The following is a 50,899-nucleotide window of genomic DNA, read 5'->3' as shown; positions in this document are numbered from 1 at the left end:
ATTAATGAGTCAATTAAAATTTATAGATTTATTTGCAGGACTTGGAGGCTTTCATCTTGCTTTAGCAAAATTGGGACACGAATGCGTTTTTGCAAGCGAATTGATGCCTGAATTGCAAAATCTATATAAAACAAATCACGGTATTGTGTGTGCAGGCGACATTAACCAAGTTGATATAAAAAAGGATATTCCCGAACACGACATCTTGTGTGGAGGTTTTCCGTGTCAGCCATTTTCACAGGCAGGCTCTCAACAGGGCTTTAATGATGAAAAAGATAGAGGAAATCTTTTTTATAAGATTATGGAAATATTGCAACATCATAAGCCTGAATTTGTTTTTCTTGAAAATGTACCGAATCTAAAATCACACGATGACGGAAACACCTATACAGTAATAAAAAACGAACTCGAAACATTATACGAAGTACAGGACGACATCATATCTCCACATTATTTTGGCATTCCTCAACATCGTACTCGTATTTACATAGTAGGTAGGTTAAAATCAAAAGGAGGATTAAAAGACTTTCAATTCCCAAACCATACCCAACGTCCTGAATGTAGTATTAATGATATAATTGTCCACGATGATGACGATTATATGACTTTGAAAAATGTTACTCGAAATCATTTAGAAGTTTGGCAAGAATTTTTGGATTTGCTTGTTGAGAACGGAGGACAACTTCCTACTTTCCCGATTTGGGCAATGGAATTTGGGGCGACTTATAAATATGAAAATCGCTCTCCTTATTATCAGCAAAATAAAGAGTTGATTGGGCTTAAAGGAAAGTTTGGAGAAGAAATCAAAGGTAATTGTAGAGATGATTATTTCAATTGTCTGCCAATATATGCTGACCCAACAAAATCAGATAAAAATAAAATTTTCCCAGATTGGAAAAAACAATTTATTCGTCAAAATAGAGAGTTTTATGAGAAAAACCAATCTTGGATAGACCCTTGGTTACCCAAAATCAAAGATTTTGAAAACAGCCACCAAAAATTTGAATGGAATTGCGGATATGAAGAACAGCCAACAATAAGCAACAAAATTGTTCAGTTCCGTCCTTCGGGTATTAGAGTAAAAAAACCGACATTTTCGCCAGCTTTGGTTTTAACAACAACACAAATTCCTATTTTCCCCTGGGTTGAAACACCCAAAGGCGAAATAGGCAGGTATATGACAAGAAAAGAAGCTGCAAAACTTCAATGTATGGAGGATTTAAAGGAATTTCCCGATACCATAGCAAAAGCATTTCGGGCATTTGGTAATGCAGTAAATGTTGAAGTGGTAAAAAGAATTGCAGAAAATTTATTGGTAGATTATGAAGCAAATTAACAAAGTATCTATTGCATTGCAACCAAGTGTTTACAGCACTTTTCGAGCGTTAAACAATACGGTTTCTTTTACGCTCGGGGAGTATGTTGATAATGCTGTGCAAAGTTATCTCAACAATAAAAGTGAATTATTGGCAGTTGAACCTAATTATAAATTAGAAGTTAGAATAACTGTTGATTGGGAAAAACGAACAATCACGATTATTGATAATGCAGCAGGAATTAATGCCGAAAACTACGAAAAAGCATTTGAGCCTGCACATATTCCATTAGACAAAACAGGGCTGAATGAGTTTGGTATGGGAATGAAAACTGCCTCTGTTTGGTTGGCAGATAATTGGTGCGTTTATACAAAAGCGTTAGGAGAAACGGTAGAACGATATACAGATTTCGATTTACCAAAAGTAATAAAGGAAAACAAAGAAGAATTAATTGTTACAGAAACTCCCAAACCAACGAATGAGCATTATACAAAAATCGTTCTTTCAAATCTATCAAACCAAGCTCCTACCCCAAATCAAATGGATAAAATCAAAAGGCATTTATCCAGTTTTTATAGGAAATTCATAAGAAACAACGAAATAAGGATTTTTGTAAATGATGAACAGCTACATTATCCCGATTACGAAATTTTAGAAGCACCGTATTATAAAAATTCTGAAAGTCCAGATGTTTTTTGGAAAAAGGAAATTGATTTTGAGTTTGGCGAATACAGAGCAAAAGGATTTATTGCGATACTTAAAACGATGCAACAATCGGCTAACGGTATTGCCTTATTAAGACGGGGAAGAATTATTGAAGAAAAATACTTTCCTACTGTTCTTTGTGGGCAAATTGGTTCGCCTCGATACAAAAGGATCTTCGGAGAAATCGAACTTGAGGGTTTTGATGTATCGTTTAACAAGAACAAATTCAGAGATGAGGAAAATTTATATGCTTTTATGGAAGCATTAAAAGATGAACTTACTGCACCTGAATTTGATTTATACGGACAGGCTGAAAATTACAGACAACGAGCAAAAGAGGAAACAACAAAAATAGCCAAAGGAATTACTGCTACCCTCAAAAAAGAAAGCAAACCTCGTGAACTCGCAAAAAGAGTACAAGAAGCAGAGATAAAAGCACAAGACACTCAATTAACTGCACATTCTGAAACATCAATACAAAATGCAGAAACTTTGGGTAGTCATTCCGATTCATTTCAGTTAAATGATACAGATTATACGCTAAAAGTTGATTTGGTTAATGACACAACTACCGACAAATTGTATTCTGTTGCTTTGGAAGATAGCAACACATTGTTTGATACAGCTAATAGCAAGATAATTGTTTGCAAAATCAATCTTGCACATCCATTTTTCACTCGTTTCGACCAGTTTAAAAAAGCCGATAATTATCAGCCAATTATTGCAATATTCAAATCGCTTGCTTTGGCAGAAATTATGGCACCAAATCGAGGTACGTCTAATGCATCAAACATTAGGCTTTTGTTCAACAATTATTTACTTCAATAATATGGAAATTCAAATATTATCTTCACAATTAGGCGATAAATTTTCTCCAATAATTGGAGAAAGAACAACCGAATTAATTGACCGATTGAAAAGCAAACTCGACCAAGACGAAATTGATTGTTTGTTATCAGAAACAGCAGATATTTTATCGAATTGCACAAATCCGAACTTAAACGAATCTCAATCAGTAACTAATCTCGCATTTGGGTATGTTCAAAGTGGAAAAACTTTGTCTTTCACTACATTATCAGCAATGGCAAATGATAATGGTTTCAGAATTATTGTGTATTTCGCAGGAACAAAAACGAATCTATTAACACAAACAACTAAACGTTTACGGAAAGATTTAATCAATAACGGTGTAAATAATCAATTCTATAAATTACACGAAAATCCGTCATCTAATGAAGTTCAGAAGATTAAAAATGAATTGCAAATAAGCACAAAACCTGCAATTTTAATCACGGTGCTTAAACACCATAAATACATCAATGACCTTGCTGATATTTTTAATTCACAGCAAGTTAAATCGGTATTAGGAAACAAAGCCGTTTTAATTATTGATGATGAAGCAGACCAAGCAAGTTTAAACGGTTATGCTTATAAAAACAGCAAGAAAGAGAATACATCAGAAGAATGGGAAGATGATGAATATACTACTACTTACAGCAGTATTTTGAGATTAAAATCGTCTATTCCAAATCATTCTTATATTCAATATACAGCCACTCCACAAGGACCATTATTGATTAGCATATTGGATTTACTTTCTCCGAAACATCATACTGTATTAACACCAGGAAAAAAATATACAGGAGGTAAAACATTTTTTGTAGATAAACCCGAACTCATTGTTACAATACCAGAAAACGAGGTTTTTAATAGTAAGAAGAATCAACTGCAAAACTGCCCTAAAACGCTTATTGAAGCCTTGCAAATTCATTTGATGAATGTTGCATTAGTTGTTCGTATATTACAAAAAGAAAGGTATTTGTCAATGATGATTCACGCAGACAAAGACCAAGATGCAAGCCAAGCATTTCACAGTTGGACAAAGAATTTAATTGATATGTGGACAGAGCAAATCAACAGTGATGAAAATGATTTTGCTCGTATAGAATTAGTCAATTCGTTCAAAAAGATTTACCCCGAAGTTATTCGATACTATACTTCGCCTGATGATGTTGTTCCTACCTTTGAGGAAATCTTACCACATTTGCAAGATGTGATTTTTGACACAAATATTGAACTAATTATCAGCAGAACAAAAAAACAAGGAAGTAATAAAGAAATTGATTGGGAGGGTTATTCTTCGCATATTTTGGTAGGTGCAGAAATGCTTAATCGTGGTTTTACAGTTGAAAATTTAGCGGTTACATATATGCCTCGTTATAGTGTCAGTAAATCAACAGCCGACACTATTCAGCAAAGATGCCGTTTTTTTGGCTACAAATTGAATTATCTAAAATCTTGCAGAGTATATCTTCCCGAAGATACAATATTAGAATACGCAGAATATGTTGAACACGAGGAAGAAATGCGTAAATGGCTAGAAGAAAATTCGAGTCTTGAAGATGTAGAGCAGTTGCTATTGATAACACCAAAATTAAATGCAACTCGTAAAAATATTCTTTCAGTAAATACTGTACAAACAAAACTAAACGGTTGGCGAAAAATGAACGCTTTCCAAGTGATAGAAGAAAATACTCGTTTTGTTGAGCAGTTTATTTCCGAAACCAATTTTACTAATGATAAAGATTATGGCACACCCGACCGTAATCATCGCTATGCAAAACTCCCAGTACAAGAAGTAATTGAGTTTTTGTCAAATTTCAAATTCTCAAATATGCCTGATGCGGCTCGAAAGCAAGCAACAATCAGGTATATGAAATATCTTGCGACAAAACAAAATTCGCCTTTACAACACGCTTATATAGTTCAAATGGCTTATGCAGGAAATCCTCGTGAGCGTACATTTAATGAACAAACTCAAAGACTGAAAGAATTACATACAGGTCGTTCCACTTCGGGGCAAGAAGTTTATCCGGGAGATGCGAAAATCAAATTTGAAGATTCTATCTGTATTCAGATTCACAAAGTACAACTCAAATCTGATTCAATAAATTGGGGTGGAAAAATTGCTTATACTTTGGCAATCTATTACCCCGAAGATTTTGCTGTTAATTATGTAGCGACAGAAAGTAAAAACGAAAAATAGTGAAAATAATGAGATACCCGATTTATAAAATATTTGCAAATTTACAGCAAAAAGAGCCTGTCAATAAAGATAGTTTTTTGGCAGCTTCTTTGCCATTTACTCAAAAGCATAAAATCGGGGTTTCATCAGAGGGATTTCCTTTATTTTTTATTGAATGTAATGACATAGGTTACTCGGCAGACATAAACCTTGAACTTATATCAGTTTTATTTAATCGACCTTGTAGATTATCTGAAAACAGCACCCAATCAGAGAGTGTTTATACTATTATTTCATTAAAAACAAAAAATATTGACTTTCAACAATATTTTTTTGAGGTGGTTTGCATAGTGTTGGAGCAGTTGCCCGAAAACACCTCACACAAGCAACTCAAAGCAGAAATTCAGAAGCTAATAGAGCTATTCAGTCGCTTCAATCGTCCACCACGCAAAACCATACAAGGACTTTGGGCAGAATTATTTATTATTGAGCGAGCAAACAATCCCGAATATTTAATTCAATCTTGGCATTCTTCATCAGAAGACAAGTTTGATTTTAATGACGGACAAGACAAAATAGAGGTCAAAAGCACAGCAAATGTCAGTCGTATTCATAGATTTTCCCTTGAACAGCTTAATCCAAATAAAAATTCTAATTTATTAATTGCTTCAATTTTTGTTGTTCAAACAGGCAAAGGGAAAAATATTTTTGAACTAATTGATTCTATCCATCAAAGAGTACAAAATTTAGAATTGCAATTTAGGCTAAATGAAATTGTATCTCAAACACTTGGTAATGATTTAGATAAAGCATTTGACACCTATTTTGACAATCAACAGGCTTGCGATACACTTGCTTTTTTTGATTTCAAGGATATTCCTGCAATTAAAAATGATAGCATTCCTTACGAGATTAGTAATGTTCATTTTGATTGCGACTTATCCAATGTTAGTACAGTTGAAAATGAGGTTTTAAAATCCTCTAAAAGTTTACTATTTAAAAGCGTACAGGTATGAAGATAGAAAAAATATATCCTGAAACATTGCGACAACTGATGGTTGAGGTTTTAAAGACTTCGACTGATTTTTCATATATTAGTGGAACACAACCTTTTTTAATGCAATTTAAGGGCAAGGAATTTTACGTTTATATAAAAAACTTGTCTTCAGCCTATTTCAAAGAACGACCTGACACAACAAGAGCACAATTACCCGTACGAGAGGAATTTGACGAAATCAAAAAAACGGATATTCCATTTATTTTTTTAGGATACGACCAGCAAAATGATGTTTTAGTCTGTTGGAATTTTCATAATGTCAAAGTACGTTTAAATGAAAAACGAAGTGTTTCGTTTTATTCTCGTCAGTTTTTTCAAGATGAGGTTTCATTAGGTACTTTTCTACGCAAACGCTTAAAAAATGGCGATGAACCAATTCTTTTCAAGCGTAGAGATTTAGTTGAATTTTTCAATCAAATTGACACTTTCTTTCCTATATCCGAAGATGAAACGCCTAATGCTATTGAGCCTACAAAAATAGTTGATAATGAACAATTTGTTTCAAATGGAAAGTTATTAAGAATAACAGACAAAGAGTTAATAGAGCAATTGAAACCACTTATCGAAACAAAACGTACTTTGCAAGCATTAAAGGTTGTTGGCGATTTTTACAAAGGGCAATTTCCAACAATGAAATTAGCGGATTGGAATAAATTGATAAAAGAAATTCATTAACAAGCAACATTACAAAATGCCTGAACAACAAAACATAGAATACAAAAGTGCTTGGCACGATGATTACCTGAAATGGGTTTGCGGTTTTGCAAACGCACAAGGTGGGGTAATTTTCATTGGTAAAGACGACAATGGAAATGTTGTAGGTATTGAGGATTACAAAAAGCTAATGGACGATATTCCCAACAAAGTCCGCAATGCGATGGGAATTACTGTTGAGGTAAATCTGCACGAAGAATCAGGCAAGTATTTTATCGAAATCGTTACGCATCCTTATTCTGTGCCTATTTCTTTGCGAGGCAGATATTATTACCGAAGCGGAAGCACCAAACAGGAATTAACAGGAGCGTCACTCAATGAATTTCTGTTGAAGAAATCAGGTAAAACGTGGGATGATGTGATTGAGCCACGAGCAACTTATGATGATATTGACGAAAAAGCAGTTACTACCTTTGTTCAGGAAGCAGAATTTTCAGGACGTTTACCCGAAAGCAAGGGATTAACTATTCCGCAGTTATTTGATAAATTGAGGCTTACCGAAAACGGACAACTAAAAAGAGGTGCAATTGTTTTGTTTGCCAAAGACCCCGCAAAATTTTATCCGAACATCTTTGTAAAGATTGGTCGTTTCGGGAAAGATGATGCAGACCTTATCTTTCAGGAGAATGAAGAGGGAAACTTGATTGTGATACTTCAAACCATTTTAGAGCAGTTGCATCACAAGTTCCTTATAAGGAAAGTTTCGTTTGAAGGAATGAAAAGAATAGAAACCAATGAATACCCCGTTGAGGCATTGCGTGAAGTGATACTCAATGCTTTGGTGCATCGTAATTATATGGGAGCACCAACTCAAATCAGGGTTTATGATGATAAAATCGTCTTCTGGAACGAGGGAGCTTTACCGCAGGGGCTAAGCATAGAGGAACTCAAAGGGTTTCACGCTTCCCAACCAAGAAATATCCTCATTGCTGATGTTTGTTTCAAAGGTGGGTATATTGATTCTTGGGGACGTGGGATGTTGAAAATATATAACGCGTGTAAAGAAGCAGGACTACCCGAACCTGAAATAAAGGAATTTCAGACAGGCTTATTAGTAACGCTATTCAAAAATAACCTGACAACCGAACAGCTGGCTAAACTTGGCTTGAATGAACGACAAATTAGAGCAATATTACATATTCAGGAAAAAGGAGAGATAACTAATTCTGTTTATCAGCAAATAAATGAAATAGGTAGAACAACTGCAACAGAGGAATTGAAATGGCTGACGGATAACAGGTTTATAACTCAAATAGGAAATGTTGGTCGAGGAACGAAGTATAAACTTAATTGACCGTTAATTGACCGAATTGACCGTTAATTGACCAGAATATAACCTAAATGAACACTGTCGAATTTTTAAAAGAAAGGCAAAAAAAAACGCAACACAGGAATTTCAGACAGGCTTATTGATAACGCTTTTCGGAAAGGGTTCGGAAGAACTTCGGAAAAGACTCGGGAAGAGTTCGGAAAGGAAGTGCTTGAAACGTTGAGTTTGATAGAAAAAAATTTTGAATATACAGCAGAACAGATAGCAGAACTTATTGGTAAATCATCAAGAACAATAGAAAAGCATATTGCTAAATTAAAAGATGCAGGAATACTCATAAGAAAAGGAGGAACATTTGGCGGTTATTGGGAAATAACTGGGTAAACAAAACCGATTGTTACAAGGCGATTAAAAGTGAAAAATACCGACACCACATTTAAAGAATTTACGAAGACATATATCAGGAATTTTCCCGATAGATTTCAGTATTTGGAAACACCTGTACAAATCTATGATGTAGAAAACCTGTTTACAAAGAACATTGTCACACCGACACCACTGTTAAAAGCAAATTTTAATTTTATCGTTTTTCCCACCAATGGAAACTTTGAACAACAGGTAGGCAATGAAATAAAAAAAGTATCAGAAAACCAAGCATTGTTAGTAATGCAGGGCGAAGTAACATCGCTATTGCGACAATCTAAAAATGTCAAAGGCTATTATATTACTTTTGATGATAAGATTTTACAGCAGTTCAAAGACCAAAGTTATTTCATTAAGCTGTTTACCGTTGCTCCAATCATTCAACTAAACAGCAACGACAGTAAATTTTTAGAGCAGGTTTGCAAGCTGATTATTGAGGAATTGGGAACGCCAAAACCTGATGAACAAATTGTACTGTATCTTTTTCAATCCTTATTGCTGAAGCTCTTAAAATCTTCGGAACTCAAAAAAGGCTTATCAAGGCAGTTTGACATTGCAATTTCTTTCAGAGAGTTGGTTTATAAGCATTATTCGGAGCATTACAATATAAACGATTATGCCGACCTACTCAATATCTCATCAAATTATTTAAACCGTTGTGTTCAAAATATTTGGAACAAATCAGCCAAACAGTTTACACAGGAGTTTATTATTATCCAATCTCAAAAGTATTTACAGGATTTTTCCGAACCTATATCGGGTATTGCTTATCAATTAAATTTTAATGACCCTTCTTATTTTGGTAGGTTATTTAAAAAAATCATTGGTGTTTCGCCACAAGAATACCGCTCAAAGCTAATGCACGATTTGTCCGAGTAATGGAACTCCCTATCCGCATCCGTTTGCACTAAAATATCCAATTTTGCACTATTGATTAGAACAAAAATGGATATTTAATTATGATTAAAATTTTTGCCATTATTGGGTATTTAGAGGGTATCTCTTATTTGGTGCTATTTTTCAATATGCTTGTCATTAAGAGTTTGGATATAGCCTTTTACAAAACTTTGCTATTTCCCATTGGAATAACACACGGTTTTCTATTTATCGCATATTTTATTTTGGCTATAATGCTAAAAGTAGAATTGAATTGGAGCTTCAAAAAATTTCTACTGATTTTCATAGCTTCACTAATTCCTTTCGGAACATTTTATTCAGATAGAAATTGGTTACACAAGAAAATATAATACTTAATATCTATAAAAATGAACATCTTTCTATTTGGAGCGACAGGCGGAACAGGAAAAGAAATCTTGATAAAATTATTAGAGCAAAAACACCAAGTATTTGCTTTAGCCCGAAATCCCGAAGCGTTGAACATTGCAAATGATAACCTAAAAATAATCAAAGGCAGTATTTACAATCCTGAAACGGCGACCTTGTAATTTCTGCATTGGGTACAGGAAAAACGAGAAAACCGACAGATATTTACTCAAAAGGTGGACAGCAGATTATTTCTGCAATGCAGAAAACAGGCACAAAACGGCTTATCACTTTGACCGCAGGAGCATTTGACCCTACCGACCCCGCAACGCAGAGTTGGATTATCAAATACATCGTTCAGCCATTGTTTAAAAATATCTATTCCGATATGCAGAAATGGGAAACCATTTTAGAAAACAGCACAGGCATTGATTGGACTATTATCAGACCAAGCCGATTACTAAACGGAAAAGAAAAAGGCAGCTATCGTGTACAGCTCGACCATTGCCCAAAAGGTGGTAGTAAAATCAACCGAAGTGATTTAGCGGACTTTATTGTTAAACAAATCAATTCAGACAAATACATTCATCAGAAAGTTGCTATTGCATATTAGAGATGAAAACAGTTGAAATATTTAAAACGAACATTCAGAATGATAAAGTTGCTGATAAAATAACAATTTCTCTTTTAGCTCTGTACCCTGTTTACAAAATCAACTTTGACCTCGAAGATGAAGAAAATATCCTTCGGATTGAAGCCAATAAATTTAAGATTGAAACAGAAGAAATAATCGATTATATGATTGGGTTGGGTTACAGTTGTGAGCCGATAAAATAACTTTCAGAGTAATCTAATGGAACAATTTTACACCGAAATACTGAACAAATTAGAAACGGCAATCCACGAATTGGATATTGAAGTTGATAGTTCTTTACAGCAGACAGAAGCCATTATTTCTACTATTACCCAATGCCTGTCCGAAGTAAAAGACTATGTGCTAAAAGCAGGGTTTAGTGATGAGGACGAAGAAATCCGTTTTTTCAAACATCAGAAACCTGTCATTGTTGCAAAGCTCATTTATTACAATGCCATTTATAAGATTGAAGCCAAAAGACCTTATGGTGGGAAAAAGGTCATAGAAGACTATTTGAACAAGGAACTGTCAAAACTCAAAAGGTTTTTCGATAACAATATGGCTTTTTACAGCTATTACAAAACCGAAAGCACCTATCTTGACCATACCTATTTTGTGCGTGGCAAGCATAATGTCCAATTAAGTTTGGACACGTTTTATTTTGAAACCGACTATAGTTTTTCCACTTCCCACGATTACAAGGTAGCCAAGATTATTTCCAACGATTTAATACAGGACTACCTCGAAGACCAGTTATCAAAAACAGCCACAGACGATAAACTGAATACCCTGCCAAACCTAAATTGGACAGGAAGCAAAACAGCATTAAGGGAATTGATTTACGCACTACATTCGCAAGGTATATTCAATAACGGCAATGCAGATATTAAACCAATCGTCAAAATCTTTGAAAGCACCTTTAATATTGATTTGAGAGATTTCTACCATACATTTTTGGAACTCAAATCCCGAAAGATAAACCGTACCAAGTTTTTAGATACCCTAAAAGAAGCCCTTATCAGAAAAATGGACGAACAGGACGAAAGATAGCAATTGTTCTATCAGTATTAAGTGAAAAGGGCTTAAAAAAGCCCTTTTCACTTGTCCTGTAATCCACACAGGGAATAAAATGTTTATTCGTTTTTGAGAAACAAATATTTTGTATATTTGCTATTGAGCTAACGGAAACACCTTGAAAAGCAAAGCAATAAGCACCGTTACCAAATCGTTACCTTGTAGTCTTTGATTATTCATATAAGAGCCTTTTATTCAATTAAAAGGGCTTTTTCTCTGAAACTTTAAAACAAAAAATAGAAATGACAAAATGTTATTTTAGAGCTATAATGCTATTTGCTGTTGCAATGTTAAATCAAGCATGTACTCAAAAATCTAATGCTCAAGAGGGTGAACATCACTTATCTACTGTTGAAGCACCTAACAAAGATTCTTTAGCAGAAACACCTAATATTGAGATAAATCAAACAATAATTACAGAGGGGCAAGAGGAAGATTATACTCCTACACTATACCCTAAGAGTTTTGTTTTTACAACTAGATTAATGCAGACAGGAATATTTCATGGTGATGAGGTTCCTAGGGATGTCAATAATCGAGAGTGGATTGGACTTTTAAAAAGTGAAGATGATGTATATTCGCTTGCAAGTGTATTACCAATTACTAGTTCTGTGTTTGATGTTGTGTTAGATGTTGAGGGAGAAAAGACAGGAATAGAGGTTTCTTTAGAAGGGGACACCAATTGCTTATTCATGGTCGATGGTACACTTTTAAATATTAATCCATCAATTAATGCAATTGAATTACCATCCGTTATTTATCCTGGAGAAAAGCAAGAGTTTAGTTTTAATGGAACAGATTATGTTTTATCTGCGAAAGGTAAAAAAACAAAACTAGATGAAACCGAGGATGAAGAAGGGGTAAAGCGAGTGTTTTACAGTATTCAAAAGTATAGCTTACAATTACAAGTTAAAGGGCAAAAAGAGGTTATCACCCTTTTAGATATAAAAAGTATTGAGGAAGCTGAACCAAAAATATTGTTTAGTGGAGATTTAAATGGGGATGGTATTATTGACTTTTTAATTGATACGACATATAATTACAATATGAGTAGACCTACTCTTTATCTCTCAGGTAAGAAAGGAGATAAAGTAGTGTTAACACCAGTTGCCTCTCAAACGACTTTAGGTTGCTAATTGATAGATCATAAACAGAATACAACAAGGGCTTACTTTATCAAAGTAAGCCCTTCTTGTATTATTTGCTAGTAGATTATGCCTGTGGAGTGAAAGCTTCTTTTGTGATACCACATTCAAGCATTGAAGCACCAAAAAGAGGGTTCTTTAAAGCTACTTCATCGCTAATCCAAGTACCTCCTTTTTGTTTATACATAGGGCAGAATTGTTCATAGATTACGCGATCAGCACCTACTTTTTTAACTAAAGAAAGTAGTTCGTGACTAAGGGGTTCGAAGTGACTTCTTTGATCGTCAATACTTCCTTTATCTAATTGTTCTGCATGATCTACCATTCGATCAGTAATAGCAATTACTTCTTGATCTTGACTACTTTCTTTTAATTCTTTTAAGGCATTTGTAAGACGTACCCCAGCAAGTGATGCGTTTGCTTGATCATCTTCTTGTAAACCTTTTTTTACATCAAAATATGCATCTAATATAGCTTTAGTATCTGTTGATTGTTTAATTGCACTAGAGTTATCAGGTTGTTTTGCTACAACGTGTTGCTTGGTTTCTTTAGTGGTAGTATCAGTTTCACTTTTCTTATTATTAGAGTTACAAGAAGCCAATACCATTGCTAATACTGCTGCTGCTAAAAGTACTTTTTTCATATTTATTATTTTTAATTATTAATGTTCTCTTGTTTTTTATAGTAATGTTAAATCTAAAGATAAATTATTTAATTTATTAATCTCTAGTATATTGACAACAACTATGTAAGTTATCATACGCTTCTTTTGAAGCTTTATGCAATTCTGTATTATGTCCAATAGTAGCGACTGCTTTGCTAATATTTTCTTTGTTAGTAGTTGATTTGTCAAAGTTAAGATGTAAAAGTTTAGTTTGTACATCCCAATTAGCAGAAATTACACCTTTTACATCTTTAGCAGCTGCTTCAATACGTTCTTGACATAAGTTACAATTTCCAGATACTTTAAACATAGTGTGTTCTGCATTTTTACTGTCAATGGCAGTATGGTCTTTATGTGCGTGGTGATTATCATCATTGTTCATCATACTTCTTTTTCCTTCTAGTTGCGCGCTAGCATCTACAACAAATACACCATTGGTTACTATTTCTTCACCGTCGTTTAAGCCAGACATAACAACGTAACTTTCACCCAAAGAAGGACCTAATACAATTTCTCTCATTAAGAATGCAGGCGTAGAGGTGCCGGGTTGTTTTACATAGATAATAGAACGTTTACCTGTCCACAGTACTGCTGATTTAGGAATCACCATCTCATTGTTGTATGCTTTCATAGGCGCTTTTAGTTTTGCACTAGCATACATTTCAGGTTTTAAAACCTGATCGTTATTGTTTGTTTCTACTCTTACTTTTGCTGTACGCGATGTTGCATCTAAAATAGGATTAATAAAAGCAATCTTACCTTTGTAAACTTTACCAGGTACACTTTGCAATGTATATTCCAATTCATCTCCTTCTTTTAAGAATGGTAAGTCATTTTCGTAAGCATCAAATACTGCCCATATTTTTGATAGGTTTGATATGCTGTATAATACTGTTCCTTGACTGATATAATCTCCAGGGTTAACATTCTTTGCAGTAACTATCCCACTTGTATTTGCATAAACATTAACATAAGGAGAAACACTTCCAGATGATAACACCTTATTAATCTGTGCTTCTGACATCTTCCATAGGCGAAGTTTTTCTTTTGCTGCATCAACAAGTAAAGGTTGGAAGCTTTTTAACTTTTCTGCTTCTAGTAATTCTTGTTGGGCTGTTAGTAAGTCAGGAGAGTAAATAGTTGCAATTAATTGCCCTTGTTTTACAGCTTCACCTGTAAAGTTAACATATAGTTTCTCAATACGACCATTCACATGAGAGGTTTGTGATTGCTGTAATCTTTCATCTGCTTGAATAGTGCCATATAACTCTATGTCTTTTACAGGGTCTTTTCTGCTTACTCTTGTTGTCTGAATATTTGCTAAAGTTATGGCTTGCTTAGACATTTGAATAGCATTGTCATCTACTGAGTCATCACCGCCATCTGAGGATTTTAAAGGAATTAAATCCATTGCACAAAGTGGACATTTACCCGGTTTATCCATTTTAATTTGCGGGTGCATAGAACAAGTCCATACTGCCATGGTTTCAGTATTACTCACTTGTTCACCACTATGCTGATGAGTAGCAGAGCCACCAAATATTAACCAACCTAATAATAGTCCTATTAGTAAAATAGCACTGTATTTTACTGCATTGTTTTTGAATATATCTTGTATCTTTTTCATCATTACCTGTTTTTAGTATCACTAATAGCTACTGTTTTTTTAATAGAGGCTACCATCGTATTATAATTTGCTATAGCTTCTGCTTTTTTTAGTTGGTAGTCTAGTAATTGTCGCTGTACTTGAATCACATTATTTAAATCGCTTTTACCTGCAACAAATTCTTTAACTATCAAATTAAAAGTTGTCTCAGCTAGAATAGTTTGCTTATCGTAGAGTTTAACTGTTCGCTCGGCATCTTCTAATTGATTTTTATAACTGTAATACTCCGCTTTTAAGTTGTTTAAAGTATTTGTAAACTTTTCTTGGCTAGACTTCCACCATAATTTACTTTCTTCTTGTTGTGCATTGTATTTCTTGCGAAATACTGGTAGAGTAACAGTAAGCATAGGCATTACCATATCTTTTCCATTCATATCTCCCATTGCAAGCATTGGATCATTGGTCTTGCCAATAATCATATATTGCAGACCAAGTCCAATCATTGGATAACTCATTTTTCTATCCATATCAGCCTTTGCCTTGTATGCCATACTTTCTTCAGTAATCATAGCAAGCATCGGGTTATTCGTTTCTAGTGATTGCAATGCAAGCTCTTCATCTAAAAGGAAATCCACTTTTACAATCTCTTTATCTATTGTAACATCTGATGTAGCTTCTCTATTTAATAATGCATTGAATTTTACTTTTTCTGCTTTTATTTCTGATAGTAAGCGCTCTATAGTATTTTCTGTTTCAATTATTTCTAATCGAATACGTAGTACATCAGACATTCCCGAAGCAGAACCACCTCCCATATCGCTCATTCCACCACTAGATGACATAGCAGCAGTAGAGGAAGTCGTCGCTGTTGTAGTATTACCTCCCATATTCATACCTCCCATACTTGAAGTAGTAGTATTTGTAGCTACTGTATTTGTTTTCATCTCCGTAGATGAGCTTGTAGCAGAAGTACTAGTGGTAGGAGAAGAGAATTTCTTTAATGCCAATTGTTCTAATTGTTCTAGAAGTTTATTGTTCTCTTGGGCATTTAGAAGTTGCTCTTGTAGCTTTTGCAATACATACCACTGTGTATTTACTTGAAGTATCGTATTTTCTTTAGTTTCTATATATTCATGATATTGCATTTGCGCCATGTGATTAGCTTCTGTTTTGGCACTTTTCTTTGTACCAAACCAAGGAAACATCTGCATTAAAGTAATATCACCAACAGAGCGGCCTCCTACGATATCCATTGGTTTTGTATAAAATCCCATTGACAATTCTGGGTCTTCGAATGCACCTGCTTGAGGAATCTTTTGCAAGAAAGCCTCATAAGCCAATTGCTGAGATTTAACAGCAGGATTATTTTCTAAAGCTATATTGATATAGTGCTTAAGTGAATCTTGTGTTTGTTCTTGCGAAAAACCACTTGTAATGCCTAATAGGAATAAGACGATGACAAGTTTCTGTAAATATATGCTATGCTTCATGATGTACTAATTTTTCTGTTGCTTTTTGCTCTTTTTTAGACGCCCATTCTCTCCACCAGCATTGAAATACTGGTACAACAAACATGGTCATTGATTGGATAAGCATACCACCAAATGTAGGTATTGCCATAGGTACCATAATTTCAGCACCTTTACCAGTAGAAGTAAGTACAGGCAGTAGAGCTATTAATGCTGTTGCAGTAGTCATAGCGGCAGGACGAACACGTTTAAGTCCAGCATAGATAACTGCTTCTCTAATTTCCTCTTTTGTTTTTGGTTGTCGCCTCTCAAATGTATCGTGAATATAAGTTCCCATTAATACACCATCATTTGTAGCAAGCCCAAATAAAGCAATGAATCCCACCCATACTGCAATACTAAGGTTAATGCTGTGCATTTGAAATAAATCTCGCATATTCATTTCTCCAATAGAAAAATTCATAAACCAAGGCTGTCCATATAGCCATAACAATATAAAACCTCCTGCAAAAGCTACAAATACACCTGAGAAGTGAATTAATGAAGCTGTTATGGTTTTGAATTGGAAGTACAAAATAAGTAGGATAGCTAATAGGCTTAAAGGAACAACAATCAGTAAGCGTTGAGCTGCTCGTTCTTGTTGTTCATAATTACCAGCAAATTTATAAGTAACTCCTTTTGGTAATGTTAACTCACCAGAGGCTAATTTGTCTTGTAATAGTTTATCTGCTTCATGAACGACATCTACTTCTGCTTTTCCACTGACTTTATCGAAAATAACATACCCTAATAAGAATGTATTTTCACTTTGTATCATCTGTGCACCTTTTGCATATTCTATATCTGCAACTTCACTAAGTGGTATTTGTACCCCTGTTCCCGTAGGAATAATAAGTTTGCTTAAAGCCTCTGGATTATCTCTTAATTCGCGAGGATATCTCAATCGAACAGGAAAGCGCTCTCTACCTTCTACGGTTGTTGTCAATGTCATACCTCCAATTCCTGCTTCGATTACTTCTTGTAAATCAGAAACTGTAATTCCATAACGTGCCATCTTACTGCGGTTAAGATGAATCTCTACATAAGGAGCACCAACTGCTCTGTCGTAGAACACTGTAGATGGCATAATTGAAGGAATAGATTTTAATGCTGCTTCTAATGCTTTTCCTCCTTCTTCAATAGATTCCAAATCAGGACCAGATACTTTTAATCCCATAGGAGCACGCATACCTGTGGAAAGCATAACAAGTCTAGCCTCTATAGGTTGCAATTTAGGAGCAGATGTTAATCCCGGCAAATGAGATACATTGACAATTTCTTGCCAGATATCATCTGCTTTTTTAATATGTGGACGCCATTGGCGTAGGTATTTACCATTTTTATCTGCGATTAAACTATCTTTAGGGATAAGTCTAAAACCGTTATCGGGGTGGTAAGTAGTACCATTAACTAATTCAAATTCTCCTTTTTTATTTACTTTAAAACGCTGTCTGTGACCATTTTCATCTAGAAGATATTCTGGTCTGTAATTAATGGTGTTTTCAAACATTTGAGTAGGAGCAGGGTCAAGTGCAGAATTTACACGCCCCCATTTACCTACTGTTAATTCCACTTCAGGTATATTGGTAATACGCTTGTCTAGGGTTTCTATAAATTGTAAGTTTTGTTCCACTCCAGTATGAGGCATTGTTGTGGGCATTAATAAAAAAGATCCCTCATTTAAACTAGGCATAAACTCCTGACCAATGCCAGGGAATCTATCACTCGACTTTTGCCAGAAGGCTGTTTGTCTTATTGATTTCCAACCAACAGTTTCAAATCCACTAGCTACTACTGTAAATGTTTTGTCAAAGCCAATCCATACGAGTAAACCAAATAACATAGTTAAAATAGGAATAGACATAAACTTCCATCTATTCTTTAATGACCATCTAAGGATATTTTCATAGTAAATAACTAACAGCCAAAGAATTCCTAAAATAACTCCAATAGCTAGAATAACGAATATAAAGTTTAAACTTGTGCTTTCTTGTGTTCCTAAAGGCAACCATTCAATAGTAAGGAAGTAAACAGCTAAAAGTAATGTTATTACTACGTTAATGTAGTTTGCTATTGTCTCTCCCTTCCAATTAGGAGTAAATATATTGTTTAGTCCTATTAAAGAAATTGCTAGGACAATCCATATTCCACTATAGATAGTTAAACCAATACCAGCAATAACTAGAAGTATATTTGCTGCTTTTCTCAGTTTTTTGCTATCTAGTCTTATGGAATAAATATAATAGGCTAATGTAGGTAATACAATGATACCTAATAAAAAAGCTGAGGTTAAAGCAAAGGTTTTAGTATATGCTAGGGGTTTAAATAATTTACCTTCTTGGGCTTCCATAGCAAATACGGGAAGAAAACTAATAATAGTTGTCAGCATAGCAGTAGACAAAGCGCCAGATACTTCAGATACAGCATTTCCAATTAGCTTGACAAATGCTTTTCCTTTGCTTTCTATTCCTTTGGCCCTTTCTTCTTCCATGTGACGGATGATGCTTTCGACAAAGACTACTCCCACGTCAATCATCACCCCAATAGCAATAGCTATACCTGACAGAGCTACAATATTAGCTTCAATACCAAAGTATTTCATAATAATAAAAGTAGCTAGTACTCCAATAGGTAAGATACTCGAAATTACAATTGAAGCTCTTAGATTGACTACTAAAACTATCACTACAATTATACAGATTAACACCTCGTGGGCTAAAGCACTCTCTAGTGTACCAATTGTTTCTTGGATAAGTCCAGAACGGTCATAAAATGGTACGACAGTCACTTTGGATATCGTGCCATCTGCTAATGTTTTTTGAGGAAGTCCAGCTTCCATTTCTTTTATTTTAGCCTTTACATTAGTAATAACTTCCATAGGGTTGGCACCATATCTGGCAACAACCACACCACCTACTGCGTCAATTCCTTCTTTGTCCAAGCCTCCACGTCTTGTAGCAGGACCTAGGTTAACAAAAGCGACATCTTTAATCTTTACAGGCACATTATTGCGCACTGTTACCACTGCGTCTTCTAAGTCTTTAATACTTTTGATATATCCCAATCCTCTAACAAGGTATTCCGCTTTATTGATTTCAATTGTCTCTGCACCTATGTCTAAATTACTTTTCTGAATAGCAGACATGACATCCATTACAGAAACGTTATAAGCGCGCATTGCATCAGGATTTACTTCTACTTGGTATTCCTTTACGTATCCACCAATAGAGGCAACTTCAGAAACTCCAGAAGCAGCAGCTAGATTATATTTTGCGTAGAAATCTTGTATAGTACGCAACTCATCAGGATCCCAGCCACCTGTAGGCTCTCCCGTTTGAGGGTTTCTTCCTTCCAGGGTGTACCAATATACTTGACCAAGTGCTGTTGCGTCAGGACCTAATGTTGGTATTACTCCTTCTGGAAGCGTGCCTGCAGGTAATGAGTTTAACTTTTCTAATATTCGTGAGCGACTCCAATAGAACTCAATATCTTCGTCAAATATGATATAGATAAAACTCATCCCAAACATTGAACTACTGCGTATTGTTTTTACACCGGGTATCCCAAGAAGGGAAGTAGTTAGGGGATAGGTAATTTGCTCTTGAATGTCTTTTGGAGATCGTCCCATCCATTCAGTTGCTACAATTTGTTGGTTTTCTCCAATATCTGGAATAGCATCTACTGGTACTGGGTCGCTAGGAAGTATATTCTGATGCCAATTAAATGGTGCAGTTATAAGTCCCCATATGATAACTACGATTAATAACATAATGGTTATTAACCTATTGTTTAAAAAGTACTTAATGATTTTATTAAGCATATCTTTTGCGTTAAGTGATGAATTAATAGAAAGGAGAGTGAATTATATAAAGCTTTGTAGAATTACAATAATATAATTGTTGCTTAACAGATACAAATCACTGTAGTAAACACGAAGGTATACCATTTATAGCAATGTAAATATTAAAACAAGGTATATAGTGCAACGACAAAGCATTAGTGGCAATGACTACTTTCCTTTCGATAAAAATGTTAATTAGATGACCAGAAAAATGCCATCAACAAAGTGAAGCTATTTGTAGATTTACTTACAGAAAAGTTATACAAATAAGCAATAAAGAAGGGTATCATATTCGATAGATACAGATATAGTTAAGTCGATCTATATCTTTAAATTTAAAACCATCAATTGATGGGGTACTAGGAGTAACGGAAACCAGGTCAATGTGTTTCCAATCAGACACGTAGTTTGAGTTAAACCATTTGGTTTTTATGGCAGCAACTTTTGTTTTAGCAATAGTTACACACTGAGATACTTCGACTTTAAGATCGTGATGAGTTACCATAACACGTGGCATAGCTGGGCAACAAGTCATATCTGATGTAGCGTGATTAGCATCAGCACTACAACAAGACATATCTCCATTATCATCCATACTACATACCATTACCTCTTCAGCGCAAGTCCAATCAATAATTGGATTAGCCATCACTAAAGTGGATAATAATAAAAATAATATGGAAATATATCTCTTCATAAAAGTAAATAATCTCTACCTAAGATAAGGGCAAATATACTATTTTTAACCTATCAAGTGAAAATTCTAACTATTAAATATCTTTTAAAATGTCACTAATAAATCTTATAAGTTCAGTAGAATTTAAAAAAGAATAAATATGGTTTTAAAATTACTGTATTGAAATTAATTTAACTCGATATAATTATCCTTCTCCTTGTATTACATGATAGTATAATATTGAGGCATTTCATAAGGAAGTATACCTACAAAATTTGAACGTTTTTTTGCTTGTTTGATAAAGTATTCATCTTCCATAATCTCATTACAATAAATTTTTTCCCAATTTTTGAGCTCTAGAAGTTTCTCTAGATTTTGCTTAACTTTTGATTTTACAAAAGGTTTTGAATTTTCTACTGTAATAATTAATGTTTTTAGCGTTTTGATTTTATCCAGAACCTCTAAACTATCTGTGTCAATATAGTCAATAGAAAAACTAATTCGTTGCAGATTGCATAATTTATCGAAATCCGATGGTAAAGCTTGCATATCATCCCAAGCTATGAAATCGAATACTTGTAATTGCGTGCAATCTAATATTGCATTATTAATACTAACGTGATTGCAGTAATTCATTTTTAGAGTCAATAATGAGGATTGTGCTACTAGTAAATCTGCACTATAATTAAGACTAAGGTCTAAATATTCAAGAGTTGGTATTGATTTGTCAATCACTAAAGCAGGTCTACCTTTTTGGTTTTGTAATTTGAGTACTTTTAGTTTTGGTAATTGATAAAATTCTTCCTCTACTTTTGAAAAACCACAATGCTCCAGGTTTAAAACTTCTAGATGTGGAAGAGGATAAGCAGTTTTTAAAGTCGAAATTGAATTATAAGAGACGTTGAGCTCATTTAAATGATCTAGATTTGTAATAATTGAAGGGATTTGCTTTAAACTACAATTAGTAAAATTAATTTTAGTTAGGTTATTAAATAACAATATATCATCGTTTACATCACTTATTTTATTATTAGATAAATTTAGCTTTTCTACATTTTCAAATAAGTAAGAGTTTTTATAAATACAAGGAATATCATCCAATGAATTAAGCGCAAGATTGCTTAAATCTAATATATTTCGCGTTGTAGAGATAAACCATTTGTTTAGTTTCTTTTCAATTTTAGATAGCCATCTTTCTTCTTTTAATATAGAATCACCTCGCTTTAGCGTAGCCATTAATTCAGTTAATTTCCAATTGTTATCCTGATCAAAATAAGTGGGTTTAAGAATATCTTTAATAAAATATTTACTAGAAGATATACGATTTTCGTTTGTATCCTCAAGCATATTAATAATAGCGGGAACGATGGTCTCATTTAAAGTAATGTTGTTGTTATATCCTAAAATGCCCAAAGCCGTTAGTTTATTCTCAAAGTTAAGTTTTCCGTTTTCTTCTAACGCAATTATAGTATAGTTTACTTCTACTTCATCAAGAAAGAGAAGATTAATGGATTTCGTAAATATATTATTAGTCTTTACTTTATTTATAAAGACAACTTTACCATTGAGGTAGCTATTATCTTGAAAAATAGCTTTATTTATTTGGATGTCGTTTAGAAAGATAACTCCAACAATATTGTTATTAAAATCATTAAATAAATCATCTAATAATAAGAGCTCACTATTGGAAGATTCTTCTACCAAAAATATAGACTTATCATTAACTGTTTGACTTTGTAAAAAATTTAAACAATTTAATATTTTCTTTTCTTCGACGTTTTTCTTTAATAATGTACTTTGTAATTGATTAAAACCTACTAGCATTTTGTATACACTTAATTCTATTTTATAATATATTCAAATATTATTCCACACTTTTTACTATTAATTGTATTAGTAAAAATTTAAATATGAAGTGAAATAAAAGCTAGTGTTAATTAAAAATAGTTGGCGTAAATTGAAATAAAGTTATAAATAACAGTATTTAATGTAATATTTAATGGTGTTTCTGTGTATGTTTTGGTAAAAATTTAGCTAAAAGTACGATAAGAAATCAAATATTTGATATTATGTTGTGAAATTAACTTAATTAAAGAGTTGGAGGTGGTTTATTATTGTTGGTGAAAATATTAAAGTCTTAATCTTTTTTGAGTTTATTGTTGTTGTGATTATATTGTTTTTATAACTGATTACCATATGTTGGAAAATGCTAAATATAGTTAAAAGTTAAACTAGATAAAAAAAGCTGTCTATATTATTAAATTTAAGAGATAATTAATAATTAATTATAAAGAAACAAATGAAAAGTATTGCCGAGATTAAAGAAAAAATAAAACGTAGAGCCACTGCATTTACTACAGGTGGTTTTCGTCCATTGAATACATTAGAAGAAAGTTGGATTGGCAGGGTGTTCGCTTATAAAGAAAATGAACAAATACCATTGGATATTGAAGGTAATGAGATGATTCCTTTAGCCCAATTTTATCTACCTAATCTTCCCTATATACCAAAACAATTAGAAGGTATTAAACTACTTACCGTATTTGTTTCTGCACAATTTGGTGAGCCATTAGAAGCAATGGGCAATCATTGGGTAATACGTGAGTACATTTCATTGGATGAGGTGCTGTATAAAGACTTAGTCAATAAGAAGTCGTTTTTGAAAGCTTTTGCTTTGAAATCTGAATTCCTAGAAGAAGATTATCCTTTATGGGATGGAGGAGGACTCTCACATAGTGAGGAAGAAGCAATACTAGCATTAGAAAAAAATGGTATAATAGAGAATTACTACAACGAAGTTAAGCACAGTTATTTAACAAAGATTGGAGGTTATCCATCATATTGTCAGTCAGGGATTGGAGTAGACGATGAGTATGGTGAAGGTTTTGAATACTTATTTCAAATATCTTCTGATAGCAAGGCTAATTTAAATGTGGTAGATAATGGTAGCTTAATGTTTGCGAGAAATCCAAAAAATAAGCAATGGAGCTTGTATTATGATTTCTATTAGTTTACTTTTTTTGTAATATATTAAAAATGATAAATTATTTGTTTATTATGTTGATTTTTGAAATTAAATTATGTAATTTTAAGCATATAATTGTTAAAAAGATGATGTATGTCTAGGTATAATGAATTAATATTTGACGAAAGAAATAAGACCGTTGAATTAATTACAGGTCTCTCTGAGAAAGCTGATAAGGTATTGACCGAAAGTATTACGGAAATGATTAATGCAGGAATGAAAGTTAGAGCACAGGTAGCAGCTTCCTCAATCATGGATGCAAATTTATATATAGAAGGATATGAGGCTAAGAAAGGTGTTTATGAAGCACTCTTAAAAGAATTGTTGGGATTATAATAATCCTCTCAAACGATAGAATTAATTGTTTATTTACAAACGGGGCTTTCTCACTTTTAGGGTGAGAGAGCCCTTATTTTACATATTAAGTAACGATTAGTTATATCGTATTTTAAGTTATCAAGGTAGTTTGTTCGGGGATTGTTCGGATAAAGCCTGTCAAGAGCATATAAACACTAGCTTTACTCGAACAGAACCCAAACAAAGATGATATATGATTGTAATACAGTTTATAGAAAGACAGTAATGGTCTAGGATTGGAGTAATAAAAATCCAACTATTGAATAGGCAAATAAATTCAAAATAGGTAGTTTGTTAGACTATTATCCTTCTTATATGTATCAAACTGTAAATATCATATATTGAATTTTGTTTCTTATTTGTTTTCTGCTCTTTATAGATTTTAATGGCTAATTGTAATTTTTGTACCTTTAAAAATTGTAATTAAATATAAAAAAAGGTTTATGAAAAAAGTGATTGCTATCTTATTTACACTCTTATTAAATTATACAGCAATACAAGCTGGAGAAAAACAATGTATTAAGGCAAATGATTATCTAGAAGATGCAATACTAAATTTTGAAAAAGCATATCGCACCGATCATTCACGTGATTTAAGAGCATTTACTGTTAAAGCACGTAAGTCTTTAATCAAAGGAATGAATCTTTTAAAAAGGTGTGGTTGCGAGGATGCATTATCTGCTGCTTTAGATGGTGCGATAGAAACAAAGAAGGTTATTAAAGCCATGGATTTTGAAACGGCTTTATATCGATTAAGTGTGGCTAGGAATTATACAGAGGAGTCGCGAATTTATTTAGACGATTGTTTATTGCAGTTAAAATATGAGGGCAAAGAGATTGAAATAAAATTAGAACAAGAAAATGGACAGATTGAAATATAAGAGATAGATAAAGCAGTAGTTTATATTTGGTTTATAATAAGAAAGGCTTTGATTAATGATATTGTTAATTGAAGCCTTTTTTATTTTTTGTATGCTATGTTTTCGATTCTGAAAGTTTTCTGTATAGTTGATTTTTTTTCATTTAAAAGGTTAGATTTTATAATTAAGTTTTTTAAATAATATTGTTAAGTATTGATTCTAGGAAAGTTGAGGAATTAATAAAATAAAATTTATAAAAAAAATGATTTTGGTCTATTTATTGTAATGTAGGTGGTATTGAAGTAAGTTATATTTTATTTAAAAAAAGCAGTTTTTAATTGGTATTTTTTACATATAATATGTAAATTTATACATGAAAAGAGTGTTTTAAATGTCATGTTTATTAATGTGATTTTTTATTATGAATTGCTTTTTTCCTAACATTTTAATTAGGAAAAAGTGTCATTTTTCTAAATACAAAAGAATTATATGCTTGTTTCTAATTAAGTATTCATCTAATACTAAAAGAAAGTCAAATGGAATTTAAATTAGACCCCATCAAGCCCATTCCTGCTCTAGTAGCTGTTTCTATCACTTTAATTATTTGGTTTTTAGTGCCAGTACCAGAAGGAGTTAGTCCTAATGCTTGGCATTTGTTAGCATTATTTGTAGGAACTATTGCAGCAATTATAGGAAAAGCATTGCCTATTGGTGCAGTTTCTATAGTTGCAATTTCACTTGTAGCAATTACTGGTGTTACAAATCCTACTAGTAGTAAAGCAGCACTAGCAGATGCGTTAAGTGGCTTTTCAAACGATCTTATTTGGTTAATCGGTATCTCGATTATGATTTCTATAAGTTTAACTAAAACTGGATTAGGAGCTAGGATAGGTTATTTTTTAATTTCCTTGTTCGGTAAAAAAACATTAGGTATTGCTTATGCGCTTGCGTTTGCAGAAACAATACTTGCACCTGTAACTCCTAGTAATACTGCAAGAGGAGGAGGGATTATTCATCCAATTATGCGTTCTATCGCAAGTAGTTTCGGCTCAAAGCCTGAACGAGGATCTACAGAGAAGATAGGACGATACTTAGCATTAGTAAATTATAATACTAATCCTATTACATCAGCGATGTTTATTACAGCTACAGCGCCAAACCCTTTAATTGTAAGTTTAATTTATGAAGCAATGGGATCAAAAGGATATTTGTCATGGGGAATGTGGGCAATAGCTGCTTTTGTTCCTGCAATTATTTCTTTAATTGTGATGCCTTTAGTAATTTATATGATTTGTCCTCCTGAGATTAAGAAAACGCCAGATGCTCCAATCTTTGCTAAAAAACAAATCAAAGAATTAGGACCTTTATCCTTAGCAGAAAAGATTACATTAGGAGTTTTTGTATTATTACTAATAATGTGGGCTGGAGTACCAGCGATGATATTTGGTGATGCTTTTCTTATACAGCCTACTACTGCTGCATTTGTAGGACTGTCTATTTTGATTATTACTGGTGTATTAAATTGGGATGATGTTTTAAAACATAAAGGAGCTTGGGATACTATAGTATGGTTCGCTGCTTTAGTGATGATGGCAAGTTTCTTAGGTAAGCTAGGATTAGTTTCTTGGTTAGCACAAACAGTTGGAACAGGTATAGATCACTTAGGGGTAAGCTGGGTAGTGGGAACTATTATTTTAGTACTTGTATATGTGTATTCGCATTACTTCTTTGCTAGTACTACAGCGCATATTACTGCAATGTTTGCTGCTTTCTTTGCCGCAGGAATTTCACTTGGCGCGCCTCCTATGTTATTAGCATTAATGTTAGCATTTTCTTCTTCACTAATGATGTCCTTAACACATTATGGAACAGGAACAGCGCCAATTGTGTTTGGGTCAGGATATACAACATTGGGTGAATGGTGGAAAGTCGGATTTGTAGTTAGTGTTGTTAACTTATTAATTTGGGCTATCGTAGGTGGAGCATGGTGGAAATTATTAGGATTCTGGTAAAATAAAAATATAGTTTAAATAAAGAAAAGCGAGGGAGTACGGGAGTACTTCCTCGCTTTTTTTATAGTCTGAAGAATTATAGCAGGTACAGAATAGATGAGTTTAAAGTTATTAATTGTTTTTACTTGGTTACACTTATCCAATCTACGAAATCACAAAGATTAGTCAATTCCTCGAGTGTCAATTTAACTGTTGAGTTTGAATCTCCAGCAGCTGGATAGACTACTTGGTGTTTCTTTAACGAGGTGTCTAGGTAAATTTTTGTAGTAGAAAGTACTTCAAAAGGGCAAACACCTCCAACTTTATGACCTACAAATCGCTCTACGTCTTCATATGTTAGCATTTTAGCTTTTATGCCAAAAGTATCTTTAAAACTGCGATTGTCAATTTTACTATTGCCTGAGGCAACTATTAAATAGGCACCATCTCCATTCTCATTATAGAGAGTTATACTTTTAGCAATTTGATCTTCGTCACAGTTTAATGCTTTTGCAGCTTCACCTACTGTTGCAGTACTTTGTTCAAATTGTGTGAATCGATCGCCATAATTTTTACTCTCTAAGAATTTTTTTACATCTATTGTTTTCATTGTTGGTATTTTTAAGAGTAAAATGTACAAATTTTATTCATAGATAAAAATTCATTGTAATGTTTTTAACTTTTAATAAAAAGGGGTGAGTAAATGATTTTTATTGATAATAATTGATAAGTTTTAATGGAATCTCGGATCAAAAAAGAAGAAAATAATCAGAAAGATTTAAAAGAGTGTAGGAAAAGTGCTTTTAGTTTATGACAAAAAATTACATTTTTTAGTGTAATTGTAAAGTTTATTTATTTTTATAATAGTTTACTTATTATAATGTTATTTTGAATCACTCTAAGTTATTATTATAATAAATATATAGAACTAGTCTAAATAAGCGATAATTATTAATTTTTGTTGTCTATATTTGTCAGTATTTTTAATTGTTTGATTAGATGATTTCTTTAAATAAAGTATCGTTAATAGGCGTTGTTTTTTTCTTTTTATTAACATCAATGGTCTATGGCCAAGAAATTAATAAAGTAGAGGTTATAGTTACAGATATGAATCTTGTTCCTATAGAGAATGCTTCTGTACAAATTAGTAACGAAAATCACAGCGACTTTCAATTAAGTGATCATAAAGGAAAAGCAGTTTTTACTTTAAAAAAAGGGAACTATGATTTGACTATCTTTCATATTTCTTATCAAACTGTTAGTCATTCATTAAATATTACTTCAAGTCAAACTTTTTCTGTTAAATTACCTCTTGGTGACAATACTCTTGAGGAGGTTGTCATCACAGCAGAGGAAGGTAAAGGACTTGTTACCAAGTCAGTTATTAATCGTAAAGCTATGGAGCACTTGCAACCCTCTAGCTTTGCAGATTTAATGGAATTATTGCCTGGTGGTGTTTCTAAAACTCCCAATTTAACTTCAACCAATAAAATATTAATAAGAGAATTTGGCAAAAGTGGATATAACACAAGTTCACTTGGTGTGCAGTTTGTAATGGATGGTAATATCTTAAACACTAATGCTGATATGCTTGTGTCTGTGGATGCTGATCAAGGTGTTGGTTCTCATTTCAATGTGGCAGCAAATAGACAAACTAATTCTATAGGGGTAGATATGCGTACACTCTCAACAAACGATATTGAAAGTGTGGAAGTTATAAGGGGTATTCCCTCAGCTTCTTATGGAGACTTGACCTCTGGATTAGTACTAATTAATCGTAAAAGTGGTCATACAGATTGGCAAGCTAGATTAAAAGTAGATGGATATAGTAAGCAATATTATATAGCAAAGGGATTATCGCTATCTCCTACATGGGATTTGAATGTAAGTTTTGATTTATTAGATGCTAAGTCTGACCCTAGAGATATCTATGAAACTTATAAACGTATTACTTCCTCAATTCGTTCTAAGAAACAATTTAATTTTCAGAATAACCATTCACTTACTTGGAAATCGAATCTAGATCTAAATGGAAATATTGATGATGTAAAAGTGGATCCAGATGATGATGTTGTAGATGTTGATAGGTATAAAAATAATCGATATACACTTTCATTCTCAAATAACTTTGACTATGTATTTAATAGAGAAAGCCTTTTTAAAAACATAGAATTAAAGACAAGTGTACGCCAAGGTTTTGAAGACTTAAAACAAACTAAGTTTGTTCAAATGCCTGGAGCAACAGTTATATCTACCGCTTTTGAACAAGGTGTTAATGATGGTTATTTCCCAGAATTGAGCTATATTTCTTATTTACATACTGAGAGTAAACCACTAGATATCAATACAAAACTGCAGGCTAATTTAGATTTTAAAATAGCTGAGATTAATAACGATATTGAATTTGGTATTGATTACAAATACTCAAAGAATAATGGTCGAGGACAAATGTATGATTTGCTAAAACCACCTACAGCAACTACTCGTACACGTCCACGCGCATTTAAAGATATTCTTGCATTTCAGAATATAGCTTTTTTTGCTGGAGATAGAATACAATATAGAATATCAGATCATAGATTAGCTCTATATGGAGGAGTACGAATTTCAAAAATGCTTGGAGTAAATGATAGTTATGCTATAAGTAAAAAAGTTTATGTAGAACCACGCGTTAATTTTCAGTGGTCATTGCCAAATCTTAAGTTGGGAAGCGATTTCTTGAAAACAGATGTTACCTTAGGTTATGGTGAGCTTTATAAGCAACCTACTTTAATGATGCTCTATCCAAATAAATCGTACTTAGATTTTCAGCAATTAAACTACTATCACCCTAATGAAGCGTATCGATACGTGAATTTTATGACTTATGTTCAAGATAAAACAAATTACGATTTATTAGCAGCTAAGAATACTAAAAAAGAGGTGCGTTTTGATTTTAGCTATAAAGGACATAGTGCTTTTATTACCTATTTTGATGAGAAGATGCCCACAGGATTCAGAAATATGAGTGCCTATAATTCCTATGATTACAAAAGATATGATACATCAGGGATTGATCATCAGACAGTAACTAGTAAGCCTGATATTAATGAACTTCCTTATGAAGAAAGAACCACCTGGGATGTAATTGGAATGAATCAAAATGGGAGTAGTACTTACAAACGTGGGATAGAATTTGGTTATAATTCTCCAAGATTTGAGTCAATAGGTACAAGATTTACTCTAAGTGGAGCATGGTTTAAAACCATTTATGAAAATACAAAATATATTGAATGGAAACCTACTATGTCAATAAATGGTGGAAATATTCCTTATGTAGGTATTTATGCAAATGATGAAGGATATGATAAAGGGGGAATGCGTTTTAACCTTGTAATTGATACCTACGTAAAATCATTAGATATGTCTGTTTCGTTGTCACTACAAGGAGAATTATATTTAAATGATCGAAGAGCTTTCAAATCTGATACTCCAATTTATTATAAAGATTACGAAGGAAATATTTTTGATTATACGCAGGCTGATAGGACTGATATTTATAAACAATGGTTAATTAGACCTGTTTCTTCAACAGATAATCTTGATTTCAAATATGGATATGATTTAACTTCAAATCTAAAAGTAACCAAGAAAATATTTGACAAAGTCAAGGTCTCTTTCTTTGTCAATAATATCTATACGAAAATACGACCATATTATTATTTAGGTGATACTAAGATTAATTTACGTGCTTATAGTACACCTTATTTTGGAATGGAAATGACTTATAATTTTTAAAAAATAAAATAATAAATAAATATGAAAAAAAGAATTTTAGCCTTATTTGTAGCTCTTTTGAGCTTAACGATTACTACTACATCATGTAGCAGTGATGATAATACGACAGAGATTGTTCAAAGAGAAAGTAAACTGACAGTTAATTTAAAATCTGATAAAATTAAAGAGTTCTTAAAAGTTGATTTAACTATTACAGAAACTAATACTGGAAAAGTAACTCAAGAAAAATTAGAAGGTGGACAATCATCAATTAGTCTTCTAACAGGAAGTTATAAGATTGTTTTAGATGGTAGAGCAATTTCTATAGATGATGAGGAAATAGGAGTAGGAGGAACGACTGTTGTTGATTTAGTTAAAGAAACACAGAGTGTAGAGATAGAGGTAGTGGCTAAGGCTTTTAATGATGATTTTATTATAGAAGAAATATTTTTTGTAGGCGTTCGTACTTTGGAGGATAAATCTTTTAATAATAGTAAATATTTTAAAATTGTAAACAATACGGATAAAGTTTTAAATACAGGTGGTCTTTTAATTCTTCAGTCTGAATTTTTATCTAATGTTAATAACAATGTTACTCCAGATAAAAGATCTAGTGCTATGGCCGTTAAAGGTGTAATAATGATTCCAAGTGATTTAGGTAAAGACGTTGCTCCTGGAGACTTTATAATAGTGGCTGATAATGCTGTAGATCATAGAACGCCAAACGTACCAGCTTTTGATTTAAGTAAAGCTGATTACGAATATCCTAATCTAGAAAATCCAAAATTGGGTCAAGTAGATAATCCTCTTATTCCAAACGTACCTGTTATTTACAGTACTATGAATTTTAATATGTTTTTTATGAATAACAGAGGAACAGAGTCATTTGCTTTAGCTCGTTTTCCAAAGGGAGAGGATCCAGAGACATGGATGACTAATTACAAATATGACTATGAATATCCAAACAAAGCAGGTAAAATTACTAAGAAAAGTGTTTACGAAGTACCTAATAGTTGGATAATCGATGGAGTGAATTTAGCGATTAAAGAAGAGATTAATCTAGTGATATTAGATCCTTCTATTGATAATGGATGGACTGGTATAGGTGATGTTAATCACGATAAAACACGTTTTGGAAAAACAGTTCGTAGAAAAGTAATCGGTACCAATAGTGAAGGAAGAAATATTTATAAAGACACTAATAATTCGGTAGAAGATTTTGTACAAGCTTCTGAGCCAAGTGTAGCAAATGGAATTGTTCATTAATAAATTTTAAACAATGAAAATTAATAAACTCTTTTTTCTTATTATAGTTTGTTTGCCCTTACAAGTAATATATGGGCAGCAAAGAGTTGATTCTTTATCTTTTTTTAGGAAAATAGAAAACCAATATCAAATAGAAAGAGAGTTTAAAAGTAATTATTACTATAATCCAGCTAATAAACTGGATTATAGTAATTTTTCTTTTTCTAATTTTGAGGTAGCTTACAATAAGCAGCGTGACAAAAAGTATTTATTGCAAGGGGGAGATGATAAGCAAACCTTTGCTGTAAGAAGTAATTCATATAAGAGAATAAAAGATAACCAAGTTTTATGGGGAGCGGTTTCTTATCAGAACCAGAAACAAAAAAATGTGCAATGGAATAGTATTATTGACCTTGATAAAATAGGACCTTATGTATTAGGCGATTCTGTAAAAGGAATCAATAAAATGGAGGTTTATAGTTTCACAGGAGGCTATGCAAAAGCATTTAATCGTTTTGGATTTGGTTTGTCAATGCGCTATAATGCTACTTCTAACTATCGCGATTCGGATCCTAGACCAAAAAGTACATCATCTGATATTTTAATATCACTTGGGGCTAGTTATAATTTTTATAAGCAGTATAAAGTTTCTTTTATAGGAGCCATAAATCATTACACGCAAGATACTAATGTTAGTTATGTGAGTAAAATAAGAAAAGCTGCTGCTTATCAAATGATAGGATTAGGGGTGTATAATAATTTCTTTAGTAATGCACCTACAACAGCTTATTATAGGGGTAATGGATATACAACGGGATTGTCATTAGGCAGAGAGAATGATATAGCATTGAATATCACTTATTCAAAGTCAAATTTAGAAAAAGAAGCTAAAAGAGGGAATGGAAATGAATATTATACCATAAACGAATTAGATACTTCAATATTTACTATAGAAGCAATAAAGCAAATTAGTTTCAGTAATCATACAATACTAGGAAAAGTTAAATATGATAATGTAAAAAAAGATGGTATTGATGTATTGTATTCAAATAACACTTCTTATATTACTAAGCTTTTGGAGAAAAAACTTTATAAATATCAAGAGAATAATACCTTGATTGAAGCTTTGTATAAATATAATGCTGGTCATTATACTTTATCAGTACAACCTTTTTTCTCTTATCAAAAAGTGAAAGAGCATTTAAAAGAATATGAGCGAAGACAAGAGTTTACCTATAATAACTATGGCGTGGATGTAGCTTATATGCAACAATTAAATAAAAAAAATCTATTAACCATAAAACCTTACCTGGCATTACGCAAAGCGACAAAAAGTGTAAATGCTTTAAAAATAGAGGATAATAAGGAAGGTATTAAGCAGTGGTTAATTAATGATTTTGAGGTTTTATCATCAGATTATACAACTTATGGGGCTGTGTTACGATATGATTATTTCATTAAAAACAACATAGGTTTATACATCAGCGGTGATTTACAAAAATTAAAATACAAAAATTATAAATCTAACGATTATTACGGAGTAACTCTAGGGGTTACTTTTTAATACTTAAATTAAACAATAAAAATGAAAAAGGTAATCTATGTATTATCTGGATTTTTTGCTCTAGGTCTTTTGAGTTTTACTTCTGTGTTTCAAGAAGTATTAAAAGAAGGAGATCCAGAGTATCTTGCAATTATTGATAGCTATAAAAAAGATATTAAAGATTGGCCTGTGCCTACTATTGATAAAGGGGTAGATTGGAAAGAGTTTGAAAGTATCAAACGCGACACAAGCTTTTTCACAACGCAAGAAATACCTGAAGTAGTGTTAGGTAAAATGTTGTTTTTTGATCCGAAACTTTCTAAATCTGGACAAATTTCATGTAGTTCATGTCACGATCCTGAGATGGGATGGACAGATAGAAGACGTGTAGCATTAGGACATGATCATTTAGAAGGGATGCGAAATACACCAAGTTTATACAATATGGCAAATCGTACTGTATTTTTTTGGGATGGTAGGGCAAGTTCATTGGAACAACAAGCTAGTGGTCCACTCACTGCGCATAATGAAATGGCAATGAATATAGAAGAGTTACCCTCGAGATTGAGTCATTTAGAAGGTTATGCACCTTATTTTGAAGCGGCATTTGGAGACAAACAGGTAACCTATGACCGTATAGTAGGGGCATTGGCAACTTTTCAAAAAACGATTAAAAGTCAGCCAAGTAGAGTAGATCTTTTTATAGATGGAAAGTATGATGCACTAAGTGATCAAGAGATTTATGGAATGCATCTTTTCCGTACTAAAGGCAGATGTATGAATTGCCACTACGGCAAGGATTTGACAGATGATAGTTTTCACAATATAGGTTTAACATATTATAAAAGATTATACGAGGATCTTGGAAGGTATAATATTACTAAAGATCCGGATGATGTAGGAAAGTTTAAAACCCCTTCATTGCGTGATTTATTACTAACTAGACCATGGATGCACAATGGATTATTCGATAATCTGGAAGGTATTGTAAATATATATAATAGTGGAATGCATATGATAGATCCAACACCAGAGAAGAAAGCTGCAGACCCACTATATCCTGTTACAGATTCTTTAATGCAACCTTTAAAATTAAGCCGTGAAGAGGTAAAATCTATAGTGGCTTATTTAGAAGCGCTATCTGGAACGCGTTATAAGATGCGTCGTCCAGAGATAATAAGAAATTAAAACTATAGACTCGCTCTTAATTACGAAAAATAAATAATTTACTGCATAAGCATTATAATTTTCTTTTGTTTTTTATTGTTTTAAGATTTTTATTTGTAATTTGACCTACATTAGTAGCAATATTAAATAAGCTACTAAAGAAGAGAAAATTTAAGTAAGAAGATGTAATTTAAGAGGTGATGAGGATAGTAAAATGGTTATTTGTTCTTTTTGTCCTAGCTGCATGTAATAATAAAAAATGCAAAAAAGACCATCAAGAAATAAAAGAAGAGAGTAAGCAAGAAGTAGAGCAGTTTACTGATACCCTAGTTTGTAAATTTTCTAAATGGGAAGACCCAGAAGGAAATAAACTAGAAGTTACTTATGATCATTTAAATGAGTGGGTATATATAAGCTTTAATAGCGAGCCAGATGTATTATTACCTTTAATACATGATGATGATGGGGATCTTTATAGAGATGATATTTATAAATATTTCGAAGTAGATAAAAACATTAAATTATATAAGAATGATATTTTGATTTTCGATTATTAATTTGTTAATTATTGAAAATTATATTATATTTATTGAGTCAAGTGTTTTAATAACAAAAAAATAAAGAGCAGTTTTCTAATTATTGAGGAAGACTGCCTTTTTTATTTTACGCAACTTGAGGTTTTAATTTGTATAATCTATTATATGTTTTTTCATTGTTTTAGACAACTTAATCCCTTAATTAACGTTGTATAGTAGAGATGGAAGATTTATCATTAACTTTGAATATTAGACGAAATTTATAACATGAAGATTGGTTTGAATAAGTTAGTATGGTGTGTTTTATTCTGTAGTTTAAATTTTGTAACCTTTGCAAAAGGTAAGCCAAGTCTTAAACGAGCAGATAAATACTATAAGAATACAGAATATAGCAAAGCAGCTGAAGAATATAAACGATTAGATTATGGTAGACGAACAGATACTTATATTTATTTGCAGTTAGCTGATTGTTATGATAGATTAGATCGCATTGTTGAGGCTTCTAAATACTATGGTAAAGCTATTTTAAAAGATCCTGATGTTTCTGCTGATATTTATTATCGATATGCTAAAGTTTTACAGAAAAGCGGTAGGCAAGAAGTGGCGCGTGATATGATGGATGATTTTGCAGAACTTGCACCTACGGATTCTAGAGCAAAAGACTTTTTGCACAATCCTGATGCATATTATGATTTATCAAAACTCCCTGAAAAGTTTATGTTTCAAGAGTCAGGTCTAAATGATCGATTCTATGATGATTTTGGTGCTGTTCTAACAAAGAATGATACTTTATATTTTGTATCTAATCGCACAAAACAAGAGAAGAAATTCATGCGTAAAATCTTTGAAGTTAGAGACAAATATAAGCGCAGACCAAACTATGATATATACCAAGCTGAGTTTAAATCTGTACAGGAGCCAATATTTACTGCTACAAGATTAAAAGGGAGAATAAATAGAAGATTTAATGATGGTATTGTTGCTCCTTCACTAAACGATGATAAGAAAATGTATTTTGCTTCAGAATCTTACCGTTATCCTCGTTATAGAAACAATAAAACGGTAAAACATCGAGATCGTATTATGAATCTTTTTCAAGCTACACTAAAGAATAAAAAATGGAAGAAGATTAAAAAGCTACCTTTTACTACCGCTGGATATACTTACCAAAGTCCCTCAGTGAGCCCTGATGGTAAATATTTATATTTTGCTTCTAATATGGAAGGTAGTTATGGTGAACTTGATATATGGCGTGTAGAACTATTAGAAGATGATGACTATGGAGAACCTGAGAATATGGGGAGTGTAATTAATTCAGGCACACGAAATGATTACCCATTTGTAAGTGAAGATAATATACTTTATTTCTCATCAGATAGATGGGGCGGATATGGAGGATTTGATATTTATAGTATAGATTTAAATGATTCAAAAGCTAAAGTTGTTAATATAGGAGCACCAATAAATTCGGCTCGTGATGATTTTGCATTTACTTATTATCCAGATAGAAAAATAGGCTTCTTTTCATCAAATCGAATAGGGAGAACAGATATTTATAAAGCGATTCCAATATGTAAAGTTGATATTGAACTAAGAGTAAAGAATAAGAGCTTTAATAAAGAGGTAAGTGATGCAATTATTGAGTTTACTAATAGTAGAAGAAGAATAGAAAATAAAGCAGTTACTGATAAGGGAGGAATAGCTTTAGGACAATTAGGTTGCGATGATTCATATTCAATTAAAGTTTCACATCCTGATTATTTAGATGAAATAGTTGAAATTTCTGTAAAAAAAGGTGATAGTAAACAAATAATTGAAGTACTACTTCATCCTTTGGAAGAATTAATGATAGAAGAGGATCGTATTACTCTAGAGGAAATACATTTTGCATTTGATCAAAAAGAAATCACATTAGAGAGTAAGTTTGAACTAGATAAACTTGTTAAGGTGATGAAACGCTATGTTTCTATGCGAATAAAGGTAGCTTCACATACTGATAGTAAAGGACGTACAGAGTATAATCTTAAGTTATCTCAGGATAGGGCAAAAGCTACCGTGGAATATCTAATTAGTCAAGGAATAGAACAAGAAAGATTAGAATATCAAGGCTATGGATCGCAGGATTTAAAAATTAAATGTGAACCATGTACAGAATGGGAAGATGCCCAAAATAGAAGATCTGAATTTATAATTTTGAAGAAATAAAATTACTTATCCTTTAATGAAAAGGCAGACATTATAATCAATAATGTCTGCCTTTTTTTACATATAATTTGTTATTTGCTTTTCCATACACCATAGTAGGGTAACTTTTTTTTCAGATTATCTACCTTCGCTAAAAATAAAGTATGCTTTACGGATTTCCGCACTTCAGGTAATGAATAGATAGTTAATTTTGGTTACAATTAATAATGAAGTTAATTAATAAATGTAATTAAAATATAATCCTATGGTAAGGAAAAAACTAACAAGAATAGTGCTTGTTTTAACACTTTTAGTAAGTTTCTTAGCTTGTAAAGATTCAGATTCTGTAAATAAAAAAATACAAACGTTTGATAAAAATCAGCCCATTAATCAAAACGAATTTGAAGATGTAAAGCAACTGATAATAGATAACTCAGATCAGAGAAAATATAAGGGTTTTTTTGACGAGCAAGGACATATAATTGATAGTAAGGTAGAGGGGTATTTGAAAAAAGCAGGATTTGAAATTTTACTAGAGCAAGATAAAAAAGAAATCTCTAAAATTAATTTTTACTTAGAATCTTCAGGAAGTATAGATGGGTATTTACAGGGGAATACGAGTTATAAGAATGATATTATAGATTTGATTGTAGATCTTAAGAACTTTTATTCTGTTGAAAATATTAATTTGAGTTATATCACCAATAAAATTACCCCTTTAAATATAACAGAAGATACTAATGATATCACTAATGCCCTTAGTGTACAGTCTTTTCGTAAGGCAGGAAATCGAGCTAATAGCGATTTAAATCAGATATTAAATATGTCCTTCAATATTCAAGATGACACAGAGGTAACTTTCGTTGTATCGGATATGATTTATTCTATAAATGGTGCTAATGTATTGTCTTTATTGAATGCGCAAAAAAGTTTTATAAAAGATGCTTTTAATAAAGCTTTAAAAAAAGATTCAGATTTAAGTACTTTAATATTGAAGATGGATTCTGAATTTAATGGTGTTTATTATAGTTATAATAATAAGAAGACAATATTAAAAGCAGAGATACGACCTTATTATATTTTTGTTTTTGGAGGACAAGCCTATTTAAATGATCTAATAGATAATTTGAATTTACTAGAAAGGAAAAATATTAAAGAGTATTATTATTTCACCCCTAATTCACCTACTATTTATTATACTCTAGTTAAAACAAAAAATGACAAAGGAAGTTATAAACAAGATCGTTTAAATAATAACGCTTTTCTTGGTCTATCTGATGTTAAAACAAGTAGAGGTAATCAAGAGGATTTTTCTTTTGCTATTGGATTTGACTTTTCTAAAACATTTTTACCAAATTCATATCTGCTTGATAGTGATAATTATGTCATTAAAAAGGGGCAATATAGTATAGACGAAATAAATGAATTTAATACTAGTGAGATACATCCTAGTTCTCATAATTCTTTACAACGTTTAAATCAGAATCTTACTCATGTTATAAATTTTCAGGCTGATAGCCGTAATTATACAGATTTGGAATTTTCATTGATTAAAAAAATTCCTCAGTGGGTTTTAGATGTAAACACTGAAGATGATCTAGATGTGTTAAAGAATATGGATAAAACCTTTGGATTTAAATATCTATTTCAAGGAATATACGAATCTTATCTCCTTAATGGTAATCAAGAAGAATATAGTGAATTTAAAATTAAAATAAGAAAGTAATATGAATGATCTTTTTGCAGCCCTATATGAAGGGTTTAGTCCTTTGAATTTGTTTTATATTGAAAACTTCTCCTCTGATATTTATGAAACGGGAGCTTATGTTACTATGGGGTGGTTAATGATAATTATTTCTATAGTAATGACTGTTTTATACTATTTTTTATTTTCTAATTACAGTGTTTTTTATAAAAAAATATATTGGTTTTTATATTTAGTTCTTATAGCGATTGTCAATTTTGCAGTAGCATATAATATTAGTTTATCTGCAATTGAAGATTTATATATTTCAAGTGAACAAGGAAATTATTATGGTATTAATGACTATTTCCAACTATCAATTGTAAATGCCTTATATGGTTTTATATTATGCTTTATCGTATCACTTCTAGTAAAATCATTTAGCGTTCAAGCAACTAAGACACCTTTTTAATTATGAATAAATTATACCTTTTCGGAATAGGGGGCACAGGTTCCCGTGTAATTCGTGCATTAACAATGTTACTTGCCAGTGGAGTAAAAACAAATAATTTTGAAATTATTCCAATTATTGTAGATCCTGATGCGGCAAATGGAGATGTAACAAGAACAGTTCAGGCTCTTAAAGATTATCAAAGTATAAAAAAAGAATCATCATCTTTTGATGGTAAAAGTAGCTTTTTCGCTACAGAGATCAATGAGTTAACTCCTGGTAAAAATTTTAAATTTAATTTAGGAAATACAAACAATGTAGATTTCGGACAATATATTAATGTTTCTGGTATGTCTCAAGCTAATGAGGCATTAGTTAGACTCTTGTTCTCTGAAGAAAATTTACAAGCAGATATGGCAGTTGGTTTTAAAGGAAACCCTAATATTGGGAGTGTTGTCTTGAATCAATTTATAGATTCTTCTGAGTTTAAAGAGTTGGCTAATCAATTTAAAAATGGTGATCGAATATTTATTATTAGTTCAATATTTGGAGGAACTGGCGCTGCTGGTTTTCCATTGTTATTAAAGAATATTAGAAATATCAGTCAAGGTTTTTCTAATTTTAAATTATTACAAGATGCGCCAATTGGAGCATTGTCTGTATTGCCTTATTTTAATGTTACAGTACAAGATAATAGTAGTATTGATGGAGCCTCATTTGTTTCAAAAGCCAAAGCTGCTTTAAATTATTACGATGCAAATATTGTAGCTAATAACTCGTTGAATGCTTTTTATTATATCGCAGATACACATACAAATGCACAAGAAAATTTTGAAGGGGGAGATAAACAAAGAAATCAAGCACATTTTGTAGAATTATCTTCTGCTTTAGCTATAATAGATTTCTGTAATCTTTCTAAAGGTAGCCTGACATGTACAAATGCAAAGGCTGATTATCCATTATACAAGGAATTTGGTATATCTGATGATCAAATTGATTTTGGTTTTGAGAATTTAGCAGAAATGACTAAACAACTTATAGTTAAACCCTTATCTCAATTTATGCTGTTTTCCTTATACTTTAAAAACAAGTTAAAAGAGGCGGTTGAATTAAATTGGGCGAAAGAATTAAAATTAAAATCTTTATTAGGAAGTGCTTACTATAGCCATCTAGATCAATTTTTTAGTTATTATAATGAATGGCTAAGGGAAATGAGCCAGAATCAAAGAAGTTTCTCTCCTTTTAAATTAAATGTATCTGACAATAATTTATTTGATTTTATCAATGGATATAAAGCTGAGTCGAGCATTTTTGATAAAGGAGGTAAAGGTTATGGAAGGTTTGATTTCATTTTGTCAAAAATGGATAAAAAAATTGATAATAAGATAGCAGATAATGCTCGCTTTAATGAGTTGTTTTATTTATCTACAGAGGAGTTAATTAATTCAAAATATAAATTTTAATTATGGCAAAAGTATTAAGATTACATCAAGATGGAAATAATAATTTAGTGCATTGGCAGGAATCATCTGCTTATGGGAAAGCTGCCATTCAAGGAATTATAGATGGTAATGGAGAGTCTGTACAAAAACAGATTACTTCTATTCCTAGTCCTTTTGCTCGCTATGATTTATTAAAAGTTGCTTTTGAATTTGTTAATAATAGTAATGTAGATGGTAATACTATCTATCATAAAATGGTTTCTGATTGTTTAGATATTGCAGAATTACTTTTTGATTTTGAAAAACATCAAAACGATTTTAGTATAATAACATGGGATATTAAAAACGATTTAGACACATTATTACAAAGTAAAGATAATGGTCATAAACAGCTTGCAGAGACTCTAAAGTTGTTTTTAACCCAAGATGCTAAGGCTAATAATTTTGATGATATAAAACAAATATTTCTATTAAATTATAAAAAAGGGAAGCAAAAAATGAATATTATTGGTGGTACATCACCTATAACTTTGTTTGCTACAACGGCTAATAATTATCAAGGAGAAATAGATGTTTTTTTTGGGAATAGACAAATATTCTCTAGTATAACTCCGCTTTATCAAAGAAATATTGATTTTCAAGTGTATTTACATGCTTTGATGAAAAGTGTTGAGAATTCCTATAGCTTATTTCCAGCATTTTGTAAATATTTGGATTTGAATTACACATTGATAAATCCAGGTGATAAAAATTTAATTAATAATTTGACTGCTCAAAGTCTACAGCAAGCAGGATATGAAAAAATAACCACTGATAATGCAAATAACTTTGTTGAAACCTTAGGTATTGCTTTATATAAAAAAGTAGTTAATCTTGGGGAAATACAAGATTATAGCGGATTTGTTATTAAACCGAATGTTTCAGTTATAAATAGTGAAAATTTACCTTTAGTACTTCCAGTGGATGTGTTCTCTAGTGATTTAACTTATGTTAAAGCAAATTGGGATAGAAATAATAAAGCTCCTTATTATGATAATAATCCTTTAGATAAAAGAATATTACCGTTTGATGGTACGCAATATCCATATTTGACAGTATCTGATTTTTTAGAAGAATATATTATTAGCTTACCATATCCATTGAATTCAAAAGGATTTCAAACTGGTAATTTAGTCTATGAAGATGAAAATAGTACTTCTGGTTATTTACTTCCTTTAAAGGAAGAATTTTTTAAATACTTTACATATGATTTTTTAACACAGAAAATCAATGGACAGAATGTATTAGAAATTAAGGAACGAGGTGCCGATGGGCATAAGTATATCGCAGTGACTCTTCGTATACCAATACAAGGAAATAATGTTATTGTATATCAAAGAGATTATATAACAGGGGGGGATTTCAATACCAAACAACCTGATATAGCAAATAATAAAGGAGCGATTTATAATTATTCTATGGTTTTGGCAATGACTCCAATAATTAAATATCATGGAGGAAAAGACTTTTATAGAGTTGCTCTTTTTGATAATGAAAATATATGCGAGACCACTGCTCGGGTCAACTTAGTTAAAAATGGCGAATGTATTTCTACAGATAAAAAAGTTCGTCAAACAAAGAGTTCTACTGGTCAAGGAATAAGCTCAGAATTCTATGTGGTTAATAATGAGTTTGATGTGATTCAAGTATTAGCTGGAACAGCAAAAGGAGTTATGATTCCAAATTGGATTAAAGGAAAGTCAAATAGTATAGGATATAAGTTTGCTGTGGATTTTGGAACCACTAATACTCATATTGAATATTCTACCTCTGTAAATAAAAACCCTATTCCATTTGAGATTACCCAGAATGATGTGCAACTTATAAAGTCTTATGATAAAGAGAATAAGCAGACTAAGAGATATTTAAAATCTCCAAAAAATAAGGCATTAGATGATACTATTTTAAAGGAATTTTTACCTGATTTAATTGAAAATACTGGTGAATTCTTTTTTCCTCAACGTACAGTCTTATCACATAATTTGAATTTAAACCTTCAAGGAAAGTGTGATGCTTTAGCAGATTTTACTATACCATTTCATTATACTAAGAGAATTGATAGTACTAAGGTTGATGATATAAAAACTGACTTAAAATGGACTCAATTTGGTTCCAAAACAGAAGATCAAGTGAAGGTAGAGGGGTATTTAGAAACGTTAATGTTTTTAATGTACAATAAAGTAATTTTAAATGAAGGTGATTTAAATACTGTAGAATTGAGATGGCTTTATCCAACAAGTATGAGTAAGTTTAATTTAGTACAGTTAGACAATAGTTGGAATAAGTTATTTAAAAAATATTTTAATAATAACAGTGACAATTTAGTTAGTGTGACAGAGGCTATTGCTCCTTACCATTTTTATAAAACTCAAGGTATCCAATCTATGAGTAATTCGGTAGTTTCAGTTGATATTGGAGGAGGTACTACAGATGTAGTTGTTTTTACTAATGATTCTGCAAATTTATTAAGTTCATTTAGGTTTGCAGCAAATAATTTATTTGGGGATGCTAGTAATACTCAGGCTAATAAGAATGCTTATGTAAATAAATATAATAGCATATATAATAAAGTCTTTTCTGATAATCAAGAGCTTAGTTATTTAAGCCAAATTGCTAGTGATATTTTATCTAAAAATAAATCTGAAGAATTTGTATCCTTTTTATTCTCTTTAGAGAATAGACCAGACTTTATTGAAAATCATGCTTTTAGTCAAAAATTAATAAATGATAATGAGCTAAAGATTGGTCCATTAGTCTTTGTTACTAGTATTGTTTACTATATAGCTAAAACTATGAAGGCTAAAGAAATTATTTCTCCTGCATTTTTTACTTTTAGTGGTACAGGATCAAAAATTCTTAATATACTAGATTCTTCAAAACAAAAGACTTTATTGAGTGAGTATGTAAGTATAATTTTTCAAAACATTTATCAAGATCCTACTATTGAAATACAAATAGAAATTACAGATAAGGTAAAAGAAATAAGTTGTAAAGGGGCATTATTACTAGAAACCGAGGAGGCTGATATAAAGTTAGATAAAGTTAAATATATCTATGAGAAAATTAATGATGAGGGGATTTTAAGAGATTTGAATTATAAAGAGGCTGAAGACCCAGAATTTATTCTTGATCGTTTAAATGAATATAATGAATTTGTAGAATGGATGTTTAATTTAAATAAGCGTTATTCATTCCAAGAAAATTTTGGTATTCCTTCAGAAAAACTTTCATTGTATAAGAATTCTTTGTTAAAACAAGCTAAAGGATATTATGGTGTGGAATTTAAAAATTCTCTAAAGTCTCAAAATGGAAATCAACAAGCTAGTTTGGAGGAAACTTTATTCTTTTATCCATTAAAAGGGACTATAAATAATATGTTATTTGATGCTTTTAACGATAATGAGAAATAGAATGGGATTGGTAAAGCAAATATTTTTGATTTTATGTGTTTTGACTAGTAATATTATTATTAGTCAAAATACACAAAAAATAAGTAATGAACAAAAAAGTAAGTTAGTAAATACAATTGGGGTTTATTGCTTACAAATGTCTATAAATCAGGCAAAAGGGGATTCTATTAAAGTACATAATAAATATGTAACCCTTGAGGGATTTAAAGAAAAAGAAGAAAAAGAATTTACACCGAAATCTAAAACAGAAGCACTTTATAAAGAGTTTGTTAAATTTAGAGATGATGGTACCCTTATTGAAATCTCTTATTTTGAAGAAGGTATTTTTAATGACAAGAAGTACCTAGAGTTTAACGATTTTTTTAGTAAAAATGATAGGATTAGTATTTATAAAAATGATTTACAGTCTCTAAAATTATTAGCAGAGTTAAAAGTAGATACAAATCAAGAAGAGGTAGAAAATCCCAAAGATATTGTAAGTGAAAAAACAAAAAAAATAGTAAAAACAGAAGTAAAAGCTGCCGATAAAAAATCTGGATTAGCAACTAAGTATGTTGTTTTAATTGCTATTTGTTGTTTTATATTAGGAGTATTTGTACATGTTTTTATAACTGCATTAAGTAATAAAAAAGCAAAAAATAAAACTAGTAACTCTAATTATTTAACTATACAAGAACCATTAGTTGATAAAATAAAAATAGATTCTGAGATAACAGAATTACATAAAAAAATTAAGGCTCTTAAACAAGAAAATACGTCTTTAAAAGCAAGTATAGAAACAAAAACAAGTAAAGATTTAAAGCAAAATATTGATGCTATCAAACAAGAAAATAAGCAGACAATAGTAGAGTCTCCAAAAAGGATTGAACATACATTAATATATTTTTATGCCCCAGAGAATGGCGTATTTACTGCTATAGCAAAGCAAAAAGACGCTGTTTATTCTTTACAAAAAATAGATGAGTATCATGCTTCTTTCGAACTAGATATTAATGATAAAAATTTAATATCAACTTTAATTTTTAGTATGGATGAATATATCAATTGTGGGTGTGTTTGTGAAAATTCACCTAATAAGGATACTAAAGATATACGGGTATTAGAAAAAGGAGAGGCAAGTAAAACAGCAAATGGCTGGTCTATAACAAAAAAATGTAAAATACAATTCATATAACTATAATGGAAACACAAGAAACATTTCCAACTTTTTTTGAAGGGATACACAATATCTTAATTTTATTAATTATAGTAATAATTATAGCATTACAGATTAAAGTTTTTTTTAATGTTAAACGAAGAATATCCTACTATAAGAATGTCGTTCCAAATTTAGATGAGTTTAAAACTGAAAAAATATATTTAACTGAGAGTGAAATAGCAAAACTCCCCTTAGAAAAAATTTATGCCAATTTAAAAAATTTCAAATACAGAGATAAAGAGATAATGCTTAATGATAGTAATCCTGATTATGAAGCTCAGGAATCTGGAGTGTTGTACTATGGGGCGCCTATTAGTGGAGAGTTTATCAGTCAAGAAAGTCAATCTAAGGCTGTTTATAAATTGTATAATATTTCTGATAATACTGCTAATTTTAGTTTAGTAAATAATGCAGAAAAAATTCCAATGTATATTTTTAATCATACATTTTATATTGATTCTGGTTGTGAGGTTAAAAATAACTATTCATCTAATAATTTAATTATAGAATTAAAACCTGGGGTCGCTCATTATATTGAAGGGAATTGGAAAATAAGTCAAAAAAGTCAAATAAAATTTTCATAATTGTAATAAATGGAAAATAAATACATAGAAATAACAATTGTTAATTGTGAAAATAGGAACTCAATCGTATACAATAATATTCAAGATTCTGTCAATACATATTTAATAAAGAATAAAGGAGCTGTTAGCGATTTTAATTTGATTAAAGACATTGTAGATAGAAATACTGATGCTGTAGAAGAGGAGATAAATGCCCAAATACCTATACCATTATATTTAGGGCTAATGGGGACAATGCTTGGTATAGTGGTGGGATTATTTATGATTCCAAGTGTATCTAGTGATGAGTTTGGTAGTTCAGTTGATATATTAATAAGTGGTGTTAAAATCGCTATGATAGCTTCTTTTGTAGGATTATTATTAACAACTTATCTCTCTGGTTGGTTATTTAAAGGATCAAGAAATAGTGCGGAGTTTTTAAAGAATCAATTCTTTTCATGGATTCAAACAAACTTATTACCTGTACTGAGTCAGAACACAGCATCTAGTATTTACTTGTTGCAAAGTAATTTAATGAAATTTAATGAAACCTTTAGTGATAATGTTGTTGAGTTTAAAGATGTTCTACATGGAATAAAAGGAAGTTTTGATAGTCAGGTTATGATAATGGAAGAATTGAAGAAAGTTGACGTTGCCCAATTGGCCAATATCAATGTAAACGTGCTAAAAGAATTAAAAGAGAGTTCTTCTAGGTTCGCAGTCTTCCAAGATTATTTAAACAACATTAATGGTTTTGTAGCAAATTCAAAAGAGTTAAATGGAGTTATATTAAAACAATTGGATCGTACAAATGATTTTGTTGAGATTGCAGAGAGTTTAAAATCAGCTTCTTCAGTAAATAAGGAGCTAATTATGTTGACTAGAAATGAGCTAAAACAAATTGGCGATCGAAAAGAAATGATGGAAGAACAATTAATAGATTTTGATAGTAGCTTTAAAAAAGCATATGAATTGTTTAACAATCAAGCAATTTCGACATTTGAAAAGCTAAAAGGGACAGAAGCCATAGAAGCTTTAAAGCCACAAGTTGAGATATATAGCACTGAAGTTGAGCAGAAAATGAACGGCTTAATAAGTAGATTAGATGAGTTGTTTATTACAGTTAATACCGGTATTGCTGTGGAACATGAAGAACTAGTAAAAACTTTTAAAGAGAATACAAAAGAAGTTAATACAAAAATTGAGACTTCTTTTAGTGAATTAGTAAGTATAGTAGAAAAGAGTTTACTAAATCAACAAGGAATTAAAACGCAAAGTAATCAACCCTTTGCTCAAGACAAATTGTTGAAAGTTTTACTTTATATTTTTGCCTCTACAGGTAGTATTGTAGCAATAAGCTTTATCATTTATTTTGTTATTAGTTTTATTTAATGAAAGCGCATAAAAAAGCAGATTTTTTTTGGGCTAGTTATTCAGATTTGATGACAAGTCTATTCTTTATAATGTTGGTGTTATTTGTTTTATCAGTTACTATAATGAAGAAAAAACAAGAAGTAACCGAGAATCAATTAAGAAAAATTACAGATATACAAAATGCAGTAAAAGAGCTACCAACAAAATATTTTGAGTATGATTTTACTCACAAGAGATTTGCATTAAAACGCCAAATAAGCTTTGTTAAAATGTCAAGTGATATTGCTGAGAGTGATAAGAAATATTTACTTGAAGTAGGACATAGTATATCTAATTTAATTGATAGAATGCATGAAAAATATAAAGGTCAAGAGATTAGATATATGATAGTTATTGAAGGTATGTCATCAAAAGACTTGTATTTTAGAAATAATGAACTTAGTTATGAAAGGGCATTAGCATTATATAGTCTTTGGATTAATAATGGGATTGAATTTGACAGCAAGATTTGCGAATTACAAATTGCAGGAAGTGGTGTCAATGGTGTAGGGCGTTCAAATATTGAAAGTGAAAATCAACGCTTCTTAATTCAAGTGATTCCAAAAATAGGTAATTTAGATACGTAAGATATGGGAAAGAAAAATCAAAGCAATTTTTTTTGGGCAAGTTATGCAGATTTAATGACTAGTTTATTTTTTATCATGTTAGTATTATTTGTATTATCTATAGCTGTAACTAAAAAGAAAAATAGTGATAGAAATGATATCGAATTAAAGAACAATGAATTAAAGAATGAATTAGACGAGTTAAAGACAAAATATTTCGCTACAGAAAATCAATTACAGAAAATCATAGAAATTCAAAATGCTGTAAAAGAATTGCCTTCAGATTTCTTTCAATATGATGAGAGACATAAACGCTTTGCTCTTAATAGACAGATAAAGTTTGATGCTATGTCTAGTATTATAAACTCAAATGATAAAGATTTTTTGTTAGAAGTTGGTTATAGTATTTTCTTTTTGATTGAAAGAATGAAAAATCAATATCTAAATCAAAATATTAAGTATATGATCATTATTGAAGGCATGGCATCTAAAGATAGTTATGAACATAACAATGAATTAAGTTATGAGAGAGCACTAGCACTATATAATCTATGGATAAATAATAACATATATTTTGACAATAGTATTTGTGAATTACAAATAGCAGGTAGTGGTGTAAATGGTGTAGGTAGATCTGATATTGAAAGTGAAAATCAACAGTTTTTAATACAGATTATACCTAAAATAGGTAATATTAATAAATTATAATGAGAGGGCTTTTATTAATAATGATTGTGAGTTTATATTTTTTTTCAACTAGTTGTAGTCGTTGTTCGCGCTCTGGTAATGAAAAAAAGCATCAGGTAACCACAAAGAGGGATTATCCTAAGCAGACAAGATATACATCAAATAATAAAAACATTGTTTCTATGGTTAAACAAGCAGGCGTTTATCACGTTCCTGTAAGAATTAACGGAGTTGAAATGTCTTTTGTTTTTGATACAGGTGCCAGTGATGTTACAATTTCGTTAACTGAAGCTTTGTATTTACTGAAAAATAATAAGTTAGATAAAGAAGATATAAAGGGAGAAGCTAAATACATAATAGCAGACGGAAGTATAGCTGATGGAACAATTATTAACTTAAGAACTGTGCAGATTGGAAATAAAAAATTAAAGAATGTAAAAGCTTCTGTTGTACATAATTTGGAAGCACCACTTTTATTAGGACAGAGTGCTTTAGAAGAATTTGGTGAGTTCTCAGTTAATTACAAAAGAGGAGTAATTATTTTTAAATAGTTTAATGATATGAATTATTATCAGATTTTAGGAGTAGATGTAAATGCTAACCATGCAGAAATAAATAGAGCATATCGTAAACTTTCTTTAAAGTATCAGCCTGATAAGAATTTATATGAAGATGGGTATTATGAAAAAAAATACAAAGAGGTACAAGATGCTTATGCTGTTTTAGGTGATTCAGAAAAAAAAGAACAGTATGATATAAAATGTGGTTTTACAAAGGTGAATGAATCTTTAGAGGAGGGGAAAGATCAGAAAGTTGGAAATAACTTTTCGCAACAAACCTCAATAGAACATCATCAAATAAGATTGCGTAAAAATAATACTAACAAGGTAAAAAAGAGGCAATTACTTTTGACAATTTTAGTCGTGTTATTTTTAGGATTCGTTTATAATTACGTAAAGGTGTCAATACCAAAGGAATTAAAAAACAGCGAATTAGAAGAGTTACAAGAAATTACTAGTCCTGATGTGAATAGTTCTAATAATAATATGAATAAAACACAGCCTGATAAAGTGAAATCTAATATAATTAGTAATGATTTAGATAAAGAGAAATCAGTTAGTGTTGATGATAATAAAGTAGTTAATTTAGTAGATAAAGAAAGTATAGTAAATTTAAAGAATGCTTCTGAGAAACAAGTTAATACAAGCAATACTAAAGACCAAAGTAGTAATAAATCGTCTGTTATTAGTAATACAACAGTGCAAGTAGAAGAAGCACCACAGAGGGGGGCTGACACGAACTCTAATGAAGACTCCGATATTAAAAATATGAATAGATTTTTCTCTATTGGTTCTTCTATGAAAGATGTCCAAGAGATTCAAGGTAAGCCTATATCTACTAATTATTTTGATGGAAAGGAAATTTGGTTTTATGGAGAGCATCGCGTAGTATTTAAAAATGGTATAGTAATTCAGTATGTTGATCCTTATAATCAGTTAAAAATTAAAAAATAGTTATAATCTAATTTTTATATAAAGCGATCAATATTTGAGTCGCTTTTTTTTATTCCCTTATTTAAGGAACAATTACTGCTTATCAATTAAAGTGAAATTAGTTCATTTACTTTTCTTTTTTACTTGTGATCAAGTTTTAAATGATAGGTTGAGTAGTAAATAACGATTAATCGATATAGATGAAATATATCTTTGTTGCGTATTTTATACCTTTTAAGTATAATTGTTGATTATAATAGTGTTGTTTACTTTAGTTTATTGATATTAATTAGTTAAATAAAAGTTAAATACGTGTTTTAAGATAATCGCAATATTTGTATTATTGGTTACTGTATTATACTACGTGT

At 31.3% G+C, this 50,899-nt stretch carries 42 protein-coding genes; 35 read left to right on the top strand and 7 right to left on the bottom strand.

The features are described 5' to 3' along the window. From RH98_RS03495 to RH98_RS03430, 14 genes are all read left to right on the top strand, one after another. Positions 1-1,336: DNA cytosine methyltransferase (locus RH98_RS03495; RefSeq protein ID WP_010250542.1), on the top strand; the 1,336-nt coding region annotated here is incomplete at its 5' end. Then, positions 1,323-2,849 carry an ATP-binding protein gene (locus RH98_RS03490; protein WP_010250540.1) on the top strand — a complete coding sequence of 509 codons (1,527 nt, stop codon included), beginning with the start codon at positions 1,323-1,325 and terminating at the stop codon, positions 2,847-2,849. The genes RH98_RS03495 and RH98_RS03490, both read left to right, overlap by 14 nt. 1 nt (position 2,850) lies before the next feature. Then, positions 2,851-5,067, top strand: a complete 2,217-nt coding sequence (locus RH98_RS03485) for a Z1 domain-containing protein (RefSeq protein ID WP_026038723.1) — start codon at positions 2,851-2,853, stop codon at positions 5,065-5,067. An 8-nt stretch (positions 5,068-5,075) separates the two neighbouring features. Beyond that, the gene (locus RH98_RS03480) at positions 5,076-6,062 is read left to right on the top strand and encodes a PD-(D/E)XK motif protein (protein WP_010250536.1); all 987 of its coding nucleotides are present in this window, start codon (positions 5,076-5,078) and stop codon (positions 6,060-6,062) included. Then, on the top strand, positions 6,059-6,778 hold the full coding sequence (locus RH98_RS03475) for a hypothetical protein (RefSeq protein ID WP_010250534.1): 720 nt from the start codon (positions 6,059-6,061) through the stop codon (positions 6,776-6,778). Before RH98_RS03480 ends, RH98_RS03475 begins: the two co-directional genes overlap by 4 nt. A gap of 16 nt (positions 6,779-6,794) precedes the next feature. Next, positions 6,795-8,111: an ATP-binding protein gene (locus RH98_RS03470; RefSeq protein ID WP_010250532.1), complete on the top strand. Its 1,317-nt coding sequence runs from the start codon at positions 6,795-6,797 to the stop codon at positions 8,109-8,111. A 201-nt stretch (positions 8,112-8,312) separates the two neighbouring features. Next, positions 8,313-8,471, top strand: a complete 159-nt coding sequence (locus RH98_RS15730) for a winged helix-turn-helix domain-containing protein (RefSeq protein WP_158427108.1) — start codon at positions 8,313-8,315, stop codon at positions 8,469-8,471. Positions 8,472-8,576: 105 nt separating this feature from the next. Continuing rightward, positions 8,577-9,389, top strand: a complete 813-nt coding sequence (locus tag RH98_RS03460; RefSeq protein WP_050996094.1) for a helix-turn-helix domain-containing protein — start codon at positions 8,577-8,579, stop codon at positions 9,387-9,389. An 80-nt stretch (positions 9,390-9,469) separates the two neighbouring features. Further along, on the top strand, positions 9,470-9,757 hold the full coding sequence (locus tag RH98_RS03455) for a DUF3817 domain-containing protein (protein ID WP_010250527.1): 288 nt from the start codon (positions 9,470-9,472) through the stop codon (positions 9,755-9,757). A gap of 18 nt (positions 9,758-9,775) precedes the next feature. Further along, entirely contained in the window at positions 9,776-9,955 is a 180-nt protein-coding gene (locus RH98_RS16175; RefSeq protein WP_010250526.1) for an NAD(P)H-binding protein, read from the top strand. An 8-nt stretch (positions 9,956-9,963) separates the two neighbouring features. Then, entirely contained in the window at positions 9,964-10,386 is a 423-nt protein-coding gene (locus RH98_RS03445; RefSeq protein WP_010250525.1) for an NAD(P)-dependent oxidoreductase, read from the top strand. 2 nt (positions 10,387-10,388) lie between these two features. Beyond that, entirely contained in the window at positions 10,389-10,610 is a 222-nt protein-coding gene (locus RH98_RS03440; RefSeq protein ID WP_010250524.1) for a hypothetical protein, read from the top strand. Between the two features lie 16 nt (positions 10,611-10,626). After that, on the top strand, positions 10,627-11,457 hold the full coding sequence (locus tag RH98_RS03435; protein WP_010250523.1) for an RteC domain-containing protein: 831 nt from the start codon (positions 10,627-10,629) through the stop codon (positions 11,455-11,457). 266 nt (positions 11,458-11,723) lie between these two features. Then, on the top strand, positions 11,724-12,617 hold the full coding sequence (locus tag RH98_RS03430; protein ID WP_010250522.1) for a hypothetical protein: 894 nt from the start codon (positions 11,724-11,726) through the stop codon (positions 12,615-12,617). A 76-nt stretch (positions 12,618-12,693) separates the two neighbouring features. On the opposite strand, the gene RH98_RS03425 is transcribed toward RH98_RS03430, so the two are convergent. The 6 genes from RH98_RS03425 to RH98_RS03400 form a co-directional block, all read right to left on the bottom strand. Then, positions 12,694-13,269: a DUF3347 domain-containing protein gene (locus RH98_RS03425; RefSeq protein WP_010250521.1), complete on the bottom strand. Its 576-nt coding sequence runs from the start codon at positions 13,267-13,269 to the stop codon at positions 12,694-12,696. Positions 13,270-13,345: 76 nt separating this feature from the next. Further along, entirely contained in the window at positions 13,346-14,917 is a 1,572-nt protein-coding gene (locus tag RH98_RS03420; protein WP_026038721.1) for an efflux RND transporter periplasmic adaptor subunit, read from the bottom strand. Between the two features lie 2 nt (positions 14,918-14,919). After that, positions 14,920-16,386, bottom strand: a complete 1,467-nt coding sequence (locus RH98_RS03415; protein WP_010250519.1) for a TolC family protein — start codon at positions 16,384-16,386, stop codon at positions 14,920-14,922. Then, positions 16,376-20,224 (bottom strand): efflux RND transporter permease subunit, encoded by a 3,849-nt coding sequence (locus RH98_RS03410; protein ID WP_026038720.1) that lies wholly within the window; start codon positions 20,222-20,224, stop codon positions 16,376-16,378. Before RH98_RS03410 ends, RH98_RS03415 begins: the two co-directional genes overlap by 11 nt. A gap of 307 nt (positions 20,225-20,531) precedes the next feature. Next, positions 20,532-20,942, bottom strand: coding sequence for a hypothetical protein (locus tag RH98_RS03405; RefSeq protein ID WP_026038719.1), 411 nt, complete (start codon positions 20,940-20,942; stop codon positions 20,532-20,534). A gap of 201 nt (positions 20,943-21,143) precedes the next feature. Continuing rightward, entirely contained in the window at positions 21,144-22,745 is a 1,602-nt protein-coding gene (locus RH98_RS03400) for a leucine-rich repeat domain-containing protein (RefSeq protein WP_010250516.1), read from the bottom strand. 475 nt (positions 22,746-23,220) lie between these two features. Between RH98_RS03400 and RH98_RS03395 the strand changes: the two genes are divergently transcribed. The 4 genes from RH98_RS03395 to RH98_RS03380 all read left to right on the top strand — a co-directional run bounded on the left by RH98_RS03395 (position 23,221) and on the right by RH98_RS03380 (position 27,175). Then, positions 23,221-23,931, top strand: a complete 711-nt coding sequence (locus RH98_RS03395; protein WP_010250515.1) for a DUF1963 domain-containing protein — start codon at positions 23,221-23,223, stop codon at positions 23,929-23,931. A 108-nt stretch (positions 23,932-24,039) separates the two neighbouring features. Then, positions 24,040-24,282: a hypothetical protein gene (locus RH98_RS03390; protein WP_010250514.1), complete on the top strand. Its 243-nt coding sequence runs from the start codon at positions 24,040-24,042 to the stop codon at positions 24,280-24,282. Positions 24,283-24,746: 464 nt separating this feature from the next. Further along, positions 24,747-25,184, top strand: a complete 438-nt coding sequence (locus RH98_RS03385) for a hypothetical protein (RefSeq protein ID WP_010250513.1) — start codon at positions 24,747-24,749, stop codon at positions 25,182-25,184. Between the two features lie 515 nt (positions 25,185-25,699). After that, positions 25,700-27,175 (top strand): anion permease, encoded by a 1,476-nt coding sequence (locus RH98_RS03380; protein WP_010250512.1) that lies wholly within the window; start codon positions 25,700-25,702, stop codon positions 27,173-27,175. A gap of 121 nt (positions 27,176-27,296) precedes the next feature. Here the strand turns inward: RH98_RS03380 and RH98_RS03375 are convergent, their stop codons facing one another. After that, positions 27,297-27,764 (bottom strand): YbaK/EbsC family protein, encoded by a 468-nt coding sequence (locus RH98_RS03375; protein WP_010250511.1) that lies wholly within the window; start codon positions 27,762-27,764, stop codon positions 27,297-27,299. A gap of 389 nt (positions 27,765-28,153) precedes the next feature. Here RH98_RS03375 and RH98_RS03370 point away from each other — a divergent pair, with 389 nt between their 5' ends. The 17 genes from RH98_RS03370 to RH98_RS15190 all read left to right on the top strand — a co-directional run bounded on the left by RH98_RS03370 (position 28,154) and on the right by RH98_RS15190 (position 50,552). Continuing rightward, the gene (locus tag RH98_RS03370) at positions 28,154-30,931 is read left to right on the top strand and encodes a TonB-dependent receptor (RefSeq protein ID WP_026038718.1); all 2,778 of its coding nucleotides are present in this window, start codon (positions 28,154-28,156) and stop codon (positions 30,929-30,931) included. Positions 30,932-30,952: 21 nt separating this feature from the next. Beyond that, complete coding sequence (locus tag RH98_RS03365) at positions 30,953-32,176, top strand: DUF4876 domain-containing protein (protein WP_010250509.1); 1,224 nt, start codon at positions 30,953-30,955, stop codon at positions 32,174-32,176. 13 nt (positions 32,177-32,189) lie between these two features. Further along, positions 32,190-33,719: a DUF6850 family outer membrane beta-barrel protein gene (locus RH98_RS03360; RefSeq protein ID WP_010250508.1), complete on the top strand. Its 1,530-nt coding sequence runs from the start codon at positions 32,190-32,192 to the stop codon at positions 33,717-33,719. A gap of 21 nt (positions 33,720-33,740) precedes the next feature. Then, positions 33,741-34,886, top strand: a complete 1,146-nt coding sequence (locus RH98_RS03355) for a cytochrome-c peroxidase (protein WP_010250507.1) — start codon at positions 33,741-33,743, stop codon at positions 34,884-34,886. 179 nt (positions 34,887-35,065) lie between these two features. Then, on the top strand, positions 35,066-35,422 hold the full coding sequence (locus RH98_RS03350) for a hypothetical protein (protein WP_010250506.1): 357 nt from the start codon (positions 35,066-35,068) through the stop codon (positions 35,420-35,422). Positions 35,423-35,680: 258 nt separating this feature from the next. Then, a complete protein-coding gene (locus RH98_RS03345) occupies positions 35,681-37,606 on the top strand; it encodes an OmpA family protein (RefSeq protein WP_237717503.1) in 1,926 nt (641 codons plus the stop codon). A gap of 244 nt (positions 37,607-37,850) precedes the next feature. Next, positions 37,851-39,311: a hypothetical protein gene (locus RH98_RS03340; RefSeq protein WP_010250504.1), complete on the top strand. Its 1,461-nt coding sequence runs from the start codon at positions 37,851-37,853 to the stop codon at positions 39,309-39,311. Position 39,312: 1 nt separating this feature from the next. Continuing rightward, the gene (locus RH98_RS03335) at positions 39,313-39,741 is read left to right on the top strand and encodes a hypothetical protein (protein ID WP_010250503.1); all 429 of its coding nucleotides are present in this window, start codon (positions 39,313-39,315) and stop codon (positions 39,739-39,741) included. 2 nt (positions 39,742-39,743) lie between these two features. Further along, positions 39,744-41,183, top strand: a complete 1,440-nt coding sequence (locus RH98_RS03330; protein ID WP_010250502.1) for an FtsZ/tubulin family protein — start codon at positions 39,744-39,746, stop codon at positions 41,181-41,183. A 2-nt stretch (positions 41,184-41,185) separates the two neighbouring features. Next, positions 41,186-44,611 carry a hypothetical protein gene (locus RH98_RS03325; protein ID WP_010250501.1) on the top strand — a complete coding sequence of 1,142 codons (3,426 nt, stop codon included), beginning with the start codon at positions 41,186-41,188 and terminating at the stop codon, positions 44,609-44,611. Between the two features lie 136 nt (positions 44,612-44,747). Continuing rightward, positions 44,748-45,785 carry a hypothetical protein gene (locus RH98_RS03320; protein WP_158427106.1) on the top strand — a complete coding sequence of 346 codons (1,038 nt, stop codon included), beginning with the start codon at positions 44,748-44,750 and terminating at the stop codon, positions 45,783-45,785. Positions 45,786-45,790: 5 nt separating this feature from the next. Next, positions 45,791-46,393 carry a hypothetical protein gene (locus RH98_RS03315; protein WP_010250499.1) on the top strand — a complete coding sequence of 201 codons (603 nt, stop codon included), beginning with the start codon at positions 45,791-45,793 and terminating at the stop codon, positions 46,391-46,393. A 9-nt stretch (positions 46,394-46,402) separates the two neighbouring features. Next, entirely contained in the window at positions 46,403-47,764 is a 1,362-nt protein-coding gene (locus RH98_RS15195) for a hypothetical protein (RefSeq protein WP_010250498.1), read from the top strand. Beyond that, positions 47,764-48,372, top strand: coding sequence for a flagellar motor protein MotB (locus RH98_RS03305; RefSeq protein WP_010250497.1), 609 nt, complete (start codon positions 47,764-47,766; stop codon positions 48,370-48,372). The genes RH98_RS15195 and RH98_RS03305 overlap by 1 nt, the downstream gene beginning before the upstream one ends. Before the next feature lie 3 nt (positions 48,373-48,375). Then, positions 48,376-49,059 carry an OmpA family protein gene (locus RH98_RS03300; RefSeq protein WP_010250496.1) on the top strand — a complete coding sequence of 228 codons (684 nt, stop codon included), beginning with the start codon at positions 48,376-48,378 and terminating at the stop codon, positions 49,057-49,059. A 161-nt stretch (positions 49,060-49,220) separates the two neighbouring features. After that, positions 49,221-49,589, top strand: coding sequence for a retropepsin-like aspartic protease family protein (locus RH98_RS03295; protein WP_158427104.1), 369 nt, complete (start codon positions 49,221-49,223; stop codon positions 49,587-49,589). A gap of 9 nt (positions 49,590-49,598) precedes the next feature. After that, positions 49,599-50,552: a J domain-containing protein gene (locus RH98_RS15190; RefSeq protein WP_010250494.1), complete on the top strand. Its 954-nt coding sequence runs from the start codon at positions 49,599-49,601 to the stop codon at positions 50,550-50,552. The last annotated feature ends 347 nt before the right edge of the window (positions 50,553-50,899 follow it).

It is taken from the genome of Myroides injenensis M09-0166, from assembly GCF_000246945.1.
Lineage (GTDB): Bacteria > Bacteroidota > Bacteroidia > Flavobacteriales > Flavobacteriaceae > Flavobacterium > Flavobacterium injenense.
Note: the sequence above shows the minus strand (reverse complement) of the source record. Positions and strands in the feature narration are given on the sequence as shown.

Bases quoted from the DNA above. Each gene is read 5' to 3' on its own strand.
- RH98_RS03490 (WP_010250540.1), top strand. From the start codon at position 1,323: ATGAAGCAAATTAACAAAGTATCTATTGCATTGCAACCAAGTGTTTAC.
- RH98_RS03485 (WP_026038723.1), top strand. From the start codon at position 2,851: ATGGAAATTCAAATATTATCTTCACAATTAGGCGATAAATTTTCTCCA.
- RH98_RS03480 (WP_010250536.1), top strand. From the start codon at position 5,076: ATGAGATACCCGATTTATAAAATATTTGCAAATTTACAGCAAAAAGAG.
- RH98_RS03475 (WP_010250534.1), top strand. From the start codon at position 6,059: ATGAAGATAGAAAAAATATATCCTGAAACATTGCGACAACTGATGGTT.
- RH98_RS03470 (WP_010250532.1), top strand. From the start codon at position 6,795: ATGCCTGAACAACAAAACATAGAATACAAAAGTGCTTGGCACGATGAT.
- RH98_RS03455 (WP_010250527.1), top strand. From the start codon at position 9,470: ATGATTAAAATTTTTGCCATTATTGGGTATTTAGAGGGTATCTCTTAT.
- RH98_RS16175 (WP_010250526.1), top strand. From the start codon at position 9,776: ATGAACATCTTTCTATTTGGAGCGACAGGCGGAACAGGAAAAGAAATC.
- RH98_RS03440 (WP_010250524.1), top strand. From the start codon at position 10,389: ATGAAAACAGTTGAAATATTTAAAACGAACATTCAGAATGATAAAGTT.
- RH98_RS03435 (WP_010250523.1), top strand. From the start codon at position 10,627: ATGGAACAATTTTACACCGAAATACTGAACAAATTAGAAACGGCAATC.
- RH98_RS03430 (WP_010250522.1), top strand. From the start codon at position 11,724: ATGACAAAATGTTATTTTAGAGCTATAATGCTATTTGCTGTTGCAATG.
- RH98_RS03425 (WP_010250521.1), bottom strand. From the start codon at position 13,269: ATGAAAAAAGTACTTTTAGCAGCAGCAGTATTAGCAATGGTATTGGCT.
- RH98_RS03420 (WP_026038721.1), bottom strand. From the start codon at position 14,917: ATGAAAAAGATACAAGATATATTCAAAAACAATGCAGTAAAATACAGT.
- RH98_RS03415 (WP_010250519.1), bottom strand. From the start codon at position 16,386: ATGAAGCATAGCATATATTTACAGAAACTTGTCATCGTCTTATTCCTA.
- RH98_RS03410 (WP_026038720.1), bottom strand. From the start codon at position 20,224: ATGCTTAATAAAATCATTAAGTACTTTTTAAACAATAGGTTAATAACC.
- RH98_RS03405 (WP_026038719.1), bottom strand. From the start codon at position 20,942: ATGAAGAGATATATTTCCATATTATTTTTATTATTATCCACTTTAGTG.
- RH98_RS03400 (WP_010250516.1), bottom strand. From the start codon at position 22,745: ATGCTAGTAGGTTTTAATCAATTACAAAGTACATTATTAAAGAAAAAC.
- RH98_RS03395 (WP_010250515.1), top strand. From the start codon at position 23,221: ATGAAAAGTATTGCCGAGATTAAAGAAAAAATAAAACGTAGAGCCACT.
- RH98_RS03390 (WP_010250514.1), top strand. From the start codon at position 24,040: ATGTCTAGGTATAATGAATTAATATTTGACGAAAGAAATAAGACCGTT.
- RH98_RS03385 (WP_010250513.1), top strand. From the start codon at position 24,747: ATGAAAAAAGTGATTGCTATCTTATTTACACTCTTATTAAATTATACA.
- RH98_RS03380 (WP_010250512.1), top strand. From the start codon at position 25,700: ATGGAATTTAAATTAGACCCCATCAAGCCCATTCCTGCTCTAGTAGCT.
- RH98_RS03375 (WP_010250511.1), bottom strand. From the start codon at position 27,764: ATGAAAACAATAGATGTAAAAAAATTCTTAGAGAGTAAAAATTATGGC.
- RH98_RS03370 (WP_026038718.1), top strand. From the start codon at position 28,154: ATGATTTCTTTAAATAAAGTATCGTTAATAGGCGTTGTTTTTTTCTTT.
- RH98_RS03365 (WP_010250509.1), top strand. From the start codon at position 30,953: ATGAAAAAAAGAATTTTAGCCTTATTTGTAGCTCTTTTGAGCTTAACG.
- RH98_RS03360 (WP_010250508.1), top strand. From the start codon at position 32,190: ATGAAAATTAATAAACTCTTTTTTCTTATTATAGTTTGTTTGCCCTTA.
- RH98_RS03355 (WP_010250507.1), top strand. From the start codon at position 33,741: ATGAAAAAGGTAATCTATGTATTATCTGGATTTTTTGCTCTAGGTCTT.
- RH98_RS03350 (WP_010250506.1), top strand. From the start codon at position 35,066: ATGAGGATAGTAAAATGGTTATTTGTTCTTTTTGTCCTAGCTGCATGT.
- RH98_RS03340 (WP_010250504.1), top strand. From the start codon at position 37,851: ATGGTAAGGAAAAAACTAACAAGAATAGTGCTTGTTTTAACACTTTTA.
- RH98_RS03335 (WP_010250503.1), top strand. From the start codon at position 39,313: ATGAATGATCTTTTTGCAGCCCTATATGAAGGGTTTAGTCCTTTGAAT.
- RH98_RS03330 (WP_010250502.1), top strand. From the start codon at position 39,744: ATGAATAAATTATACCTTTTCGGAATAGGGGGCACAGGTTCCCGTGTA.
- RH98_RS03325 (WP_010250501.1), top strand. From the start codon at position 41,186: ATGGCAAAAGTATTAAGATTACATCAAGATGGAAATAATAATTTAGTG.
- RH98_RS03320 (WP_158427106.1), top strand. From the start codon at position 44,748: ATGTCTATAAATCAGGCAAAAGGGGATTCTATTAAAGTACATAATAAA.
- RH98_RS03315 (WP_010250499.1), top strand. From the start codon at position 45,791: ATGGAAACACAAGAAACATTTCCAACTTTTTTTGAAGGGATACACAAT.
- RH98_RS15195 (WP_010250498.1), top strand. From the start codon at position 46,403: ATGGAAAATAAATACATAGAAATAACAATTGTTAATTGTGAAAATAGG.
- RH98_RS03305 (WP_010250497.1), top strand. From the start codon at position 47,764: ATGAAAGCGCATAAAAAAGCAGATTTTTTTTGGGCTAGTTATTCAGAT.
- RH98_RS03300 (WP_010250496.1), top strand. From the start codon at position 48,376: ATGGGAAAGAAAAATCAAAGCAATTTTTTTTGGGCAAGTTATGCAGAT.
- RH98_RS03295 (WP_158427104.1), top strand. From the start codon at position 49,221: ATGGTTAAACAAGCAGGCGTTTATCACGTTCCTGTAAGAATTAACGGA.
- RH98_RS15190 (WP_010250494.1), top strand. From the start codon at position 49,599: ATGAATTATTATCAGATTTTAGGAGTAGATGTAAATGCTAACCATGCA.